Source organism: Sphingobium algorifonticola (genome assembly GCF_004005485.1).
Taxonomy (GTDB): domain Bacteria; phylum Pseudomonadota; class Alphaproteobacteria; order Sphingomonadales; family Sphingomonadaceae; genus Sphingobium; species Sphingobium algorifonticola.
On record NZ_RZUL01000003.1, the window covers coordinates 344551 to 400077 of the forward strand.

General features: G+C 63.2%; 55 protein-coding genes, 3 tRNA genes and 1 other RNA gene (2 of these 59 cut by a window edge). 28 read left to right on the forward strand and 31 right to left on the reverse strand.

Features of this window, described 5'->3' with window-relative positions:
- The 6 genes from ENE74_RS10710 to tkt form a co-directional block, all read right to left on the reverse strand.
- Positions 1–21 carry the beginning of a L,D-transpeptidase family protein gene (locus ENE74_RS10710; protein WP_127690928.1) on the reverse strand. Its footprint begins 1059 nt before the window's first position, so the window shows 21 of its 1080 coding nt (coding positions 1–21); its start codon is at positions 19–21; its stop codon lies off the left edge, out of view.
- A 236-nt stretch (positions 22–257) separates the two neighbouring features.
- Positions 258–965: a thiamine phosphate synthase gene (gene thiE, locus ENE74_RS10715; protein ID WP_127690929.1), complete on the reverse strand. Its 708-nt coding sequence runs from the start codon at positions 963–965 to the stop codon at positions 258–260.
- Between the two features lie 61 nt (positions 966–1026).
- Positions 1027–1920, reverse strand: coding sequence for a fructose bisphosphate aldolase (locus ENE74_RS10720; RefSeq protein ID WP_127690930.1), 894 nt, complete (start codon positions 1918–1920; stop codon positions 1027–1029).
- A 54-nt stretch (positions 1921–1974) separates the two neighbouring features.
- Positions 1975–3180, reverse strand: a complete 1206-nt coding sequence (locus tag ENE74_RS10725; RefSeq protein WP_127690931.1) for a phosphoglycerate kinase — start codon at positions 3178–3180, stop codon at positions 1975–1977.
- A gap of 139 nt (positions 3181–3319) precedes the next feature.
- Positions 3320–4330 (reverse strand): type I glyceraldehyde-3-phosphate dehydrogenase, encoded by a 1011-nt coding sequence (gene gap / locus ENE74_RS10730; protein ID WP_127690932.1) that lies wholly within the window; start codon positions 4328–4330, stop codon positions 3320–3322.
- A gap of 18 nt (positions 4331–4348) precedes the next feature.
- Positions 4349–6334: a transketolase gene (tkt, locus tag ENE74_RS10735; RefSeq protein WP_127690933.1), complete on the reverse strand. Its 1986-nt coding sequence runs from the start codon at positions 6332–6334 to the stop codon at positions 4349–4351.
- A 204-nt stretch (positions 6335–6538) separates the two neighbouring features.
- Here tkt and ENE74_RS18245 point away from each other — a divergent pair, with 204 nt between their 5' ends.
- The 5 genes from ENE74_RS18245 (at position 6539) to ENE74_RS10750 (ending at position 8095) form a co-directional block, all read left to right on the forward strand.
- Positions 6539–6721, forward strand: coding sequence for a hypothetical protein (locus tag ENE74_RS18245; RefSeq protein ID WP_164847448.1), 183 nt, complete (start codon positions 6539–6541; stop codon positions 6719–6721).
- Positions 6714–7049 carry a cell division protein ZapA gene (locus tag ENE74_RS10740; RefSeq protein WP_127690934.1) on the forward strand — a complete coding sequence of 112 codons (336 nt, stop codon included), beginning with the start codon at positions 6714–6716 and terminating at the stop codon, positions 7047–7049. The genes ENE74_RS18245 and ENE74_RS10740 overlap by 8 nt, the downstream gene beginning before the upstream one ends.
- A 12-nt stretch (positions 7050–7061) precedes the next feature.
- Positions 7062–7218: non-coding RNA, 6S RNA (gene ssrS / locus ENE74_RS18725), on the forward strand.
- A 47-nt stretch (positions 7219–7265) separates the two neighbouring features.
- Complete coding sequence (locus ENE74_RS10745) at positions 7266–7847, forward strand: 5-formyltetrahydrofolate cyclo-ligase (RefSeq protein ID WP_127690935.1); 582 nt, start codon at positions 7266–7268, stop codon at positions 7845–7847.
- Positions 7844–8095 (forward strand): DUF2842 domain-containing protein, encoded by a 252-nt coding sequence (locus tag ENE74_RS10750; protein ID WP_127690936.1) that lies wholly within the window; start codon positions 7844–7846, stop codon positions 8093–8095. The genes ENE74_RS10745 and ENE74_RS10750 overlap by 4 nt, the downstream gene beginning before the upstream one ends.
- Positions 8096–8136: 41 nt before the next feature.
- On the opposite strand, the gene ENE74_RS10755 is transcribed toward ENE74_RS10750, so the two are convergent.
- Together ENE74_RS10755 and ENE74_RS10760 are read right to left on the reverse strand one after the other, a co-directional pair.
- Positions 8137–8213: transfer RNA gene (locus tag ENE74_RS10755), tRNA-Asp, on the reverse strand.
- Between the two features lie 43 nt (positions 8214–8256).
- Positions 8257–9411 carry an AI-2E family transporter gene (locus ENE74_RS10760; RefSeq protein ID WP_127690937.1) on the reverse strand — a complete coding sequence of 385 codons (1155 nt, stop codon included), beginning with the start codon at positions 9409–9411 and terminating at the stop codon, positions 8257–8259.
- A 201-nt stretch (positions 9412–9612) separates the two neighbouring features.
- Here ENE74_RS10760 and ENE74_RS10765 point away from each other — a divergent pair, with 201 nt between their 5' ends.
- Complete coding sequence (locus tag ENE74_RS10765) at positions 9613–10038, forward strand: hypothetical protein (protein ID WP_420902586.1); 426 nt, start codon at positions 9613–9615, stop codon at positions 10036–10038.
- 68 nt (positions 10039–10106) lie between these two features.
- A complete protein-coding gene (locus tag ENE74_RS10770) occupies positions 10107–10886 on the forward strand; it encodes an SDR family NAD(P)-dependent oxidoreductase (protein ID WP_127690939.1) in 780 nt (259 codons plus the stop codon).
- A gap of 4 nt (positions 10887–10890) precedes the next feature.
- Here ENE74_RS10770 and ENE74_RS10775 read toward each other — a convergent pair whose 3' ends face one another.
- The 4 genes from ENE74_RS10775 to thyA form a co-directional block, all read right to left on the reverse strand.
- The gene (locus ENE74_RS10775) at positions 10891–12192 is read right to left on the reverse strand and encodes a dihydrolipoamide acetyltransferase family protein (RefSeq protein WP_127690940.1); all 1302 of its coding nucleotides are present in this window, start codon (positions 12190–12192) and stop codon (positions 10891–10893) included.
- A 4-nt stretch (positions 12193–12196) separates the two neighbouring features.
- Positions 12197–13201 (reverse strand): alpha-ketoacid dehydrogenase subunit beta, encoded by a 1005-nt coding sequence (locus tag ENE74_RS10780; protein ID WP_127691173.1) that lies wholly within the window; start codon positions 13199–13201, stop codon positions 12197–12199.
- 32 nt (positions 13202–13233) lie between these two features.
- A complete protein-coding gene (locus tag ENE74_RS10785; protein WP_127690941.1) occupies positions 13234–14517 on the reverse strand; it encodes a 3-methyl-2-oxobutanoate dehydrogenase (2-methylpropanoyl-transferring) subunit alpha in 1284 nt (427 codons plus the stop codon).
- A gap of 104 nt (positions 14518–14621) precedes the next feature.
- A complete protein-coding gene (thyA, locus tag ENE74_RS10790) occupies positions 14622–15554 on the reverse strand; it encodes a thymidylate synthase (RefSeq protein ID WP_277601368.1) in 933 nt (310 codons plus the stop codon).
- 176 nt (positions 15555–15730) lie between these two features.
- Here thyA and ENE74_RS10795 point away from each other — a divergent pair, with 176 nt between their 5' ends.
- Both ENE74_RS10795 and ENE74_RS10800 read left to right on the forward strand, forming a co-directional pair.
- A complete protein-coding gene (locus tag ENE74_RS10795; RefSeq protein ID WP_164847450.1) occupies positions 15731–16087 on the forward strand; it encodes a JAB domain-containing protein in 357 nt (118 codons plus the stop codon).
- Between the two features lie 112 nt (positions 16088–16199).
- Positions 16200–16276: transfer RNA gene (locus tag ENE74_RS10800), tRNA-Pro, on the forward strand.
- 67 nt (positions 16277–16343) lie between these two features.
- Here the strand turns inward: ENE74_RS10800 and glgX are convergent.
- The 7 genes from glgX to ENE74_RS10835 form a co-directional block, all read right to left on the reverse strand.
- Complete coding sequence (glgX, locus tag ENE74_RS10805; RefSeq protein ID WP_127690943.1) at positions 16344–18269, reverse strand: glycogen debranching protein GlgX; 1926 nt, start codon at positions 18267–18269, stop codon at positions 16344–16346.
- The gene (glgA, locus tag ENE74_RS10810; RefSeq protein ID WP_127690944.1) at positions 18215–19648 is read right to left on the reverse strand and encodes a glycogen synthase GlgA; all 1434 of its coding nucleotides are present in this window, start codon (positions 19646–19648) and stop codon (positions 18215–18217) included. The genes glgX and glgA overlap by 55 nt, the downstream gene beginning before the upstream one ends.
- Positions 19645–20916, reverse strand: coding sequence for a glucose-1-phosphate adenylyltransferase (glgC, locus tag ENE74_RS10815; protein WP_127690945.1), 1272 nt, complete (start codon positions 20914–20916; stop codon positions 19645–19647). The genes glgA and glgC overlap by 4 nt, the downstream gene beginning before the upstream one ends.
- A gap of 31 nt (positions 20917–20947) precedes the next feature.
- The gene (glgB, locus tag ENE74_RS10820; protein ID WP_127690946.1) at positions 20948–23107 is read right to left on the reverse strand and encodes a 1,4-alpha-glucan branching protein GlgB; all 2160 of its coding nucleotides are present in this window, start codon (positions 23105–23107) and stop codon (positions 20948–20950) included.
- A gap of 7 nt (positions 23108–23114) precedes the next feature.
- Positions 23115–25589 (reverse strand): glycogen/starch/alpha-glucan phosphorylase, encoded by a 2475-nt coding sequence (locus ENE74_RS10825; RefSeq protein ID WP_127691175.1) that lies wholly within the window; start codon positions 25587–25589, stop codon positions 23115–23117.
- A gap of 102 nt (positions 25590–25691) precedes the next feature.
- Complete coding sequence (locus ENE74_RS10830; RefSeq protein ID WP_127690947.1) at positions 25692–26576, reverse strand: acyl-CoA thioesterase; 885 nt, start codon at positions 26574–26576, stop codon at positions 25692–25694.
- A 14-nt stretch (positions 26577–26590) separates the two neighbouring features.
- The gene (locus tag ENE74_RS10835; protein WP_127690948.1) at positions 26591–27859 is read right to left on the reverse strand and encodes a serine hydrolase domain-containing protein; all 1269 of its coding nucleotides are present in this window, start codon (positions 27857–27859) and stop codon (positions 26591–26593) included.
- A gap of 139 nt (positions 27860–27998) precedes the next feature.
- On the opposite strand from ENE74_RS10835, the gene ENE74_RS10840 reads away from it, so the two are divergent.
- A complete protein-coding gene (locus ENE74_RS10840) occupies positions 27999–28607 on the forward strand; it encodes a TetR/AcrR family transcriptional regulator (protein WP_127690949.1) in 609 nt (202 codons plus the stop codon).
- Complete coding sequence (locus ENE74_RS10845; RefSeq protein WP_127690950.1) at positions 28592–29242, forward strand: TetR/AcrR family transcriptional regulator; 651 nt, start codon at positions 28592–28594, stop codon at positions 29240–29242. Before ENE74_RS10840 ends, ENE74_RS10845 begins: the two co-directional genes overlap by 16 nt.
- 199 nt (positions 29243–29441) lie before the next feature.
- Here ENE74_RS10845 and ENE74_RS10850 read toward each other — a convergent pair whose 3' ends face one another.
- Positions 29442–30194, reverse strand: coding sequence for a sulfotransferase family 2 domain-containing protein (locus ENE74_RS10850; RefSeq protein WP_127690951.1), 753 nt, complete (start codon positions 30192–30194; stop codon positions 29442–29444).
- Between the two features lie 267 nt (positions 30195–30461).
- Positions 30462–30551 (reverse strand) — tRNA-Ser (locus ENE74_RS10855).
- 143 nt (positions 30552–30694) lie between these two features.
- On the opposite strand from ENE74_RS10855, the gene hspQ reads away from it, so the two are divergent.
- The gene (gene hspQ, locus ENE74_RS10860; protein WP_127690952.1) at positions 30695–31069 is read left to right on the forward strand and encodes a heat shock protein HspQ; all 375 of its coding nucleotides are present in this window, start codon (positions 30695–30697) and stop codon (positions 31067–31069) included.
- Positions 31070–31102: 33 nt separating this feature from the next.
- Here hspQ and ENE74_RS10865 read toward each other — a convergent pair whose 3' ends face one another.
- A complete protein-coding gene (locus tag ENE74_RS10865) occupies positions 31103–31966 on the reverse strand; it encodes an ABC transporter permease (RefSeq protein ID WP_127690953.1) in 864 nt (287 codons plus the stop codon).
- Between the two features lie 148 nt (positions 31967–32114).
- On the opposite strand from ENE74_RS10865, the gene ENE74_RS10870 reads away from it, so the two are divergent.
- Positions 32115–32801, forward strand: coding sequence for a GcrA family cell cycle regulator (locus ENE74_RS10870; RefSeq protein WP_127690954.1), 687 nt, complete (start codon positions 32115–32117; stop codon positions 32799–32801).
- A gap of 122 nt (positions 32802–32923) precedes the next feature.
- On the opposite strand, the gene ENE74_RS10875 is transcribed toward ENE74_RS10870, so the two are convergent.
- Positions 32924–33784, reverse strand: a complete 861-nt coding sequence (locus ENE74_RS10875; RefSeq protein WP_127690955.1) for an outer membrane protein — start codon at positions 33782–33784, stop codon at positions 32924–32926.
- Between the two features lie 185 nt (positions 33785–33969).
- On the opposite strand from ENE74_RS10875, the gene parE reads away from it, so the two are divergent.
- Entirely contained in the window at positions 33970–35949 is a 1980-nt protein-coding gene (parE, locus tag ENE74_RS10880; RefSeq protein ID WP_127690956.1) for a DNA topoisomerase IV subunit B, read from the forward strand.
- A gap of 81 nt (positions 35950–36030) precedes the next feature.
- Here parE and ENE74_RS10885 read toward each other — a convergent pair whose 3' ends face one another.
- The gene (locus ENE74_RS10885) at positions 36031–36489 is read right to left on the reverse strand and encodes an EF-hand domain-containing protein (protein ID WP_127690957.1); all 459 of its coding nucleotides are present in this window, start codon (positions 36487–36489) and stop codon (positions 36031–36033) included.
- Between the two features lie 276 nt (positions 36490–36765).
- Between ENE74_RS10885 and purB the strand changes: the two genes are divergently transcribed.
- The 9 genes from purB to ENE74_RS10935 all read left to right on the forward strand — a co-directional run bounded on the left by purB (position 36766) and on the right by ENE74_RS10935 (position 44997).
- Positions 36766–38082 (forward strand): adenylosuccinate lyase, encoded by a 1317-nt coding sequence (gene purB / locus ENE74_RS10890; RefSeq protein ID WP_127690958.1) that lies wholly within the window; start codon positions 36766–36768, stop codon positions 38080–38082.
- A 76-nt stretch (positions 38083–38158) separates the two neighbouring features.
- On the forward strand, positions 38159–38479 hold the full coding sequence (locus ENE74_RS10895) for a lipopolysaccharide assembly protein LapA domain-containing protein (RefSeq protein ID WP_127690959.1): 321 nt from the start codon (positions 38159–38161) through the stop codon (positions 38477–38479).
- The gene (gene pyrF / locus ENE74_RS10900; protein WP_127690960.1) at positions 38476–39150 is read left to right on the forward strand and encodes an orotidine-5'-phosphate decarboxylase; all 675 of its coding nucleotides are present in this window, start codon (positions 38476–38478) and stop codon (positions 39148–39150) included. Before ENE74_RS10895 ends, pyrF begins: the two co-directional genes overlap by 4 nt.
- Before the next feature lie 183 nt (positions 39151–39333).
- Positions 39334–39975, forward strand: a complete 642-nt coding sequence (locus tag ENE74_RS10905; protein ID WP_127690961.1) for a phosphoribosylanthranilate isomerase — start codon at positions 39334–39336, stop codon at positions 39973–39975.
- Entirely contained in the window at positions 39972–41222 is a 1251-nt protein-coding gene (gene trpB, locus ENE74_RS10910) for a tryptophan synthase subunit beta (protein WP_127690962.1), read from the forward strand. The genes ENE74_RS10905 and trpB overlap by 4 nt, the downstream gene beginning before the upstream one ends.
- Positions 41223–41354: 132 nt before the next feature.
- A complete protein-coding gene (trpA, locus tag ENE74_RS10920; protein WP_127690964.1) occupies positions 41355–42167 on the forward strand; it encodes a tryptophan synthase subunit alpha in 813 nt (270 codons plus the stop codon).
- The gene (gene accD, locus ENE74_RS10925) at positions 42164–43015 is read left to right on the forward strand and encodes an acetyl-CoA carboxylase, carboxyltransferase subunit beta (protein ID WP_127690965.1); all 852 of its coding nucleotides are present in this window, start codon (positions 42164–42166) and stop codon (positions 43013–43015) included. Before trpA ends, accD begins: the two co-directional genes overlap by 4 nt.
- 130 nt (positions 43016–43145) lie before the next feature.
- Complete coding sequence (locus ENE74_RS10930) at positions 43146–44465, forward strand: bifunctional folylpolyglutamate synthase/dihydrofolate synthase (RefSeq protein WP_127690966.1); 1320 nt, start codon at positions 43146–43148, stop codon at positions 44463–44465.
- Between the two features lie 181 nt (positions 44466–44646).
- A complete protein-coding gene (locus ENE74_RS10935) occupies positions 44647–44997 on the forward strand; it encodes a DUF6628 family protein (protein ID WP_127691177.1) in 351 nt (116 codons plus the stop codon).
- Here ENE74_RS10935 and ENE74_RS10940 read toward each other — a convergent pair.
- The 3 genes from ENE74_RS10940 to ENE74_RS10950 form a co-directional block, all read right to left on the reverse strand.
- Positions 44982–46298, reverse strand: coding sequence for an AmpG family muropeptide MFS transporter (locus ENE74_RS10940; protein ID WP_127691176.1), 1317 nt, complete (start codon positions 46296–46298; stop codon positions 44982–44984). The two genes, ENE74_RS10935 and ENE74_RS10940, sit on opposite strands and share 16 nt — an antisense overlap.
- A 99-nt stretch (positions 46299–46397) precedes the next feature.
- Positions 46398–47108, reverse strand: coding sequence for a DUF1223 domain-containing protein (locus tag ENE74_RS10945; protein WP_127690967.1), 711 nt, complete (start codon positions 47106–47108; stop codon positions 46398–46400).
- A 57-nt stretch (positions 47109–47165) separates the two neighbouring features.
- Positions 47166–47651: a response regulator gene (locus ENE74_RS10950; protein WP_127690968.1), complete on the reverse strand. Its 486-nt coding sequence runs from the start codon at positions 47649–47651 to the stop codon at positions 47166–47168.
- A 194-nt stretch (positions 47652–47845) separates the two neighbouring features.
- Here ENE74_RS10950 and ENE74_RS10955 point away from each other — a divergent pair, with 194 nt between their 5' ends.
- Positions 47846–48877: a pseudouridine synthase gene (locus ENE74_RS10955; protein ID WP_127691178.1), complete on the forward strand. Its 1032-nt coding sequence runs from the start codon at positions 47846–47848 to the stop codon at positions 48875–48877.
- The gene (gene rsmD / locus ENE74_RS10960; RefSeq protein WP_127690969.1) at positions 48874–49416 is read left to right on the forward strand and encodes a 16S rRNA (guanine(966)-N(2))-methyltransferase RsmD; all 543 of its coding nucleotides are present in this window, start codon (positions 48874–48876) and stop codon (positions 49414–49416) included. The genes ENE74_RS10955 and rsmD overlap by 4 nt, the downstream gene beginning before the upstream one ends.
- Before the next feature lie 136 nt (positions 49417–49552).
- On the opposite strand, the gene ENE74_RS10965 is transcribed toward rsmD, so the two are convergent.
- Positions 49553–49963, reverse strand: coding sequence for a Fe-S oxidoreductase (locus tag ENE74_RS10965; protein WP_164847451.1), 411 nt, complete (start codon positions 49961–49963; stop codon positions 49553–49555).
- Positions 49964–50137: 174 nt separating this feature from the next.
- Between ENE74_RS10965 and ENE74_RS10970 the strand changes: the two genes are divergently transcribed.
- Positions 50138–52444, forward strand: a complete 2307-nt coding sequence (locus tag ENE74_RS10970) for an ATP-dependent helicase (protein ID WP_127690971.1) — start codon at positions 50138–50140, stop codon at positions 52442–52444.
- 32 nt (positions 52445–52476) lie between these two features.
- On the opposite strand, the gene hisI is transcribed toward ENE74_RS10970, so the two are convergent.
- Positions 52477–52857 carry a phosphoribosyl-AMP cyclohydrolase gene (gene hisI / locus ENE74_RS10975; RefSeq protein ID WP_127690972.1) on the reverse strand — a complete coding sequence of 127 codons (381 nt, stop codon included), beginning with the start codon at positions 52855–52857 and terminating at the stop codon, positions 52477–52479.
- Positions 52858–52884: 27 nt separating this feature from the next.
- Positions 52885–53073, reverse strand: a complete 189-nt coding sequence (locus tag ENE74_RS10980) for a hypothetical protein (RefSeq protein ID WP_127690973.1) — start codon at positions 53071–53073, stop codon at positions 52885–52887.
- A 186-nt stretch (positions 53074–53259) separates the two neighbouring features.
- Between ENE74_RS10980 and hslV the strand changes: the two genes are divergently transcribed.
- Together hslV and hslU are read left to right on the forward strand one after the other, a co-directional pair.
- Positions 53260–53802, forward strand: a complete 543-nt coding sequence (hslV, locus tag ENE74_RS10985) for an ATP-dependent protease subunit HslV (protein WP_206517697.1) — start codon at positions 53260–53262, stop codon at positions 53800–53802.
- A 92-nt stretch (positions 53803–53894) separates the two neighbouring features.
- The gene (hslU, locus tag ENE74_RS10990) at positions 53895–55196 is read left to right on the forward strand and encodes an ATP-dependent protease ATPase subunit HslU (protein ID WP_127690975.1); all 1302 of its coding nucleotides are present in this window, start codon (positions 53895–53897) and stop codon (positions 55194–55196) included.
- Positions 55197–55209: 13 nt separating this feature from the next.
- On the opposite strand, the gene ENE74_RS10995 is transcribed toward hslU, so the two are convergent.
- Positions 55210–55527 carry the 3' portion of a peroxiredoxin family protein gene (locus ENE74_RS10995; RefSeq protein WP_164847452.1) on the reverse strand. 294 nt of this gene lie beyond the right edge of the window, so only the last 318 of its 612 coding nucleotides appear in the window; its start codon lies beyond the right edge, outside the window — the gene reads right to left on this strand; its stop codon occupies positions 55210–55212.

The window sequence follows — 55527 nt, forward strand, 5'->3', positions numbered from 1 at the left end:
CAGTCCTATCCGATGTCGCATTGTATAGTGTCCCGCCAACCGCTTTTCGGTTCAACGCGCAGGCAGGGCATTAGGGTGCGTGACAATGCCGAAAAGGGCGACGGCATCTTGTCCTACAGAAGCGCATCCGCGCTATCGTGCAGCCATGCGCAAACCCGCTTCCCGCAACGAGCGCACATTTTCTGCCGCGCAAAAATCCATGTTTTGCGTGCAAAGCATGTGTTTACCGTAACCTTTGTTACCTTTGTTGGATCAACTCAGGCGGAAGTGCGGCTTTGCCCCAGCACTTCGGCAAAGGCTGCTACGCCCGCCGCCGGACCATCGGGATGCTGCCACACGGCGCTCGATACGGCGATGAAATCCGCGCCTGCCGCCACCAGCGGCGCGGCATTTTCCGCCGTGATCCCGCCGATCGCGACGCACGGCAGTTCGAACACCGTCGTCCACCAGCCGAGCAGCGCGGGGTCTGCGAAATGGCGCGCATCCTTGGTCGTGCTGGGATAGAATGCGCCGAAAGCGACATAGTCCGCGCCTGCTTCGCCTGCTTCCATCGCCAGATGACGGCTGTCGTGGCAGGTCACGCCGATCTGAACTTTCGGCCCCAGTTGCGCGCGCGCATCGCGCGGGTCGCCATCCCCCTGCCCCAGGTGCACGCCATCCGCACCCAGCCGCTTGGCAAGGCCGATACTGTCGTTGATGATGAAGGCTACGTCCCGCTCGGCGCATATCCGCTGCAAAGGCTCCGCCAGCGCGGCAATGGCGTGATCGTCGATGCCCTTCAACCGCAACTGGAATGCGGCCACCTTGCCGGCATCAAGCGCCGCGGCAAGGCTGTCGGCAAAGCGGACGTCGATCGACGGCGGCGATATCAGATAAAGCTGGCATGCCGGCCGGAAGCCAGGCTGCCCGAATTGCGCGGCAAAGTCGGGCGATATCTTCAGCTCATCGTCGGTAAAGTCGGTCATGACAGATGCCCTAGCCTGTTCGTCATCCCCGCGAAAGCAGGGATGACGCGCGGTGCTTGGGTCAGCTCTTCACCGTCGATGCCGCGTGAATCTCGTCGATGGCCTGGCCCAGCGACGCATCGAACTCCGCATCGGTCATCTGATGGCGCAGATCGTTGAGCAGCGCGCGGCTGAAACTGGCGATGATGCCGCGGTTCTTTGCCAGTTCCACGCAGGCCTCGCTGCGGGAAAAGCCCCCCGACAGCGCGACCACGCGCAATACGCGCGGATGATCGACCAGCGGATCGAACAATCCGGCAGTCTCGGGCAGAGACAGCTTGAGCATGACCTGCCGATCGCCTGGCAGCGCGTCCAGCGCCTTCAGGATTTCCTCCAGCAATATCTGGTCGGCCCCGGCCCGTTCCGGCGACTTGATGTTCACTTCCGGTTCCAGGATCGGCATCAGCCCGGCGGCGAGGACCTGCTGACCGACGGCAAACTGCTGCTTCACGATCGCGGCGATACCCTCGCGATTGGCCAGATTGACGACCGAACGCTCCTTGGTGCCATAGACGCCCAGCGCCTTTGCGCGTGCCAGCAAGGCATCGAGTTCAGGCATCGGCTTCATCATCTGGACGCCGTTAGCTTCGTCCTCCAGTCCCTTGTCGATCTTGATGAACGGTACCACGCCCCGTTCGGCGAGCACCTGCGGCACCGGTTTTCCGTCGGCGAGGCCATCCATCGTCCGCTCGAACAGGATCGCGCCGATCACTTTTTCGCCCGTAAAGACCGGCGATGTGATGATGCGCGTACGCATCTGATGGATGAGCGCGAACATCTCCTCGTCATTCGCCCATGCGCCATCCTCGATGCCATAGCCCTTGAGCGCCTTGGGCGTCGATCCGCCGCTCTGGTCGAGCGCGGCGATGAAGCCCTGCCCTGCGGCGATTTTCCGCGTCATGTCTTGATCCAGCATCTGCACATACCTTCTCGTACTTCGGGGCCGCCCCGACGGCGGCCGCTTCAATGGCTATTGCGTCATCAGCGCCTTGACGCCCGGCAGTTCCTTGCCTTCCATCCATTCCAGGAAGGCGCCGCCCGCGGTGGAAACGAAAGTGAAATCGGCCGCCACCCCGGCATGATTGAGCGCCGCGACGGTATCACCGCCACCCGCCACCGATATCAGCGACCCTTCGCGCGTCAGTGCCGCAGCCGTCCGCGCCAGCGCGACGGTCGCGTGATCGAACGGGGCCATTTCGAACGCGCCCAGCGGCCCGTTCCACACCAGCGTCCGGCACGTCTTGAGGACATCGCCCAGCGCCTCGACAGCGGCCGGGCCAACATCAAGGATCATTTCATCGGCCGCGACTTCATGGACGTTGCAGGTGCGCAGCGACGACGGATTGGCGGCAAACTCCCTGGCGACCACAACGTCATAAGGCAGATGGATGGTACAGCCTGCACGCTCCGCGGCATCCAATATGCCTTCGGCCGTCGCCGCCAGATCATGTTCGCACAGCGACTTGCCGACATCGACGCCACGCGCCGCCAGGAACGTGTTCGCCATGCCACCGCCGATGATGAGATGATCGACCCGGGTGACGAGATGCGTCAGAACATCGAGCTTGGAAGACACCTTCGCCCCGCCGACAACAGCCGCGACCGGCTTTTCGGGCGCACCCAGCGCCTTTTGCAAAGCGTCCAGCTCCGCCTCCATGGCGCGCCCAGCAAAGGCAGGCAACACATGCGCCAGCCCCTCGGTTGAAGCATGGGCGCGATGCGCGGCGGAGAACGCGTCGTTGACATAATAGTCGCCCAGCGCGGCCATGGCCGCGACCAGCGCCGGATCATTTTTTTCCTCGCCGCCATGAAAACGCGTGTTTTCGAGGATCGCGATATCGCCCGGTCGCATCACGGCAATGCCGTCAACCGCCGCCTGTCCCTGACAATCGGGGATGAATTGCACGTCGCGACCCAGCACATGGCCAAAACCGCGCGTGATAAGGCTGAGCGACATATCCGCCGACTTCTGCCCTTTGGGCCGTCCGAAATGCGCGAGGACAAGCACCTTTGCACCGCGATCGGCCAGTTCCAGCACGGTCGGCATCGCAGAGCGCATGCGCGTGTCGTCGCTGATCGCGCCGTCCTGCATTGGCACGTTCAGATCCTCGCGCACCAGGACGGTCTTGCCATGGATGTCGCCCATGTCGTCGAGTGTCTTGAACGGCTTGGTCATGCTGATCTCCAGTATTTCCGTTCGGGCTGAGCGAAGTCGAAGCCTTCGACAGAGCAAAGCGAGGTCAAACGCCTTCGCTTCGCTCTGGCAGACCCTTCGACAGGCTCAGGGTGAACGGACCATTATAGGCTGCCCGCCCCTACAGCAGCCCCGCGACCACGCCGCTGGTGTCGACCATACGGTTGGAGAAGCCCCATTCATTGTCGTACCAGCTCAGCACGCGCACCAGCTTGCCGTCGATCACGGCCGTTTCCAGGCTGTCGATCGTGGAGCTGGCAGGCGCATGGTTGAAATCGATCGAGACCAGCGGTTCGTCGGTATAGGCAAGTACGCCCTTGAGCGGACCGGATTCCGATGCGGCTTTCAGCAGCGCGTTGATTTCCTCGACGCTCGTGTCGCGCTTCGGCGTGAAGGTCAGATCGACCACCGACACATTGGGCGTCGGCACACGAATGGCCGAACCGTCCAGCTTGCCCTTGAGCTCGGGCAGCACCTCGCCGACCGCACGGGCCGCACCTGTCGTCGTGGGGATCATCGACATGGCGGCGGCACGCGAACGGCGCGGATCGCTGTGAATCTGGTCGAGGATCTTCTGGTCGTTGGTGTAGCTGTGGATCGTGGTCATCAGGCCGCGCTCGATCCCGACGCTGTCGTTCAGCACCTTCGCAAAGGGCGCAAGGCAGTTGGTGGTGCATGATGCGTTGGAAATCACGATGTCATCGGCCGTCAGCGTTTCGTGGTTCACGCCGTAGACGACGGTCTTGTCCACGCCCTTGGCAGGCGCAGAAATAACGACGCGCTTGGCACCCGCTTCCAGATGCTTGGATGCCGAAGCCTTGTCCGCGAAGAAGCCGGTGCATTCCAGCGCGATCACCACGCCCTGCGCCGCATGCGGCAGCTTGGCGGGGTCGCGCTCGGCCGTCACGGCGATGCGCTTGCCGTTGACGATCATGTCGCTGCCGTCGACTTCGACCGTGCCCGAAAACGGACCATGGACGCTGTCGCGCTTGAAGAGCAGCGCGTTGGCCTTGGCATCGCCCAGATCGTTGATGCTGACCAGTTCCAGATCATGGTCGGTCCGCTCCAGTATGGCGCGCGCGACAAGGCGACCGATACGGCCGAAACCGTTGATGGCTACTTTCACAGTCATAGGGGCAATTCCTCCGTGTCAGACCTTGAGGGCCGCCGCGATCTGCGGGGCGATGGCGTCGGCGGTCAGGCCGAAATGCGTGTAGAGCGCGTCGATCGGCGCGGACGCGCCAAAGCTGTCGATACCGAAACGCAAGCCGTTGCGGCCGGTATAGCGTTCCCAGCCCAGCGTGACGCCGGCCTCGATCGAGGCAATCAACGTGTCGGCAGGCAGCAGGTCGGCGCGATAGCTATCGTCCTGCGCCTCGAACAATTCCCAGCTCGGCATGGAAACGACATCGGCACCGATGCCCTGCGCTTCGAGCTGCGCGGCCGTCGCGACGGCGATTGCGACTTCGGAGCCGGTGGCGACGATGACAACCTGGCGCGGCGCCACGGCAGCGCGGAGGCGATACGCACCCTTTGCGGAGAGATTTTGCGACACGTCGTCCCGCAGCTGCGGCAGATTCTGCCGCGTCAGTGCCAGAACCGAAGGGCTGTCGCCGCTCGCCAGCGCAAGCGCCCAACATTCCGCCGTCTCGACCGCATCGGCGGGGCGGAACACGTGCAGGTTCGGGATCATGCGAAGCGACATGACATGTTCAACCGGCTGATGCGTCGGCCCGTCTTCGCCCAGCCCGATGCTGTCATGCGTCAGCACATAGATGACCCGCGCGCGCTGCAAGGCCGACATGCGGATGGCGTTGCGGCAATAATCGCTGAAGACGAGGAACGTGCCGCCATAGGGAATGACGCCGCCATGCAACGCCATGCCGTTCATCGCGGCGGCCATGCCGAACTCGCGAATGCCGTAATAGACGTAGCGGCCCGCATAATCGTCGCGGCTGAGCGGCAATGTCGCCTTGGTCTTCGTATTGTTCGATCCGGTGAGGTCCGCCGATCCGCCGATCATTTCCGGCAAGACAGGCGTGATCGCCTCCAGCGCCATTTCGCTCGACTTGCGCGTGGCAACGTTGGCGGGCTTGACGATCAGGCCTTCGAGATAGGTCGTCATCGCCGCATCGCCTTCCGGCAATTCGCCCGCCATGCGCCGCTCGAACTCAGCCTTGTCGGCGCTCGCGTTCAGGCGGGCCTGCCAGTCCGCATGGGCCTGAGCACCGCGCTGGCCGAAGCTGCGCCATGCGGCGGCGACATCATCGGGGATCTCGAAAGGCGCACTGTCCCAACCGAGGAATGCCCGCGCTGCGGCAATTTCGTCGGCACCCAGCGGGGAACCATGAACCGCATGGCTACCCCCCTTGTTCGGCGCGCCATAGCCGATCGTCGTGCGACAGGCGATCAGCGAAGGCTGGGCGCTGGCCACGGCTTCATCCATCGCCCGGCGGATATCGGCAAAATCATGGCCGTCACATTCCATCACGTGCCAGCCCGACGCCCGATAACGCGCCTTGATATCCTCGCTGGTGGACAGGCCGGTATCGCCATCGATGGTGATGCGATTGTCATCCCACAACACATTCAGGCGGCCGAGCGCCAGATGACCTGCGAGGCCAACGGCCTCATGATTGATGCCTTCCATCAGGCAGCCGTCACCGGCGATAACCCATGTCGCATGATCGACCAGCGCATCACCGAACACCGCATTCAGGTGTCGCTCTGCAATCGCCATGCCGACGGCCGTCGCAAAACCCTGCCCCAGCGGCCCGGTCGTCGTCTCGACCCCGGCCAGTTCGAAGTTTTCCGGGTGACCGGCGCAGGGCGAGCCAAGTTGCCGGAATGCGCGGATGTCGTCCATCGTCGGCCGGGCATAGCCGGTCAGATGCAGCAGGCTGTAAATCAGCATGGAACCATGTCCCGCCGACAGCACGAAGCGGTCGCGATCGGCCCAGCCGGGCGCAGCGGGATCATATTTCAGATAATCGCGAAACAGCACGGTGGCGACGTCTGCCATGCCCATCGGCATACCCGGATGGCCGCTGTTTGCAGCCTGCACTGCGTCCATGGACAATGCCCTGATGGCATTGGCGAGCGTCGTTTCGGTGACGGCGGTATCAGTGGCAAGCATGGGCCGTCTGGTCTTCCCTGTCGATAGCCATGCCTGTCAAGCGACCGGGGCGGCGCGAGCAGGCGAGTCGGCGTTGCGCCCCATTTGTCGCCAGAAGCCCCATGCGTCAACCACGGCAACCATTTGCGGAAATGCCGTGGCGTGCCGACCGTCCGACACCATCATGGCTTTTGCACCCCGGCCACTTCCTGCTATGCGTCGTGGATGCCGGGCGATCGCATGAAACTGGCCATTGGCCGAATGGAACGCGCACTGACGCGAATCGAGCAGGCCGTCGATGCGCTGCCGGAGCAGCCGATGCCGCCGCTGCATAACGAAAAGGCGATCGAGGCGCTGAAGGCGCTCGACGCGCTGATCGGGGAACTGAAAGGTGCGCCGCATGGCTGAAATGACGCTGACGATCGGCGGCCGCCAGTATCAGATACACTGCCGTGACGGCGAAGAGGCGCAACTCGATCATCTGGCTGCGATCGTCGATGCCAAGGCGCGACAGGCGCGGCAGGCGACACCGGGGTTGACGGAAGTACGGCAATTGCTGTTCGCCGCCCTGTTCCTGGCCGACGAACTTGCAGAGGTGAAGCGCGAGGCGGCGGGTCGTCAGCGCACGCTCGATCTGCCGAGCGGCGATGACGACGCAGCGACCGCCGTCGAAGGTCTCGCAAAGCGGCTCGAAAAGCTGGCCGAGAGGCTTGCCCCCGCCTCCACCGCACCCTAGATAGGCAAGTGGCGGGCACTGCCTGGTACGAGCTTTAGCGAACATCCCTGAGGCGATAATCACATCCAAGGGGGCTGTCCCTAACCGGGCCTTGGCCCGACTTACATGGTCCCCACCTGACGTTGAGGCGTCAGAGGATATTCCAGCACACGGCCGAGGCGGTCCCGCCACCTTTCATTGCCCCGGCGCGGGCACAGCGGCGGGACGAGGGAACGTATGACCGACAAGCAAAGCCTGCGCAGAGAGGCGCGCGAACGGCGGCGCGGATTCGTCGCGGCGCTCGATCCGCTGGCGCACCGGCTTGCGTTCAAGGTGCTGCCGACGCCACTTGCCACGCTGATCGGAGGGCGCGGCACGATCGCGCTCTATCATGCCGTCGACGACGAAGCGCCGGCGCAGCGCCTTGCCCATGCCCTCGCTGCGCAGGGCAAGACGCTGGCCCTGCCCTGCGTACTCGACCGGCTGGGAAGCATGGAGTTTCGTCGGTGGCACCCGGACGATCCGCTGCTATCCGGGCCGTTCGGCACCAGCCATCCGGCTGCGGAAAACGGGCTTGTCGTGCCTGACGTCATCATCGCGCCGCTGCTCGCCTTTGACAGCGCGATGGGGCGCCTGGGCCAGGGCGGCGGCTATTACGACCGCAGTTTCGCGCGTCACGACACCGCGTTGCGTATTGGCCTTGCCTGGTCCGTGCAGCAGATGGCGCAGGTGCCGGTTGATCCGTGGGACTTGCCGCTGCATGCCGTTCTTACCGAAACCAGCCTGATCGAAGGCCCGATCGAAGGACCGCCTGCATGACCGACCCATCGGTTCCGCCGCACATCACCCCGGGCCAGCCAAGCTGGCGCAAGCCGGTCGGCATGCTGCTGATCCTTGTCATCATCACGCTCTGGGCTGTGATTGTGGGAAGCTGTTCACCCTGGATCGGGGCGCTGCCGATGTTGGTGCAGGTGCCGCTCTACATCATGGCGGGGATCATCTGGATATTCCCGATGAAGCCGCTGCTCGCGTGGATGGAAACGGGACGGTTCCGCTGGAAGGCCTGACCGACACAGGGAGCCATTTGCCGTAATAAAATCAGGGAAAATGGCGCGAGTGACGGGACTTGAACCCGCGACCTCCGGCGTGACAGGCCGGCGCTCTAACCAACTGAGCTACACCCGCGTACGGTGTGGAGGAGGCCAACTAGAAGAGCATGCCGGACCTGTCAACCGTCCTGCGGGCCATCTGTGACATTATCGTGATTTTCATGACGCGGTGCCGCCGTCAGCGTTCCCGCCTCGAATAAAAAGCCAGCAATATCGGGCCTTCCGGCGGCCGCAATCACGGTTTGCAGGATGATGAGCAGCGGCACTGCCAAGAGCGCGCCCGAAGTGCCCCACACCCATCCCCAGAAGCTGAGCGAAACGAGGATCAGCAGCGGATTCATTGTCAGGCGGCGACCGAGGACCAGCGGCGTGATCGCATTCGCCTCCACCAGATGAAAGCCGACCTGCACCGCCGCCGGCAGCAGCGCGATCCACACATCGTTGAACACCATGAGGCCGCCCAGCGCCAGCAGCACCGCGGCCAGTATCGGCCCGAAATAGGGAATGAAGTTGAGCAGGGCCACGATCCCGCCCCACATCAACGGCGATGGCATGCCCACCAGATACAGCGCCAGCGCGACGGCCAGACCAAGGCTGAGGTTGATGGTCGCTATCGTCAGCACATAGGCCGATGTCGAATCGACGACATTCTGGATCACCCGCGCGATCGCCAGGGCCCCGTCATAGCTCTCGCGGCTGCTGATCGTCTGCTTGCGCAGGCGCGTCCATCCCGCGAGGAAGAAATAGATGACAAGCAGTGCGAAGAACATCTGGATCAACGCCGATGGCGCCGAGGTCGCGGCAAACTGCAGCAGGGATCGCGGCGCTTCCACTGCCGCCGTCTGCGCCGCAGCGACCGGGCCGCTCGCCAGCATCTGCACGGTTTCGTCGACGAACCGCTCAAGCTGCGAATAGAAGTCGATCACCGGCGCGAGATTCGCCTGAATCTGCCCGATGCGCGACGGCAGGATCCGAAACCAGTCCGTCGCGGGGACGATGATCAGCACCAGCGCCGTATTGGCCACCAGCAGAAAGGATATGACTGCGATCAATGCGGCAAGGGCCGATGGCAGGCGATGCCGCTCCATCCATTCGAGAAAGGGTACGAGCGCGATGGCGATGACGATAGCGGCGGTCAGCGGCAGGAAAAACTCGGCTCCGGCGCGCAACGCAAAGGGAATGGCGAGCATCAACCCGACGCCCGCAATCAGCGCCAGCGACGCGAGCAGCCGATCGCGTCGGCGATCAATCTCGGCTCTGTCACTTGGCTGCACGTCGCGCCCTTCCTGTTGACGGTTCGCTTTCCTTTGCACCCCTGCGCCGCGCCGTCAAATGGCTGGGCACCCGATGTTAACCCTATTTTTCCGGTCGCAGGGCTAGGCAGGGTGCATCCCTATCGCCCGGATGCCTTCATGCCGTCACGCCGCCTGCCTCTTGCCACACTTTGCCGGACCTGCCTGGCCCTTACGGTGCCGATGACGCCGCTGGTCGCCGGAAAACCGTCTGTGGTCCTCGCATCGCATCTGTTTGTCGAACAGCTATCGACCGATGCCAACGGCAAGCCGCGCCGCACGCTCGTTCCCGTCAAACGCATCGAACGCGGTGACAGGCTGATCGTCGTCCTGCGCTATCGGAATGCCGGGCCGACGCCCGTAGACGGCGTTGCGGTGACCAACCCGGTCCCTTCCGCGCTGCGCATCGACATGACGAGCCCAGCCATGCAGGTTTCGATCGATCACGGCCAAAGCTGGGGCCGGCTCGATCAGTTGTCGGTGGCGACCGGTCTTGGCGGCACGCGGCGGGCCACTGCGGATGACGTTACTCATGTCCGCTGGTCCGTGCCGCATGCGCTTCGCCCGGGTGCGCAGGGTCAGGTCAGCTATCGCGCCATCGTGCGATGAGGCAGGCAATCGCAGTGCGCATGCTGTAGGGTCGGCACGTAACGTCTGATCCACGCGCGGAGAATGCCATGCCCCCTCATGCCCTCGTCACCGGTGCATCCGCCGGACTTGGCACATTATTCTGTGAAGCACTGGCACGGCAGGGCAAGCCGCTCGTCATCGTTGCCCGACGGGAAGAGAGACTTGCAGCCGTCGCGGCAGATCTCCGCCAACGTTTCGGCGTCACGGTTGTGCCCATAGCGATGGACCTTGCGTCCGCGGACGCCCCGGTGACGCTGTTTGCCAGGCTGGCCGAGCAGGACATCATCATCGACACGCTCATCAACAATGCCGGGTTCGGGGCGCGCGGCGCGTTCGATGCGATCGATCTTTCGGTGCAGACTGAAATGGTGGACCTCAACTGCCGCGGCCTGATGGCGCTCTGCCATCTTGCCCTGCCCGGGATGATCGCGCGGGGCGATGGCGCCATTCTCAACCTTGCGTCGGTCGCCGCATTTCTGCCCGGTCCCTACATGAGCACTTATTACGCCACCAAGGCATTCGTTCTCAGCCTGTCCCAGGCGCTGCACGAAGAAGTGAAGCACAAGGGCGTGCGCGTCAGCGCATTATGCCCCGGGCCGACCGAGACGGAGTTTGCCGCCGTCGCGGGGCTGGGCAACAGCAAGCTGTTCGCCACGAATGTCGCCAATGCCGCTGATGTCGTTCGCGACGGCATGGCCGCACTCCAGGCGAATCGTGCCGTCGCCGTTTCCGGCCTGTCCAACCGGATCGCGGTCGCGGCGCTGCGTTTCGCCCCGCGTGGCTTCGCACGGCGGACCGCCATGCGCCTGCAAAAGGCGCGTGGTTGACGGATCAGCTATCGAACAGCAGCACCGGCGTTTCGATGAGCTTGCGCAACGCCTGCACATAGCTGGCGGCGTCCCAGCCATCGACGACGCGATGGTCGCAACTGATTGAAAGGTTCATCAGCTTGGCGACGGCGATTTCGCCCTCGCGGATCACCGGGCGCTCGATCACGCGGTTGGGACCGATGATCGCCACTTCGGGCCGGTTGATGACCGGCGTGGTCGCAATCCCGCCCAAAGGCCCCAGCGAGGTGATCGTCAAGGTGGAGCCGGACAGTTCAGCCGACGTCGCCTTGCCGCTGCGCGCGGCATCCGACAGGCGACGGATTTCACTCGCCAACTGCCAAACATTGCGATCCTGCGCGTCGCGGATCACCGGCACCATAAGGCCCGCGTCGGTCTGCGTCGCCATGCCCAGATGCACCGCGCCATGCCGCGTCACGACGCCGGCCTCGTCATCATATCGCGCGTTGATCATCGGAAAATCGGGCACGGCCTTGCAGATCGCGACGATCAGGAAGGGCAGCAGGGTCAGCTTCGGCCGGTCGCCGCGATTCGCGTTCAGGTCGGCTCGCATAGCCTCCAGCGCGGTCACGTCGATTTCTTCGACATAAGTGAAATGCGGAATGTTCCGCTTCGACGCCGCCATATTTTCGGCAATGCGGCGGCGCATGCCGATCACCTTGATCGCCTCGTCCGCTCGCTTGCGCGACGTCCCCGCCGCGCGATAGCCCTGCCCCTGCCCGTAAAGCAGATAAGCGTCCAGATCGCTGTGGCGGATGCGGTCCGCTGTCGTGCGGACCTGCGTCAGGTCGATCCCCAGGTCCTTCGCACGGGCACGCACAGCGGGGGATGCGAGAATGGGTTCTGCCTTCTCCCTCTCCCCTTCAGGGAAAAGGGCCGGGGAGAGGGAGCTGTTATCAGAGGCTGGAACCGCATCCGCAACGCTGACATCCCCCTCTCCCAACCCTCTCCCCTGAGGGGGAGAGGGCTTTTCCACCACTTCCTCCACCCCAGGATTCTCCGCCTCCACGATCGCAGCCGCCGGCGCTTCCGCAACCCCCTCGCCTTCCGTCTCGATCACCACCAGCATAGCACCGATCGAAACCTGTTCGCCCGGCTCGCCCGCCAGTTCGACAACGGTTCCGGCAACGGGCGATTCCAGCTCGACCGTCGCCTTGTCGGTCATCATGTCGGCAAGACCTTGGTCCTCTTCGACCCGGTCGCCGAGTTTGACATGCCAGGCGACGATCTCGGCCTCGGAAATGCCTTCGCCGATATCGGGCAAGGTGAATGTGAAGCGTGCCATGCCGTCAGTCCTTCAGGATCTTGGTGATTGCGTCGCGGATGCGGATCGGCCCGGGGAAATAGGCCCATTCCAGGCTGTGCGGATAGGGGGTGTCGAAACCGGTCACACGCTCGATCGGCGCTTCGAGATGATAGAAGCACCGCTCCTGCACCAGCGCCGAAAGCTCCGCGCCGAAGCCGCTCGTCCGTGTCGCCTCATGCACGATCAGGCAATGACCGGTTTTCTTGACCGAAGCCTCGATCGCTTCGATGTCGAGCGGCACCAGCGTCCGCAGGTCGATGATCTCGGCATCGATCCCCATCTCCGCCACGGTACTGGCGACGACATGCACCATCGTGCCATAGCACAGGATCGTCAGTGCCTCGCCCGCCCGTGCGATCCGCGCCTTGCCCAGCGGTATGCGGTAATAGCCCTGTGGCACCTGCGCATCGGGATGGCCGCCCCAGTTGCGCGACGGACGATCATAATGCCCGTCGAACGGCCCGTTGTAGATACGTTTCGGCTCGAAAAAGATCGTCGGATCATTGTCCTCGATCGCGGCGATCAACAGGCCTTTTGCGTCATAGGGGGTCGCGGGAATGACCGTCTTGATCCCCGATACATGGGTGAAGATGCCCTCGGGCGACTGGCTGTGCGTCTGTCCGCCGAAAATGCCACCGCCAAAGGGCGACCGCACCGTCATCGGCGCGATGAACTCGCCCGCGGACCGGTATCGCAGGCGCGCCGCTTCGGAGACAAGCTGATCGAGCGCCGGATAGATATAATCCGCAAACTGGATTTCCGGCACGGGGCGCAGGCCATAGGCACCCATGCCCACCGCGACGCCGATGATGCCGCATTCGGTGATCGGCGTATCGAACACCCGGTTCTTGCCATATTTCTTTTGCAGGCCCGCCGTGGCGCGGAACACGCCGCCGAAATAGCCGACATCCTCCCCCATGACGACGACGTCCGGGTCACGCTCCATCATCACGTCCAGCGCGCTGTTGATGGCCTGAATCATGTTCATCTGAACGGCGTCGGCAGCGGTTTGCGTGTCAGTCATACCCCGGCCGCCTTCTTTTCGCGCAGCGCCATCGCGAGTTGCTCCTTGAGATGCCAGGGCATGTCCTCGAACACATCCTCGAACATCGTCTCGAAACCCTGATGCATGCCATGACCGAGAATGCCGTTCTTCTCGGCTGCGCGGGCGGCGTCCTTCACCAAATTGGCAAGCTCCAGGTCCATGGCTGCATGGCGTTCCTCGTCCCAGATGCCGAGCCCAATCACATGCGCCTTGAGCCGTGCGATGGGATCACCCAGCGGCCAGGCGCTGCCTTCGTCGGCGGAGCGGTATTGGCCCGGATCGTCCGATGTGCTGTGCCCTTCGGCGCGATAGGTGAAATGCTCGATCAATGTCGGCCCGGCGTTGCTGCGGGCGCGGTCGGCTGCCCAGCGCGTCGCAGCATAAACCGCCAGCGCGTCATTACCGTCCACCCGCAGGCTGGCGATGCCGTAGCCGACGCCACGCGCCGCAAAAGTTGTGTTCTCACCGCCGGCAAAGCCCGAAAAGCTGCTGATCGCCCACTGGTTGTTGACGATGTTGAGGATGACCGGCGCGCGATAGACGCTGGCGAAGGTGCAGGCGGAATGGAAATCGCCTTCGGCCGTCGATCCCTCCCCGCACCATGTTGCCGCGATTCGGGTGTCACCGCGCGCCGCACTGGCCATCGCCCAGCCAACCGCCTGGGGCCACTGCGTCGTCAGATTGCCGGAAATCGAGAAGAAACCAGCATCACGCACCGAATACATGATCGGCAACTGCCGCCCCTTCAGGCGATCGGCACTGTTCGAGTAGATCTGGTTCATCATGTCGATCAGCGGCCAGTCGCGCGCGATCAACAGGCCCTGCTGGCGGTAGCTGGGAAAGCACATGTCGTCATAAGCCAGCGCATGGGCGGCGGCGATCGACACGGCCTCCTCGCCCGTGCATTTCATGTAGAAGCTCGTCTTTCCCTGCCGCTGTGCCCGGAACATGCGCTCATCGAATGCGCGCGTGAGCGCCATCGACCGGAGCATGCGCAACAGCATGTCGTCGGCAAGGTTGGGGTTCCACGGGCCTACAGCCCTGCCTTCATCGTCCAGCACCCGCACCAGACCGTAAGCCAGATCACGTATCGCTCCGGCTGACGCTTGTTCGTCCGGTCGGGGCGTCACACCGGCGGCCGGTACGTCGACGTCACTGAAATCAGCGGTATCGCCGGGACGGAAACGTGGCTCTGGCACATGCAATGTCAGCGGCGGCAGATTGCGCCCCTGATGTTCGCCGGAAACGAAATCGGTCATCGCTGCTCCAAGCGCCGTTCTTGTGCGGCGCAACATTGTTGCCCATGCCCGCTATATTATTACACCGCCGCAGAAAGGCAAGCCTTACTGTCCTAAATTGCAGTTTACACGGCGACAGGCGCGGAAATTGGGGCCTGCGGCGCATAATCGACGACGTCGAAATCGGCGATATCATAAGCGAAGATGCTGTCTGGCCGTCGACGCAATATCAGTTTCGGCGCGCCGGATGGCGTACGATCAAGCTGCGATTCGACCAGATCGGCGTGGTTGAGATAGAGGTGCACGTCGCCACCGCTCCAGATCGCCTCACCCGGCGCGAGATCGCATTGCTGCGCCAACATCCGTGTCAGCATCGACAGGCCGAAGATGTTGAACGCGAAGCCTAACCCCAGATCGCAACTCCGCTGGAAGAGCAGGCCGGACAGTCTGCCGTCGCTGACGTGGAACTGATAGGTCATGTGACAGGGCGGAAGCGCCATTCCGGCCAGATCGGCGACATTCCACCCCGTGAACAGTAGACGGCGTGAACCGGGATTGGTGCGGATCGCATCGACCAGATCGGCAATCTGGTTATGCCCCTGCGCCGCGCGACGGAACAGCCCGTCTCCGGTGGGTTCGTAGCGTGGCCAGTTAGTCCATTGCGCGCCATAGACCGGGCCCAGATCACCCCATTGCGCGGCGAAATCGGGCTCCGCGATGATCCGGGCCTCGAATGTGTCGCGGTCGATATCTTCCCCCGTTGCCTGGCGATAAGTCGCCAGCGGCCAGTCGGTCCAGATGTGCACGCCTTGTGCCACCAGCGGACGGATGTTCGTGTCGCCGCTCAGGAACCACAGCATTTCACGGGCAGCGGCCTTCCAGTACACGCGCTTGGTCGTAAGCAGCGGCACAGCGTCATCGGCCAGGCTGAAGCGCATCGTCGCCCCGAAGATCGACCGCGTGCCGACGCCGGTCCGGTCGATCCTTTCGTCCCCATGTGTCCATATATGGCGCATCAGGTCGAGATATTGCTGCTCGTAATGCGTTTCTGTCGGCACGATGATCAGCCCCTCGATTCCCGGTAGGCGATCAGCCTTAGCGCAGCGGTCTCGACGATCCAATCATGTGTCGTGCTCCGCTGATTGGTCCGATTTGGTCGGATCATCCGCTTATGCCCTGCGAAACGGAGAGAGTTGGCGGTGGCGCAGGACGGGGAATCGATGATCCTGACGCCATGTCCCGTCCCTTCGTTCCACCGCAACTGTCTCCGGTTTCCACGCCGCGCGAATGCGGCCTTGTCGTTCTGGTCGATATCCGTGGCCGGGCGATCGACCGTATCATGTTCCACGGCACGGCCGACCGCCTGCCCCTGCCCTGGCGCCGGATCATACAAGCCGTTGTGCGCACCCGTTGCAGGGGCATCATTCTGCTGCACACGCACCCCTCGCCCAATGCCTCGCCCAGTGCCGCCGACATCCGGGTGACACGCCGCCTCGCGCGGATGCTTGCACCGCTCGGCGTGCGGCTGTGCGATCATGTGATCGTGGCCGGCCCATGCCATTTCAGCTTTCGAAGCGCAGGGCTGGTGTAGGCGGCGGCGGATGGCAAAAAAGCGGCAACGCAACGCTTGCCACATCGGCAACCCCAAACTATAGACCGCCGCCTGCCTTGACGGGACGGTGCCTGCACTGTTCCGCATCGGTCGGGGAATAGCTCAGCCTGGTAGAGCACTGTCTTCGGGAGGCAGGGGCCGGAGGTTCGAATCCTCTTTCCCCGACCACAACATTTGCTTCGCAAGATGCCTCAACCCCCGCTCCTCACGGCGCGGGGGTTTTGCGTGGTGCAGATCAGGCAATCACCCGCACCGCGCGCGCGGGCACGTCGATCATCCGGTCGCCCGTCGCGAAGACGGAAGGTTCATGCCGCCGATTGATGAAGACGCACGGACCGTCAGGCATCAGGCGGAAAGCCAGCAGATCGCCATCGGCCGCTTCCCAGTCGGCAACGGTCATCGCCTGCCCGTCGGCGCGCATCCAGATGACATCGCCATCCTCGAGCAAAGTGATGTCCCGCAGGGTCGCTATTTCGGCGCGCAGTGCGGACAGCGCGACGCTATGCGCCTCGATCGCGGCATCGCGGCCCGTCCAGTCGATCCACCCGATCGCATTGTCCTGCGCATAGGCGTTGTTGTTCCCCTGCTGCGTCCGCCCGAACTCGTCCCCCGCCGTCAGCATGATCGTCCCACGCGAAAGGAACAGGGTGGATAGCATCGCCATCACGTCGGCGCGCCGCGCCGCCTGCACCGTGGCATCGTCGCTCGGTCCTTCGACGCCATTGTTCCAACTATAATTCTCGCCATGACCGTCGCGATTGCCCTCGCCATTGGCATCGTTGTGCCGGTCGGCATAGGCAGTCACATCCGCCAAAGTGAATCCGTCGTGCGCCGCAAGGAAATTGATGCTGCGGCTTTTCCCATGGCGAAAGATATCGGCCGACCCGGCGATCCGCGTCGCAAGCGCGCCCAGCATATGCTTGTCCCCGCGCCAGAAACGCCGCACATCGTCCCGGAAACGGTCGTTCCATTCCAGCCAGTTTTCGGCAAATGCGCCAAGCTGATACCCCCCTGGGCCAATGTCCCAGGGTTCGGCGATCATGACGCGATCGGCCAGCAGCGGGTCGGACGCCATTTCGCGCAGCAGCGGCGCGTCGCTGCGGAACCCTTCGGGCAACCGCCCCAGCGCAGGTGCCAGATCGAAACGGAAGCCGTCGATCCCGGCGTATCGCACCAGATGCCGCATCGAATCGAGAATCAGGCGACGACTGACGGGATGGTTGCAATCGACGCTGTTGCCGGTGCCGGTATCGTTGATAAGCCGCCCGTGCAGATCATGCCGAAAATAACGGCGCGCATCGAGACCGCGAAGCGACAGTGTTGGCCCTTGGTCGTCGGATTCGCCGTCGTGATTATAGACCATGTCGAGGATCACGCCGATCCCCGCATCATGCAGCACGGCGGTCACGGCGCAAAGATCCGCTATGCCGCCGGGCGCAAGGCGCGGGTCGAGCGCGAAATAGCTGACCGGATTATACCCCCATGCATTGGTCAGACCCAGCGGCGGCAAATGCCGCTCGTCGATCCAGGCATGGATGGGCATCAATTCCACGGCGGCAACGTTCAGGCGCTTGAGATGCGCAACGATCGCAGGATGCGCCAAGGCGCGCAGCGTACCGCGCAAATCCGGCGGCACATCAGGATGCCGCATCGAAAAGCCGCGCACCTGCACTTCGTAGATGAGGCCGCCAGGCACAAAGACGGGAGGTGCATGCCGCAGCCGGTCGCGCGGCGCCTCCAATATCCCCTTGGGCATCAGCGCCGCGGTGTCGCCGCCTTCGCCCCGGCGCGCCGCCAGACGCGGGTCGAAGGTGAAAGCCCGGTCTATACGCGTGGCATAGGGGTCAAGCAGCAGCTTGTCGGGATCGAACCATTGCCCCGCCGCCGGATCATAGGGGCCGTCGGCGCGCAGGCCATAATGCGCGCCCGCACCGATGCCCGGTGCGAACAGCGAGAATATGCCATCCTGCCGCGCCATCGGCATCCGCGCCACTTCCCGCGCGCCGTCGAACAGACAGACCCACAGCGCCTCGGCAGCGGACCAGACGGCGAACCGCGTGCCATCGCCCTCCACCTGTGGTCCCAGAGTCGGCAGGCTCTCGGGCGTCACGGCACCAGCGATGCGTAGAGAGCGGCATAAAGCGCGGCGCTCCGCTGCCATGAAAAATCGGCTACCATGCCTGCGCGCTGCATGCCCGTCCAGGCCGGACGGTCGGCATGCAGCTGCACGGCCCGTGCGATGGCCGCTTGGAGCGGCGCGATCGCAGGCGGATGAAACTGGATGCCGGTGGCAACGCCTGCGCCCAGCGCCGCCACATTGGCGTCGATCACTGTGTCCGCCAGCCCGCCGACACGCGCCACCACGGGGACGCACCCATAACGCAGACCGTAAAGCTGAGTCAGGCCACAAGGTTCGAAGCGCGAAGGGATGAGGATCGCGTTGCCGCCCGCCTGCATCACATGCGACAGCGGCTCGTCATAGCCGATATGCACCGCCACTCTGCCACGATGCTTCTCCGCACCCGCCAGAAAGGCCCCTTCGAGCGCATGATCGCCCGAACCCAGCACCGCCAGCCGCGCGCCCTGCTGTACCAGCTGGTCCAGGCTGGCGGCCAGCATATCCATGCCCTTCTGCCAGGTCAGGCGACTGATGACGATGAACAGCGGGCTTTCGTCCTGCTCCAGCCCGAACCGCTGTTCGATGATCCTGCGGCTGGCCTTGCGCCCCGACAGCGTGCGGCGACCGAACGGCCGCGCAATCAGCGGATCGGACGACGGGTTCCAGCTTTCGATGTCGATCCCGTTCAATATGCCGTGCAGCCGGTCCCCCCGCCCTACCAGCAAGCCGTCCAGCCCCATGCCGTCTTCGGGGGTACATATTTCGCGCGCATAAGTAGGGCTGACCGTGGTTATCGCATCGGCGGACACGATACCCGCCTTCAGAAAGCCGGTGCCGCCATAATATTCGACCCCGTCCATCCCCCAGGCTTCCGCCGGCAGACCCAGGAACGGGAAAATCCCGGCGTCGAAACGGCCTTGAAACGCCAGGTTGTGGATGGTCATCACCTTGCCCACGGCATGGGCCGGGCCGAAGCGCATATAGGCGAGCGTCATCGCGCCCTGCCAGTCGTGCGCATGCACGACATCGGGCCGCCAGCCTTTAAGGGATCCGGCAGCGATGTCCGCGCCGACTTGCGACAGCGCCGCAAAGCGTCGCCAATTGTCCGCCCAACCATTGCCTGCCGGATCGTCATAGGGACCGCCCGCCCGTATGAAGAAGGCCGGACAGTCCAGCACCAGCAGATTGAGCCCGGCGACGGTAGCACCGATAACCGTCGCGGTCTCGCCGAACAGGCTGGCGTAGCGATGGCGCTTCACACCCTTGCCGATCGCCGCCATCACGGCGGGATAACCGGGGATCAGCGTTTGCGTTTCGATGCCCAGCCGGGCCAGCGCGAGCGGCAGGGCGCCGACCACGTCGGCCAGACCGCCGGTCTTCAGCAGCGGATGGATTTCGGACGCAACCGCCAGCAGCTTCATTGATGATATTGCTCCGGCAAGGCATCGATCATCGCCTTGGTGATGAGGCAAATGCCGTTGTCCGTCCGGCGGAACCAGCGCATGTCGAACTCCGGGTCTTCACCCACGATGAGGCCGGAGGGAATGCGCACCCCCGAATCGAGCACGCATTTGTCGAGCCGCGCGCCCCGCCCGATCTCGCAATTGGGCAGGATGACGCTTTGCGTGACGGAGGAAAAGCTGTGCGTGCGCACGCCGCTGAACAGCAGGCTCTTGTGCAGTGACGATCCCGAGACGATGCAACCGCCAGCGATCAGCGAAGATGTCGCCGATCCGCGACGACCGTCCTCGTCATGCACGAACTTCGCGGGCGCGGTCACTTCGGCATGTGTCCATAGCGGCCATCGGGTATCGTAGATATCGAGCGGCGGCACCACGTCAGTCAGGTCGATGTTCGCCTGCCAATAGGCGTCGATCGTGCCGACGTCCCGCCAATAGGCTTCCTTCTCGCTTTCGGCCCTGATGCAACTGCTGGCGAACCGATGTGCGACGGCCTTGCCGTGCCGAACGATGTACGGAACGATATCGCCGCCGAAATCGCGCTTGCTGCCCGGCGTATCGGCGTCGCGCCGCAGATGCTCGGCCAGCACGCTGGTACGGAACACATAAATGCCCATCGATGCCAGCGCGCGGTCCGGCTGTCCGGGAATGGCAGGCGGATCGGCAGGCTTCTCGACGAAATCGGTGATCCGGTCCTGTTCGTCGACATGCATCACGCCAAAGCCCGTCGCTTCCATGCGCGGCACCTCCAGACAGCCGACGGTGACATCCGCGCCACTGTCAACATGCTGCTGAAGCATCAGCTCATAATCCATCTTGTAGATATGGTCGCCCGCCAGGATGACCATATACTCGGGGGCATAGGCTTCGATGATATCGAGATTCTGGAAAACGGCGTCGGCCGTCCCCTCATACCACTGGCTTTCGGAAACACGCTGGCTCGCTGGCAATATGTCGAAGCTCTCATTGCGTTCGGTGCGGAAGAAGTTCCACCCGCGCTGGAGATGCCGGATGAGCGAATGGGCCTTGTACTGCGTCGCGACGCCGATCCGGCGGATGCCGCTGTTGAGCGCATTGGACAACGCAAAATCGATAATCCGTGCCTTCCCGCCGAAATGGACGGCAGGCTTCGCGCGAATGTCGGTCAACTCGCCCAAACGGCTGCCGCGTCCGCCCGCCAGCACATAGGCCATGGCGTCGCGGGCGATCGGCTGGTGTCTCCTCTGCATGGCTCTCTCCTTGCGCTATTCTGTCTTTTGCCTACACGTCCGGTTCCAGCATCAGTGTCGCGAGCGGCGGCAAGGTGATGTGGACCCAGCCGTCGTCCTGCGCTTCAACCATCCCGTTGTTGCCCGCACCGCTGCCGCCATAATCGGCTGCATCGGTGTTGAGTATTTCCCGCCAGCGCCCGCCGTGCGGCAGGCGCAGGCCATAGCCGTGGCGCAGCAGCGGCGTGAAATGGCTGATAACGACGACGGGCTTCGCGCCCGGGGCATGCCGCGCCCAAGCGAAGACCGAGTCTTCGGCGGCGTTCACCAGCAGCCAGTGGAAACCCTCGCCTTCACAATCACGCGCATGCAGGGCGGTACGGTCGCGATAGAGCCGGTTGATGTCCCGCACTACGGCCTGCACCCCCCGATGCGGCAGGTGATCGAGCAGATGCCAGTCGAGCGCCCGCTCTTCGCTCCATTCGCCGCGCTGGGCGAACTCCTGTCCCATGAACAGCAGCTTTTTGCCGGGATAGCCCCACATCATCGCATAGTAAGCCCGCAAAGTGGCAAACTTCTGCCAGTCATCGCCTGCCATCTTGTTGAGCAGCGATCCCTTGCCGTGCACGACTTCGTCATGGCTCAGCGGCAGCACATAGTTTTCGGTGAAGGCATAAAGCAGACCGAAGGTGATGTCGTCGTGATGATGGCAGCGATGGACGGCGTCGCGCTGCAAATAGCGCAGCGTGTCGTGCATGAAGCCCATGTTCCACTTGAAGCCGAAGCCGAGGCCCCCTTCATGCACGGGATGCGAGACCTTGGGCCAACTCGTCGATTCTTCCGCCATGGTGATCGCACCGACGCCCATGCCGTACAAAGCGCGATTCATCCCCTGCAGGAAGTCGACGGCTTCCCAATTCTCCCGCCCGCCATCCGCATTGGGCACCCATTCGCCAGCTTTCCGCGAATAATCGAGGTAGAGCATCGATGCGACGGCATCCACGCGCAAGGCGTCGATATGGTAGCGTTCAGCCCAGAACAGAGCATTATTGGTCAGAAACGCAGACACTTCGCGCCGACCGAAGTTGTAGATCGCCGTGTTCCAGTCCGGGTGAAAGCCTTTGCGCGGATCATCATGCTCGTAGAGGGCTGTGCCGTCGAACCGCGCCAGGCCATGCGCATCGGTAGGGAAATGCGCTGGCACCCAGTCCAGAATGACACTGATCCCCGCCCGATGGGCGCCATCGATAAACCGCGCAAATCCCTCAGGTTCGCCAAACCGTGCCGAGGGCGCATACAGACCCGTTGTCTGATAGCCCCAGGACGGATCATAGGGATGTTCGCTGATCGGCAGAAACTCGATATGCGTAAAGCCCATATCGACGACATAGGGTATCAGCCGATCGGCCAGGGCATCCCAGCTCAGGAACCCGCCCGCGTCGTCGCGCTGCCATGATCCGGCATGCACTTCGTAGATCGAGATCGGCTGCCGACGGGCATCGGCCGACTGCCAATGGTCGCGATGCGCCGTATCTTTCCAGACATGCGCGGGCAATGCGGCAACAACCGATGCGGTCGCAGGGCGCAGTTCGGACCGGAAAGCGAACGGATCGGCCTTGAGCGGCAAAACGACGCCATCGGGGCCGATGATCTCATATTTATAGGCCCGCCCTTCGAGACGTTCCGGCAGGAATATCTCCCAGATGCCGCTGTCGGCGCGCAACCGCATCGCGTGTCTGCGGCCGTCCCAGCCATTGAAGTCCCCGACGATCGAAACCCGCTGCGCATTGGGTGCCCAGACCGCAAAATGCGTCCCCGCAACGCCCTCATGGTCGACAAGATGCGCGCCCAGCTTGTCGAACAGCCGCAGATGCGACCCTTCCGCGATGAAATAATCGTCCATCGGGCCAAGCACCGGGCCAAAGCCATAGGGGTCGACCGTTTCGTGGCTGGCGCCGTCGGCATAGGTCGCGCGGAACCGGAGCGGCTGCGGCCCCTTTACGCGCACCGGCCCTGCGAACAGCCCGGCATCGTGCAGCCGCGCCAGCGTTCCCATATCCTTGCCGTCGAGCGTCTGTGCCTGCACGGTTTGCGCGTCGGGCAGAAAACAGCGGGCGACGAAAGTGCGGCCTTCCCGATGAACACCCAGCACGGCAAAGGGATCGGCTTCCCGCCCGGCGATCAGCGCATCAATCCGCGCCTGGCTCAGCATCCCCGCATCACGGCAGCACCTTCCAGATGTCCCTTGCATATTCGCGGATCGTACGGTCCGAAGAGAACCATCCCATGCGCGCGACATTGTATATCGCCTTGGACGCCCAGGCGGCCTTATCGTTCCACAGACGGTCGGCCTGACGCTGCGCGGCGGCATAGCTGTCGAAGTCCGCGGCCACCATGAACCAGTCGTGATCGTAAATCCCGTCGATCAATCCTGCATAGCGGTCGGGCTGGCCCGGCGAGAATACGCCCGACCGGATGGCGGAAAGCGCCTGAGACAATTCGCAGCTCGCCTCGATCACGTCGCGCGGCGCATAGCCATTGGCGCGCCGGTCGGCGACTTCCTGCGCCGTCAGGCCGAAGATCAGGATATTGTCCGGGCCGACATGATCGCGCATTTCGACATTGGCCCCATCAAGCGTACCGATCGTCAGCGCACCGTTCACGGCAAACTTCATGTTCCCCGTGCCCGATGCTTCCATGCCGGCCGTCGAAATCTGTTCGGAAAGATCGGCTGCCGGAATCATGATTTCCGCCATCGACACATTGTAATTGGGAACGAACTGCACCTTCAGCAGCCCTTGGACGGCCGGGTCATGATTGACGACGCGTGCCACATCATTGGCCAGCTTTATGATGAGCTTGGCATTGTGATAGCTCGACGCCGCCTTGCCACCGAATAGCTTCACCCGCGGCACCCAGTCACGCTCGGGATGCGAGCGGATTTGGTCGTAGAGCGACACCGCCTCGACGATGTTGAGCAATTGCCTTTTATATTCGTGAATGCGTTTGATCTGGATGTCGAACAGCGCCGCAGGGTCTATCCGCGCATTGACCCGCTCTCGCAGCACCTGCGCCAGATGCGCCTTGTTCGCGCGCTTGACCGCCAGAAACTTCTCCTGAAACGCGCTGTCATGCGCAAAGGCGTCAAGATCGCGCAAACCCTCCGCATCGTCCATGAACCGGTCGCCGATCGCCTCGCGGACCAGGGAGAACAGTCCGGGGTTGCACTGCATAAGCCAGCGGCGGAAGGTGACGCCGTTGGTCTTGTTGTTGATGCGGGTGGGATACAGGCGATGGAAATCGGCAAAAACCGTCTGCTTCATCAAGTCCGTGTGTAGCGCAGATACGCCATTGATGCTGTGTGACCCCGCAAAGGCCAGATTGCCCATCCGCAACCGCCGCTCACCGCCCTCGTCGATCAGCGATATGGTGCCGATCGCCGCATCGTCGAAGCCCCCCGCCCGGCGGGCTTCGGCCAGCAGACGGCTGTTGATCGCGTAGACGATCTGCATGTGGCGCGGCAGCAGGCGTTCGAACAAGGGCACGGGCCAGCTTTCGAGCGCCTCAGGCAGCAAGGTGTGGTTGGTGTAGCTGAACGTGCGCCGGGTGATGTCCCAGGCTTCATCGAAATCAAGGCCATATTGATCCAGCAGCACCCGCATCAATTCCGCGACCGAAACGGCCGGATGCGTGTCGTTCAGCTGGATCGCCGCCTTGTCTGGTAACGTACGGATGTCCCCGAAATACTGGATATGTCGCCGCACAATGTCCTGAAGCGAGGCGGCGGAGAAGAAATACTCCTGCCGCAGCCGCAATTCCTGTCCGGCGGGGGAACTGTCGGCGGGATAGAGGACGCGCGTCAGCGATTCCGCCCGATTGCTCTCCTGCAACGCACCGACATGATCGCCCGCATTGAACCGGTCCAGCAGGATCGGGTCGATCGGTTGTGCGGTCCACAGACGCAGGGTGTTGACTCGCTTCCCGCGCCAGCCTGCGATCGGCGTGTCGAATGCTGTCGCGATCACCCGTTCCGCGGGTCTCCACACCATCTGGTGCGGCGTGGCATCCTCATCCTCGGCCGGATCGACCAGGCCACCGAAGCCGACTTCATAGCTGGCCTCGCGCCGCTCGAACTCCCAGGGATTGCCGTGCGTCAGCCAAGTTTCGGGAAGCTCGACCTGCCAGCCATCGGAAATCTCCTGCCGGAACATGCCGTTCACATAACGGATGCCATAGCCGTAAGCGGGCACATCGACCGTTGCCATGCTTTCCATGAAGCACGCCGCCAACCGCCCCAGCCCGCCGTTGCCGAGCGCCGCATCCGGCTCCAACTCCGCAATGATGTCGATGTCGACGTTGAGCGAGGCAAGCGCCTGGCGCATTTCTTCCAGCAATTCCATGTTCGATACGGCGTCGCGCATCAGGCGGCCGATCAGGAACTCCAGGCTCAGATAATAGACGCGCCGCCCCTGTTCCTCATAGGTCTTGTGGGTCGAGGAAATCCACGCATCGATCACCCGGTCCCGGATCGAAAGAATGACCGCGTGCAGCCAGTCGTGCGGCTGCGCGGCGGTGGCATCCTTGCCCAGCCGATAGGTCAGACGCTCGACGATTTCGCGCGCCAATATGGTGGGATCGGATTGACGCGGCTCTGGCTTTGGCAGGCTGGCGGTTACGCCCGTCTCGGTCGGCATGAGGTTCATGATGATGCATTCCCCTGGATACAGTCGATGCTGCATCCTCTCCTCATTATGGGCAAAGGATTGCACAAGCGCGCGCGCTGCGCCACGCCTTTATTATGCTTTCAGACGGATCAGACCCTCCTGCGCACAACTGGCGACCAGTACACCGGCACGGTTAAAAATCATGCCACGGTTGAAACCGCGCGCATGGCCGGTCCAGGGGCTGTCCATGGTGTACAGCAACCAGTCGTCCACCGCGACATCCTCGTGAAACCACAGCGCATGGTCGAGGCTCGCCGCCTGTATGTTCTCATTCTGGAGCCGCCTGCCATGGGGCAGCAGAGACGTCGCCAGCAGCGCAAGGTCGGTCGCCAGCGCCAGCACGGCCCGATGGCGATGCTGATCGGCAGACACCGGCGCGCGTGTCCGGAACCACATCGCATAGCATGGGTCACCCGGTTCTGTACGAAAGAATGTCGGCACGCCGACCGTGCGTATCTCCAGCGGACTGGGCCGAGTCAGCAGGCGGAAATGCGCGGGCGATATCTGGTCGGCATGGCGCCGGGCATAATCCGCCTGATCCTCCAGCGCCTCGGGCGGAGGCACGTCGGGCATGGCAACCTGATGGCTCAACCCGCCTTCGGGCTTCTGGAATGACGCGACGAGATTGAGAATCGGCTTATCATGCTGGAGGGCCACGACCCGACGGTTCGAAAAGGTGCCGCCGTCGAAATCCGCCTCCACCCGATAGTCGATCGGATAATCCTCGTCTCCCGGCCGCATGAAATAGGCGTGCAGTGAATGCACCAGTTTCTCGCCCTCGATCGTCTTGATCGCGGCCATCAACGCCTGCCCGATCACCTGCCCGCCGAACACGCGGCCCTTGCCGCCAGGCATGCGCGCGCCGCGAAACTGCATGTCGGACAGCGGCGAGACTTCCAGCAACCGAAGCAGTCCGCCGACCAGCATGTCCGCCGTCAATTCTGCGCTGTCGGTCATGGCATTCTCCGCAATCAAGCTCGGCTATCGGTCAGCGCAGCATAAATCAGGGTCTTGAGTTCACGGCGGATGGCCACCGCGCTCGATGGCATGACCTGTGTCATGAACAGGGCAATCAGGCCTTCGCACGGATCAATGAAGAAGAATGTCGAAAGCATACCGCCCCAGTAATATTCGCCGACGCTGCCGGGCAACATCGCGACGGCAGGATTCTGCGTGACGGCGAAACCCAGGCCAAAGCCGATGCCGCCATTCTGGCTTTCACTGAACAGCGATTGCGAAATACTGGCGAGATCGGCGCCGCCGGGAAGATGGTTGGCCGTCATCAAGGCAATCGTCTTGGGGGAGAGCAGCCGCGCGTCGTCCAGAGTGCCGCCGTTGCGGAGCATGAGGCAGAACCGGTGATAGTCATGCGTGGATGACAGCAGCCCACCGCCGCCGGAGAACGATCCCGGCGTTGTCCGCCAGCGGCTCGCCTCCCCCCGGTCATAAAGCGTCCGCACGCCATCGGCATCCCGTTGCCACGCATCGGTCAGGCGGGCGTCCTTGCCCTTCGGCAGCACGAAAAAGCTGTCGTGCATGGCCAGCGGATCGAAGATGCGTTGGCGCAGAACCCTGTCGAGCGGCATGCCCGTCACGCGCTCGATCACGATGCCGAGCACATCGGTCGCAACCGAATAGTTCCAGCCGCTTCCCGGGGAAAACTCCAGCGGCAAGGCGGCAAGCGCCGCAACATATTCGTCGGACGACCGCGTCTGGTGAAACACGTCGAGGCGCGCGGCGCCATAGGCCGCGTCGATCGGCGTACGCGCCTGAAAGCTGTAGGTAAGTCCGCTGGTATGGCGCAGCAGGTCGATCATACGCATCGGGCCATCGGCCGCCCGCGTGGCGAACGGCTGTCCGTTCGCGCCCCCTCCGGTGCGAACCTCAGACGTCGCAAATTCGGGCAGAATAGCCGCGACCGGGGTATCAAGCGCAACGAGACCCTCTTCGACCAGCATCATGAACGCCACCGACGTGATGGGTTTGGTCATCGAAGCGATGCGAAACAATGCGTCATGACGCAACGCCGTGCCATCGGCGCGCGCTGCCCCAAGCACGGCGTCGAGCACGATATTTCCGTCGCGTGACAGCAGGATATGTGCATGCGGCAGAATGCCAGCATCGATAAAATTGCGCTGCACGAAATCGGGAATGCGCGCCAGCCGCTTCGCGTCGAAGCCTGCCGCAACAGCCGTCGGCAGCACATATTCATCGCTCGCCGATGTCCGCAGGGTTTCCATACCGTTACATTTTTCCTGTCGACCGGTTACAGCGGTGCAGTCCATTTCTTCCCCGCTAGTGCATACTCAGTTTTCCGTAAAGACCTGTTTCCGCCCTTTTGGCCGTGACGTGGCGATCGCGGATTGATACACTGGCGCAATGACAGACGAGAGAGGACGGACCGGCCCGGGAGAAGCACGGACAGCGCGCTATCAGGAAACCTATGACAGCATCCTCGATGCCGCCGCCGCGCTGATCAACAGCGAGGGCGCGCATGGCATGACCTTCGCCGCAGTGGCAGATGCCGTCGGGCTGAACACCACCAGCATCACATATTATTTCAAGCGCAAGGAGCAACTGGCCCTTGCCTGCTACGATCGGACGATGGCCCGCTACGAAACCTATGTCGATCAGGCGGCCAAGGCAGACGACGTCGCTGGTCGTATCGACGCTTTTTTCGCTGCCGTATTCGACGACCTGCGCGCGGTGCGGGTCGGCAGCGCGCCTCCGCATGCGCTGCTGCTGGAGCTGAGGACGCTGGAGGAACCGGTCAAACAGGAGGCGCTGGCGCGCTATCGGGAGCTTTTCGGGAAGATACGCGCCTTGCTCGGGCGAAGCACCGATCCGCATGAGCACGCCCGGTTGACGGGCAAAGCCAATGTTCTGGCGGAAAATCTGTTCTGGCTGCCATTCTGGATCGACCGTTACGACATTGCAGATTTTCCGCGGGTCAGGCGCGTCTGGTCGATATCATGTTGCACGGTATAGCATCGTCTGCGGCGATATGGGCGCCCACGCCATCACCCGTTCACGGCGATGCCGATGGTGCCGCAAGAGTGATGCAGGACGATTTCCTGCGCGCCGCCACCTGCCTCATCAACGAACGCAGCTATCGCGGCGCATCCGTGGAGCGGATCGCGGCGCATCTCAATGTGACCAAGGGCAGCTTCTACCATCACATCGATTCGAAGGACGATCTGGTCGAGGCCTGTTTCCGCCGCAGCTTCGAAATCATGACGCAAAGCCAGTTCGCTGTCAGCGGCACGGCAGATACGGCGTGGGCCAGCATCAGCGGCTCCGTAACGGATTTGCTGTATCGCCAGTTCGATGACGAGGCGGCATTGCTGCGATCGAGCGCGCTACAGGCGCTGCCACCGGCGGTACGCGCGAAAGTCGTCGCCTGGTCTAACCGCGTGGCACGGCGCTATGCGGGTCTGCTGGCCGATGGCATGGCCGACGGGTCTGTCCGCCCGGTCGATCCACTGATCGCCGCGCAAACGATCATGGCACTGGTCAACTCGGCCTATGACCTGCGCTGGTGGGCACAGCGCCTGACGATAGACGCGGCCGTCGCCAGCTATGGAAGCAATCTGGCATTCGGACTGGTCGGGAAAACGTCATAAGCCGACGTCGGCATGTGGATCGGACAGAAATACGGTGCCGGGACGCAATGGATTGTCGGCTCGAAATAGGCCTAAGTCACTGCCCGATGGACAACACGGCACGTATATCTGGTAGCTAAAATCGTCGCCGCTTCGCTTTCTCCAACAGATATACGATAGTTGTGCTTTTCGCAAGAGCCAGCATCACGCCGACCCAATATCAGCTATCCATATCTAGTTTCAACTTGGCTATTCGTGCGCACTGAATTTTCGACGCATATGAATAGATAGAATAATCCATCAAGTTCAACTTTGTCAAATATGCCGCATCATCGGGACTTGTTTCAGCAATATCGCCCAAACTTTCGTTTTCTCTGCGAATATCAATGCTTCTCGTCTTCCCAACGAAATTCTGTAGCAGGAATATGGACGCTTCGGATGCTTCGGCAATATAGAACCAAGGCATTCTGCGAATGCGCTTTTTGACTAACCACTCAGACGACGCACCCATGCGACAGCGCTTCCATCCACTTTGATACAGCTGCCGAAAATGAAAATTACTGATGTACAAAAGCAAATCATGACTGTCTGTTCTTATGAAGTCGGAAAACGACCTGTCTTTCGCCAGAACCACAATTTGGGCATCTAAAGGATTGGCATTATCGAGATAAGAATAGGGCACGTTGTGCCGCCAGTATCGATACATTGAACGTATTCGCTGAATCGGGTCTCGAAAGTTCGTAATCAAAGCATGGCCGCTAGCTAGCTTAGCGTATACCTCATAGCCATAGTGGCCTGCATAGTGATCGTACCCGGCGTAATCCCACAAGCGATCGGGATTGTCCCTTTGCTCGTTCGGCGCATTCCAGAATACCGGCGAGTGCGAACCATCCGATAACTGCGCCAAAACATTGCGTAACGCCGTACCGCCAGCTTTGGGATTGTGCAGAAAGAAAGTTTTCGGAGAGAACATGACGAACACCTAACCGAGGTCAATATGAAGTCAAGAACGCCGGTTTGCCGACAGAATTTTGGGTCCGTCATTTGGCGAGGACGACGGTTGTCGCCTTTGACAATGCCACGGACATGGGCGATCAATCCCATTTCGTGGCTGCGCATATCGAACACCTACGTGTGAGACATCTAGCATTTGGGCTGAATGGTCGCGTTGGCGAGAAACGACCTGCTACACGAAGACGAAACATTGGCAAGCGACTTCGGGAAGACCAGCTAACAAATCTGGCGGAGAGGGAGGGATTCGAACCCTCGGTACCCTCGCGGGCACGCCGCATTTCGAGTGCGGTGCATTCGACCACTCTGCCACCTCTCCGCAAGGTTTTCCGGCTGTGCGCCTGACATCGGCCAGGCCCGGGACGGGTCGAGGGGCGGGCATTAGCGAATGAAATCGCCTTTGCCAAGCGGCGGGCGCGGCATTTTTCTTGCGCGCGCATCAACGCGCCCTACATTGCAGTCATGAACAGCCTCAGTCCGCTTGGCGCCCGCGCCGCCCGCAATGCCCCGCCCGTCCGTCACGCCCGCTTCAGCATCGGCGATGTGGTGCAGCATCGGCTGTTCGGCTTTCGTGGCGTGATTTTCGATATCGATCCGGTCTTCGCCAACAGCGAGGAATGGTATGAAGCCATACCGGAGGATATCCGCCCCGATCGCGACCAGCCCTTCTACCATTTGCTCGCAGAAAATGGCGAGGCGAGCTATGTCGCTTATGTCAGTCAGCAGAATCTGACGGTAGACGACAGCGACGAGCCGATCGATCATCCTGCCATTTCCGGCCTGTTCGGGGCCTATGCCGATGGCAAATATAGTCTGCGACCGGTCCACCGGCACTGAGCGGCTGCAACTGCAACTGCGCGGGTACGCAAGTCAGTTCTTGAGCTTCCACCCGTTGCGCAGCACGGCATAGCACACGACCGCCGCCAGAATGTTCAGCAGCAGGATGACGATGGCACCGATGGCGATGTCGGTATCCTGCACCGCGACGAAGCCGTAGCGGAAGCCGGAAATGATGTAGAAAAACGGATTGGCATGGCTGATCGCCTGGAACGTCGGCGATAGCCGGTCGATCGAGTAGAAGGTGCCTGACAGCAAAGATAGCGGCGCGATCACGAAATTGGTGACGGCGGCGGCATGATCGAACTTCTCGGCCCAGATCGACGTCAGCACACCCAGAAACGCCAGGAACGCCGATCCCATGATTCCGAACCACGCTATGGCCCAGTAATGATGCGGCGTCACGGTAACGCCCGGCCATAGCGCCATCGCCAGCCAGACGGCAAAACCGACGGCGATCGCGCGGGTTACCGATGCCGCCACGAGCGCGAACAGCATTTCGCCGGTCGAGATCGGGGGCATGAGATAATCGATCAACGTCCCCTGTATCTTGCCCACCAGAAGCGAGAAGCTGCTGTTCGCGAAGCTGTTTTGCAACATCCCCATGACGATCAGGCCCGGCGCGATGAAATCCGCAAAGGCCACGCCCATGACCGTGCGTGATCCGCCGCCCAGGGCGACCGTGAAGATCACGAGGAACAGCAGGGTGGTTACAGAAGGCGCCCAGATCGTCTGCAACTGCACCTTCATGAAGCGGCGCACTTCCTTGAGATAGAGCGCGCGCGTGCCGGGCCAATTGACGTTGCGGATGACCGGAACGCCCGGCTCGACCCGGATCATCGAACGCTGAGCAGGAGAAGCGGCAACGGAGTCGCCATTTTGGGACTGGTCGTTCATCGCTGGATCGCCTATCGGGTGCGACTTGGCGCGGCAAGTGCTGTTTTGGTGAATTGCAGGCACCCCGTGCGTTTCCCATATAGGTTTCCTATATAGGCGGGTGAAGGCCACGGACCGCGGCCCCGTCCATTAAGTTAAGGAGTGTCTATTGTCCTGGACCGACGAACGCATCGACCAACTGAAGGCGATGTGGGAAAAAGGAATGACCGCCAGCCAGATTGCGGAAGAACTGGGCGGGGTCAGCCGCAATGCGGTGATCGGCAAGGCGCACCGTCTTGGTCTGCAATCGCGCCCGTCTCCCGTCAAGGCGAACGAGGCCGCGCGCGTGAAGAAGGCCCCGGCGCCAAAGCGGCCGGAAACGCATGCGGCTGCGGCCGTCGACGCGCCCAGGGACGCCGCGCCGACCGCGCCACCGGCCGCTGCGGTCGCTCGTCCTGCGCCACCGGTGGCAGCCGCCAGCGAAGTTGCCGCCGATGACGCGCCCGTCGCTCCGCCGCCCCCGCGCATTGTTTCGGTGGGTCCCGGCGGTTTCCTGCGGCAAGGCCCCGGCGATCAGCAGGCCCCTATTCCGCCTGCCCCGCCCCGCCGTCTGGTGCCCGCCAAGCCCAGCGCCGAAATTGCCGACAAGACATCGCTGCTCGATCTGACCGAGCGGATCTGCAAATGGCCGATCGGTCATCCGGGCGAACCGGATTTTCATTTCTGCGGCGACAAGGTCAATCCCGGTTTCCCTTATTGCGTGGATCATTGCGGCCGCGCCTATCAGGCGCAGCTACCGCGGGGCACCCGTCGCCCGCCCCCGCCACTGCCTTTCGGCGGACCGCGCGTGCGCTAAAGCGCCCGGCAAGATCAGATAGGAAAAGGGCCGCTCCATCGAGCGGCCCTTTTTTTCGCGGACAGGATATTCGGGAAAGGCCTTCGGTCACCCGCGGCCTTTCCCGAACAGGAAGCCGACGATCAGAAGCGGAAGCTCGCCGTCGCGCGTACGCTGTGGTTGTCGAAACGATCGCTCGTCCGCTGGAAGTTGGTGCTGCCCGCGGTGGTCGTCGGGTTCACGAACGGATTGGTCGCCGAAGGCGGCGTGCCCTGCCCGGCATTCACCGTGTAGCCGTCGTCATTGAAGCGGGTATATTTGTAGAGCAGGCCGATCGAGAAGTTCTGCGACACCTTCTGCTCGATGCCGCCACCGGCCGTCCAACCCCAGTCCTTGTCAGTGCGGTTGGTTTCGGTGAAGGTGTTGAACGTGTTCGTCGTGGCGAAGCTGTTCTTGATCTTGCCATAGGCAACACCGCCCGTGCCGTAAATCAGCGTGCCGGTACCAAAGGCAACACCAGCGCGCAGGCGAGCCGCGCCATCCCATGCGAGTTCGCGGGTCAGGACATAATTGGCGGGCGTCGTGCTGAACGCCGTCACGCTGTTCTTGATGTTGCTCTGGCCACCTTCGACCACCGCGCCGACGACGAAATTGCCCATCTGGTAGTCATAACCGGCATGGACCGACCAGGCGACCTTGCCATCCTGGTCGCCCGCACAGCTGCTGGGGAGCGAGCCGAGCGCGCGGCCGCGGCAGAAGCCGGGGGAAAAGGCATTGCCGCCGGTACCTGTGCGAACGGTATCGCCATAGGTGCCGTCGAGATTGGTATCGAACACGACCGTCTCGTTGTTGTCCTTGCCGTTGTTCGGCTGCCACCCATAGCCGAGCGATCCGCCGACATAAGGTCCGGTCCAGCTCTGCGCACCGTCATCAGACTGCGCGAAAGCGGGCGAAGCCGCGGCAATCGCGAGGGCGCTGAGCGAGAGGGAAAGCAAAGTCTTCATAAATCAGTCCTTTTGATGGATCCCTCGCGGGGTAAGGGAACGCCGCAGATACGATTGACCCGGATCAATTGTTTCATGAACGCAGGATAAACGGAAAAAGCTGTTGCACTGCGGCAACAGTCAGCATGTCGCGCACTCTTGGCTCACCCTTGCGCGCGTGAAGCTCGCCGCCCTATAGCGACGGCATGGCTGATGACCTTTTCGCTGGTGCCCCCGTTTCATCCTCAGGCAATTACGACGCCTCCTCGATCGAGGTGCTGGAGGGGCTGGAGCCTGTGCGGCGGCGACCGGGCATGTATATCGGTGGTACCGACGAGCGCGCCTTTCACCATCTGGCGTCCGAAGTGCTCGACAATGCGATGGACGAAGCGGTTGCGGGCCATGCCACCCGCATCGAAATCATGCTGGAGGCAGGCAACCGGCTGACCATTTCCGATAATGGGCGCGGCATTCCCGTCGATCCGCACCCGAAGTTTCCCGACAAGTCGGCGCTTGAGGTCATTCTGACCACGCTGCATTCCGGCGGCAAGTTCAGCGACAAGGTGTACGCGACATCCGGCGGCCTGCACGGCGTCGGGATCAGTGTCGTCAACGCCCTATCGTCGGATACGACGGTGGAGGTGGCCCGCAACAAGGAACTGTTCCGGCAAAGCTTTTCCCAGGGGCATCCGCTGGGACCGCTGGAAAAGGCAGGCGCGGCGCCCAACCGGCGCGGGACCCTGGTTCGTTTCGTGCCGGACACGGCGATTTTCGGCGAGATGAAGTTCAAGCCCGCGCGACTGCACCGGCTCGCCCGGTCGAAGGCCTATCTGTTCGCTGGCGTCGAAATCCGGTGGAAATGCGATCCGGCGCTGATCGGGGACGATACGCCCGCCGACGCCGTTTTCCAGTTTCCCGGTGGCCTGTCCGATCATCTGCGCGAACAGGTGGGCGACCGCGAATGTGCGACCAGCAGTTTTTTCTCCGGGACGCAGGACTTCCCCTCGGGCGCGGGTCGGGTCGAATGGGCGATCGCCTGGCCGCTCTGGTCGGACGGCAGCTATAGCTGGTATTGCAACACCATCCCGACCCCTGATGGCGGTACGCATGAAGCGGGCCTGCGCGCCGCGATCGTCAAGGGCATTCGCGCGTTCGGCGATCTGGTCGGCCAGAAGAAGGCGAAGGACATTCAGGCGGAGGATGTCATGTCTTGCTGCGAAGTGATGCTCTCGGTCTTCATCCGCGATCCGCAGTTCCAGAGCCAGACCAAGGACCGGCTGACGTCACCGGAAGCTGCGCGCCTTGTCGAAAATGCCGTGCGCGACCACTTCGATCATTATCTTTCCGATCATATGGACAGGGGCAAGGCGCTGCTCGCCTATGTGCTCGACCGGATGGACGAGCGGTTGCGGCGCAAGCAGGAAAAAGACGTCAAACGCAAGACGGCGACCTCCGCCCGCAAGCTGCGCCTGCCCGGCAAGCTGACCGACTGTTCGGCGGATTCGCCCGAAGGCACGGAAATCTTCATCGTCGAAGGCGATTCGGCAGGTGGCTCGGCCAAGCAGGCGCGCGACCGCAAGACTCAGGCGATCCTGCCGATCCGCGGCAAGATCCTCAACGTCGCCTCGGCGACCAGCGCCAAGATTCTTGCGAATCAGGAAATCGCTGACCTCATCCAGGCAATCGGCTGCGGGACGCGCAAGGACTGCAATCCCGATCATCTGCGCTACGAACGCATCGTCATCATGACGGACGCAGACGTCGATGGCGCGCATATCGCCACGCTGCTCATGACATTCTTCTTCCAGGAAATGCCCGAGCTGGTGCGGCGTGGGCATCTCTACCTGGCGCAACCGCCGCTCTACCGCCTCGTTTCGGGCGGCAAGAGCCTGTACGCCCGCGACGATGCCCATCGGCTTGAATTGCTGGAAAAGGACTTCAAGGGGAAGAAAGTCGAAGTCAGCCGGTTCAAGGGCCTGGGCGAAATGAACCCGATGCAATTGCGCGAAACGACGATGGACCCGGCAACCCGCGGCATGATCCGCATCACGCTGCCGCAGGATTATGAGGATCGGGCGGGCGTTCGTGATCTGGTCGACCGGCTGATGGGAAATAATCCGGCCCATCGCTTCGCTTTCATTCAGGAAAATGCGGCAGCGATCGACGAGGAAGCCATCGACGCGTAACGAAACGGGCGACCCGGCCAAACCGGATCGCCCGCATTTGTTTCTCGTCGAGATGACGGAGAAGCGTCAGGCTGTTGTGCGTTACGCCGCGCCGCCGCTCAGATAGGTGACCAGTTCGGCCTTGGTGACGCTCGTGCTCTTGTCGGCGTCCGCCGTCATGAACGCTCCGTCAGCCCAAGCGGTCACTTCGGCCGGTTGCAGCGTCTTGCCGGTCGCTTTCGCTTCCTGATCCTTCAGCGCCATCATCCACTTGGCAAACTCGGTCTTCTCAAGCTGACCAGACTTGTCTGTGTCGTATGCGGGAAACTCGCTTTCGACAATCGACGCGACGGTGCTGGCCGGAGCAGGCTGCGCAGCCTGCGGTGTCGGTGTCGTCGCATCCTGAGCTGGTGCGGCGGGCGCGGCCTGTTCAGCGGGGGCCGCAGGCGCAGCCGGTGCTGCAGGCGTTGCCTGCATCGGGTCCGTCTGCGGCGTCATTTCCTGTGCGATGGCAGGGGCTGCGATGATCAGGGCAGTCGAGCAAAGAAGGGTACGGATCATGGTGTCTCTCCAGATGACTATGCGAAATGTCTGTGCGGTCTGGACGCTCCGGCTTCGTGACCGTGGGGAAAGCATCCAGTTTGCATGGTGACAACCGGTTGAAAACAGGCTTCGTTCCGCTTTCGGAAGTGATGGAACTTCGGCCTGTCGTCCGAAAGTTGCGATTCATCCGCAAATATCCCGCATCCTGCGACGAGCCGTTGCGCGGCGGCACAATTGCCCGCTGCCGACGGGGCTGCTAGGCGGCGCGCATCCCTTTCCAGACAGGATTCGCTTATGGTTCCGCGTTATGCCCGCCCCGAAATGACTGCGATCTGGGATGCGGAAAGCCGCTTCAGGATCTGGTTCGAAATCGAGGCGCATGCGACCGACGCGCTGGCGCAACTCGGTGTGGTGCCGACGTCGGCGGCCAAGGCACTTTGGGACTGGTGGGCGACCAACCCGGTGATCGATGTCGCCGCGATCGACGCGATCGAAGCCGTGACGAAGCATGACGTGATCGCTTTCCTGACGTGGGTCGCCGATAACGTCGGCGAAGATGCCCGGTTCATGCATCAGGGCATGACCTCCAGCGATGTTCTCGACACCTGCCTTGCGGTGCAGCTTGCCCGCGCGTCTGACCTGCTGATCGCCGATCTCGACCGGCTCCTTGACGTCATCAAACGCCGGGCTTTCGAACACCGGCTGACGCCCACAATCGGGCGCAGCCACGGCATCCATGCCGAACCGGTGACCTTCGGCCTCAAGATGGCGGAAGCCTATGCCGAGTTTTCGCGCTGTCGCGCGCGCCTTGTCGCCGCGCGCGCGGAAGTGGCGACCTGCGCGATCTCGGGCGCGGTCGGGACGTTCGCCAACATCGATCCCCGTGTCGAGGCGCATGTCGCCGCAAAGCTGGGCCTGACGGTCGAGCCGGTGTCGACGCAGGTCATCCCGCGCGATCGCCATGCCATGTTCTTCGCGACATTGGGCGTCATCGCCTCGTCGATCGAGCGGCTCGCCGTCGAAGTGCGGCATCTTCAGCGTACCGAAGTGCTGGAGGCGGAGGAATATTTCTCGCCCGGCCAGAAGGGATCGAGCGCCATGCCGCACAAGCGCAATCCGGTGCTCACCGAAAATCTGACCGGCCTGGCCCGCATGGTCCGCGCCTATGCCTTGCCCGCGATGGAAAATGTGGCGCTGTGGCATGAGCGCGACATCAGCCACAGCTCGGTCGAACGCTATATTGCGCCCGATGCCACCATCACGCTGGATTTCGCGCTTGCGCGGCTGACCGGGGTGATCGACAAGCTGCTTGTCTACCCGGAACGGATGATGCGCAATCTCGACAAGATGGGCGGCCTGGTCCATTCGCAGCGCGTGTTGCTGGCGCTCACGCAGGCGGGGGTGAGCCGCGAGGACAGCTATGTTTATGTCCAGCGCAATGCCATGAAAGTCTGGGAATCCGATGGCGCTCTTTCGCTGCTGGATCTGCTGAAAGCCGATCCCGACGTTACCGCCGCCCTTCCCGCCGCGACGATCGAGGAGAAGTTCAACCTCGATTATCATTTCAAGCATGTCGATACCATCTTCGCCCGGGTCTTCGGTACGGTTTGAGGCGGGCGTCCCGGCAGGGGTGGAACCTTTGCCCGAAATCCCCTAGACTTGCCCCGAAACAGCAAGAGGGTAGCCGATGCAGTTCCTGAAAACCGCCTTCTGGGTGGTCGTCGCGGTCGCGCTGGCGCTGTTCTGCAAGGCGAACTGGGCCTCGGTGCCGGTCAAGCTCTGGGGTGATCTGGTCGCCGACGTCAAATTGCCGATTTTGATGGGCCTTGCCTTCCTGCTTGGTGCCGTGCCGCTCTGGATCGCCCTGCGCGCTACCCGCTGGAGCATGCGCCGTCGGCTCGAAGCCTCGGAAAAGGCGCTGGCCAACGCGCTTGCTGTCTCCGAACCGGGGCTGACCCGTGCTGCGCTGCCACCTGAAACCCCGGACATCGTTGCTACCCCGTCATGAGCAGCCCCATTTATATCGCAATCGATACGCCGCATCTGGACAAGGCGCTTGCCATCGCCGGTCAGGTCCGACGGCATGTCGGCGGGCTGAAGCTCGGCCTGGAGTTTTTCTGTGCCAATGGCCATCATGGCGTGCATGAAATGGGGAAGCTTGGCCTCCCCATCTTCCTCGATCTCAAGCTGCACGACATCCCCAATACCGTGGCAAAGGCGGTGCAGGCGTTGCATGTGCTGGAACCCGCCGTCATCACTGTTCACGCGGCAGGCGGTCTGGCGATGCTGGAGAATGCGAAAGCCGCGGCCGGTCTGCGCACCAAAGTGGTGGCCGTCACCGTGCTGACCAGCCTTGACGACAATGACCTGTCCGACATCGGCGTCAGCACGAAGGCGCAGGATCAGGTGGCGCGCCTTGCCAATCTGGCCCGCAGCGCAGGGTGCGACGGCATCGTATGTTCGGGGGAAGAAGTCGCAGCCGCCAAGCGTGCCTGGCACGACGGTTATTTCGTGGTGCCCGGTGTTCGCCCGGCCGGTGGCACATTGGGCGACCAGAAACGGGCCGTGACCCCGCGCGAGGCGCTGGATCGCGGCGCCTCCATGCTCGTCATCGGCCGCCCGATCACGCAGGCCGTTGATCCTGATCTGGCGGCGCGCGAGATAGAGGCGACGTTGTAACCTCTGCAAATCCTTATCCGTTCGTTTCGAGCGCAGGTTCGAGCCTGTCGAGAACCGAGTCGAGAATGCCGAATGTGCGGTTTCTCGACGGGCTCTTCTCGACTTCGCTCGAAGCTGCTCGAAACGAACGGTTTGCTGATGTGCGGAGTTGGCCGTTCCAGCCAACCCGTCTAAACCCCGCCGATGTCCCGACTCGCCACCAAGATTTGCGGCCTTTCGACCCCCGAAACGCTGGACGCGGCCCTTAAAGGCGGGGCCAGCCATGTCGGTTTCGTCTTCTTCCCCAAAAGCCCGCGTCATCTCGATTTCGACCGCGCGATCGGCCTCGCCAGCAGGGTGCCGCCGCATGTCACCGGCGTTGCAGTCATGGTCGATCCCGATGACGCTTTCCTCGCGCAGGCCGTGGCCTCGGGCGTTGGCGCAATCCAGCTTCACGGCAAGGAAACCCCCGATCGCGTCGCCGCCGTGCGGACGCGCTTCGGCCTGCCCGTCTGGAAAGCCGTTTCAGTCAAGACCAGCGCCGATCTTGACACCGGTCGCGCCTATGTCGGGGCGGCCGACCTTCTGTTGTACGATGCGAAAACGCCGGAGGGCGCGGCGTTGCCCGGCGGCATGGGCCTGCGCTTCGACTGGAGGCTGCTTTCCGCCTTTGATCCGCCGTTGCCCTGGGGTCTTTCCGGCGGGCTGGACGCCGACAATGTCGCCGAAGCGATCGCCATCACCTGCGCGCCGCTGGTCGATGTGTCGTCCGGCGTGGAAAGCGCACCGGGCATCAAGGATGTGGACAAGATCGCCGCCTTCTGCAAAGCGGTTTCCCGATCATGACCCAAGCCAGCACCACTCCGCTCGCCAACAGCTTCCGCGCGCAGCCCGACGAAAATGGCCATTTCGGCCAGTTTGGTGGGCGCTACGTCGCCGAGACGCTGATGCCCCTCATCCTCGATCTCGACCGCCATTATCGTGCGGCGATGGCCGACCAGGCCTTCCATGACGAGTTCGACTGGCTGATGAAACATTATGTCGGCCGTCCGAGCCCGCTTTATTATGCGCAGCGGCTGACCGAGACGCTGCGCGAAAGCGCGCCCGAAGGCAGAGGCGCGCAGGTCTGGTTCAAGCGCGACGAGCTGAACCACACCGGCGCGCACAAGATCAACAACTGCATCGGCCAGATCCTGCTGGCCAAGCGCATGGGCAAGACGCGGATCATCGCCGAGACCGGCGCGGGCCAGCATGGCGTTGCCACGGCCACTGTCGCCGCGCGTTTCGGCCTGCCCTGCGTCATCTACATGGGCGCGCGGGACATCGAGCGTCAGCAGCCCAATGTGTTCCGCATGAAGCTGCTCGGCGCCGAAGTCGTGCCCGTGCAAAGCGGCGCAAAAACGCTCAAGGATGCGATGAACGAGGCGCTGCGCGATTGGGTCGCCAATGTCCACGACACGTTCTACATCATCGGCACAGCCGCCGGACCGCACCCCTATCCCGAACTGGTGCGGGAGTTCCAGTCGGTGATCGGTCGCGAGGCGCGCGAACAGATACAGGAATTGGCCGGACGCCTGCCCGACCTGCTGGTGGCGGCGATCGGCGGCGGATCGAACGCCATCGGCCTGTTCCATCCGTTTCTCGATGATGCAGACGTGGCCATGCTGGGTATCGAGGCGGCCGGTCATGGCATCGAGACGGGTGAACATGCCGCCTCTCTTGCGGGCGGGACGCCGGGCATCCTGCACGGCAACAAGACGTTCCTGCTGCAGGACGCCGACGGACAGATTGCCGAAGCGCACAGCATATCGGCGGGTCTCGATTATCCTGGCATCGGGCCGGAGCATAGCTGGCTGAAGGATATCGGCCGGGTGCAGTATGAATCGGTGACGGATACCGAGGCGCTGGATGCTTTCCAGCTCCTCTGCCGTACCGAAGGGATCATCCCCGCGCTCGAACCCGCCCACGCCATTGCCGCCGTCGCGCGCAAGGCCCGCGCAATGAACCGCGACCAGATCATCCTCGCCAACTTGTGCGGCCGTGGGGACAAGGACATTTTCACTGTCGCCGATGCGCTGGGAGTGGCGATGTGATACAAAAGAAAACTGCTATGCCGTTCGCCCTGAGCTTGTCGAAGGGTGTTCCTGAGCGCAGCGAAGATACTTCACTTCGTTCAGTAGGAGGCTTCGACAGGCTCAGCCCGAACGGACTTGGGCTTATCCAAAATGACTGACCGCCTCGCAACCCGCTTCTCCAAATGCCGCGCCGAAGGGCGCGCCGCGCTTGTCACTTTCGTGACGGCGGGCGATCCGACGCCCGGCGACAGTGCCGCCATCCTCGATGCGCTCGTCGCGGGCGGTGCGGACATCGTTGAGCTTGGCATGCCGTTTACCGATCCGATGGCGGACGGCCCCGCGATCCAGCTTGCCAATCTGCGCAGCCTCGCCGCGGGCACGAAAACCAGCGACATTCTCGCCATCGCCGTGGCATTCCGCCAGCGCCATCCTGATGTGCCGCTGATCATGATGGGCTATGCCAATCCGATGATCCGGCGCGGTGCGGACTGGTTCGCGACAGAAGCGGTGAAGGCAGGCGTCGACGGCGTGATCTGCGTCGACATCCCGCCGGAAGAAGACCAAGAACTCGGCCCTGCCCTGCGTGCTGCCGGGCTGCACCTTGTCCGTCTCGCTACGCCGACCACCGATGCCGCGCGCCTGCCTGCCGTGCTACATGGGGCCAGCGGCTTCCTCTATTATGTGTCGGTCGCCGGGATCACCGGCAAGCAGCAGGCGCAGCAGGCCAGCATCGAAAATGCCGTCGGAAAGCTGAAAGCTGCAACCGACATTCCCGTCGCCGTGGGCTTTGGCGTCCGCACGCCGGAGCAGGCCGCCGCCATCGGGCGCGTGGCGGACGGGGTGGTGGTCGGATCGGCGATCGTCGATCTCGTCGGCTCGCACGGCCATCAGGCCGCGCCTTTCGTTCAGGACTATGTGGCATCGCTCCGCGCGGCGCTCAATACAGCGGAAACCGTCGCATGAGCTGGATCAATCGCGTCCGCAACGCCATCCCCTTCATCGCGCGCAAGGCGGAGACGCCGGACAATCTCTGGCACAAATGCGGTCATTGCGGACAGATGATCTTCAGCCGGGAGTGGGAAGAGAATCTGTCGGTCTGTCCGAAATGCGACCATCACGGACGCATTGGCCCCGCGGCGCGCTTCGCGCAGCTTCTCGATCCCGGGCATGTCGTGCTGGCCACCCCGCATGTGCGCGAAGACCCGCTCAAGTTTCGCGATTCGAAGAAATATGCCGATCGCATCAAGGCGGCACGTACCGCCACCGGAGAAAGCGACGCGCTTATCAATGCCCGCGGCGCGATCGAAGGTCAGCCCGTCGTGCTGGGGGTTCAGGATTTCGCCTATATGGGTGGATCGATGGGCATGGGTGTCGGTGCGGCCTTTGTTCAGGGGGTGGAAGAGGCGATTGCCCTGCACGCGCCCTATGTCATCCTGACGGCCGCGGGCGGCGCGCGGATGCAGGAAGGCATCCTTTCCCTCATGCAGATGCCGCGCGCGACCGTTGCCATCCGCAAGCTGCACGATGCGGGCCTGCCCTATATCGTGGTGCTGACCGATCCGACGACCGGCGGCGTCACCGCCAGCTATGCGATGCTGGGCGACATCCAGATCGCCGAACCCAATGCCCTGATCGGCTTTGCCGGCCAGCGCGTGATCGAGAACACGATTCGGGAGAAGCTGCCCGAAGGGTTCCAGCGCGCCGAATATCTGCTGGAACACGGCATGATCGACATGGTCGTCCACCGCCGCGACTTGCGCGCCACGCTGTCGCAGGTGGTCAGCTATCTCGCCCCGGCAAAAGCGGCGTAACGCGATATTCCCTCTCGCCTTCAGGGGAGAGGGTTAGGGAGAGGGGCATGCACGCTGTTCCACACTGTTGTCCTTGCCGGATATATTTCCCCTCTCCCCGGCCCTCTCCCCTGAAGGGGAGAGGGAGATAATGCCTGACAACGCCACCTCCACCGATCCCGCCGTACAGGCGCAACTCGACCGCCTGTGGTCGCTGTCGCCCGGCGCGGACATATTGGGGCTGGAGCGGATCACGGCGCTGCTCGGCCGGATCGGCAATCCGCATCTGGCACTGCCGCCGGTGTTCCATGTCGCTGGCACCAACGGCAAGGGATCGACCTGCGCCTTTCTGCGCGCCGCGCTGGAGGCTGACGGCCGGACCGTTCACGTCTTCACCTCGCCCCATCTTGTCCGCTTTAACGAACGCCTCCGCATCGCGGGGACGCTGATCGGCGACGCACCGCTGGCATGCTATCTGGAGGAAACGCTGGATGCGGCGGGCGACATCGGCGCCAGTTTTTTCGAAGTCACCACCGCCATCGCCTTCCGCGCCTTTGCCGAACAGGAAGCCGACGCCTGTATCATCGAAGTCGGTCTTGGCGGCCGTCTCGACGCCACCAACGTGCTGCCCCGTCCGGCGGTGTGCGGCATTGCCCAGCTTGGCCTCGACCATCAGGCGTTCCTGGGGGACAGCCTGCCGCAGATCGCCGCGGAAAAGGCAGGCATTGCCAAGCCCGACGTGCCGCTCGTCACCGGCCGCTATCCCGATGCCATAGCCACCGTGATCGCAGGAGCCGCAGGCACTGCGGGCGCACCCTGGCATCCCATGGGGCGGGACTGGGATGCTGCCGTCTATCGCGGTCGGCTGCACTATCGCGATGCGCTCGGGCGTCTCGACGTGCCGCTGCCGCGCCTGCCCGGCCCGCATCAGCCGATGAATGCCGCGCTCGCCATTGCCATGCTGCGCCATCAGGACATATTGACGGTCAGCGAAGCGGCGCTGAAAGCCGCACCACTCTGGGCACAGTGGCCGGCCCGGCTGCAAAAAATGGAGCGCGGCCCGCTTTTGGCCGCTCTCCCGCCCGATTGCGCCGTATGGCTCGACGGGGGCCATAATGCCGACGCCGGCGCCATGCTCGGCGCATTTCTGACGAACCATCTGGCCGCCGGTGACGAGGCCGCACTGGTCGTGGGCATGCTCGCCAACAAGGATATCGATGCGTTCCTCGCGCCCATGCGTGGCCGGATCGCCCATATCCATGCCCTGCCCGTGCCCGGTCACGACTGCCACCCGCCCGAACGCTTCGCCGCCATCGCACAGCAATGGGGCATAGTCAGCAGCGCGCATGCCGACATCGCAGAGGCAATCGCCGCCATTGCCGCCACCCCGGTTCGGACCGAAATTCTGATCGCCGGGTCACTTTATCTCGCCGGTGATGTGCTGCGCCGAAACGGCCAGATACCGGATTAGCCACTGATCAATTATTGCGATTGACTCGCAATAGCTAATCTATATCCTGCCCTGACATTGCAGGAGAGCCGCCATGCCCCATGTTCCGCCCCGCCCCCGCGCACCCGTCGCCGATCTTGCGCCGGATCGTCCGACGGCTGCCACGACCGGCAGTCGCTTGTTCCTCTTCACGTTGCGCCGGATGGCATCGGCGGGTGTCGACGATGCCCATGCCGCCAACGCCCTGCTCGGCCATTTCGGCAAAAGCTATCGCCGCCCGCTCATCCTGATGCGCGCGATGATGCTGGAACTGTCGCGCGCGTCGCATCGCCGCATCAGCGTCGCTGCGTGCTGCTGCACCCGGATCACGCCGGACGAGGCACGATTGCTGGAAGCGGTTGCCACGGCGCAGACGACGCCGCATGCGGCTTACGAAAGACTTGCCGTCGCACTCGACAGCCCGGCCGCACTTGGCGCGCTCACCTGCGCGCAGGCTGTGGCACAGAGCTTTTCCGACCTTGGTCGGCCGATCGCCCTTTATGCGGGCGACTGAGGGGCGGGCGCTTCCGTCCCCGCCGTCCCCACGCTTGCGTCGATCAGCCCCGCGCGCATCATCAGCCAGAACAGCGCAATGCCCGGCACCGCCAGCGCCGTCGTTAGCAAGTAAAAATCGACATAGCCGAAGCGTTCGATCAGCGCCCCCGCACTGGTGCCGGTCAGCACCCGTCCGACAATGCTCGCCGCCGCCGAAATCAGCGCATATTGCGCGGCGGTGAAACGCAGGTCGCACAAGGCGGAGAAATAGGCGATCACCGTCACGCCGCCGATGCCGCTCGCGAAGTTTTCAAAGCCGATCGCGCCTGCCATCCCCCAGTTGCTGTGCCCCACCGACGCTAGCGCCGCAAAGCTGAAGTTGGAAACGCCCATCAGGATCAGACTGATCAGCACCGACCGTTTCATCCCCAGCCGCGCATACAGGATGCCGCCCACGAATATGCCGATCAGATAGGCCCAGAAGCCGATGCCGATGTCGTAGATGGCAATTTCATCGTTGGTGAAGCCGAGGTCGTCGAACAGCAGCCGGAACGTCAGATTGGCTAGCGTGTCGCCGATCTTGTGCAACAGGATGAACAGGAGCACGAGAAACGCACCCTTGCGCCGGAAAAACTCCGTCAGCGGCCCCGTGATCGACTGCATCACGGCACCCACCGCGCGCCGTTCGGCCGGATCGCGGTGCCGCGCCGGTTCACCCAGCAGCAGCCCCGTCAGCATCGCAGGCAGCGCAAACATCGCGCAGGCGAGATAGGCGCCTTGCCAGCCGATACGGTCCGCCAGCACCAGCGCCAGCGCGCCTGCCGCGACTGATCCGATGCGCCAGCCATATTGAGTCATGCCCGATCCCACGCCCAGTTGTTCGGGCTTGAGCAATTCGATGCGATAGGCATCGATCACGATGTCGTAGGTCGCCCCGGCAAAGCCGACGAGGATTGCGGCATAGGCCGTCGCGATCAGGCTGGCACTCGGATCGACCAGCGCCAGATTGGCCACGGCCGCCATCACCATGACCCCGGCCAGCAGCAGCCAGGACACGCGCTTGCCCAGCCGCCCGATCAGCGGGATGCGCACGCCGTCCACGACCCAGGCCCACAGCCATTTGAGGTTATAGACAAGGAAAGCCAGGGTGAAGGCGGTAACCGCTTTCTTGTCGATCCCGTCCTGCGCCAGGCGGGTCGTCAGCGTCGCACCGATCATCGCATAGGGAAAACCGGACGACATACCGAGGAAGAAAGCCGCAACCGGTGCAGTCTCGGTATAGGGCCGCACCACTGCCGGCACATGCCGCCGCCACCCCATGCCTTCGTCTGCCGTCGTCATATGCGCTGCGATCCCCGTTCTCGGAACGGAGACCCTAGTCAAAATGCGCGGCCTGACCAGCCCTTACCGATACAGCCCCTACAGATAGTGCGCCGCCACTATCGCCCCCGGCCCCGGTCGCTGCACGATCACGGCATAGCGATCCGCGCCGCGCACCCTCAGCGCCGATGCAGGCACCGCAAGGCGCGCGGCACCCCCGTTCCAGCGACCGATCACCCGCTCGTCCAGCACGACATTATGGTAGCGCACGGTGCGACCGCCATTCTCGCCCCGGCCGATCCGCACGTCGGCCTGCGCCTTGAGGGCAACGAGCTTGACCTCGGTTGCCCCGCCGCTGCCACCGCGCAGTTGAACAATGCGGCCGCCGCCATCTTTCACGACATCCAGCGTCGAGATGGGCTTCGCACGATCGATCAGCCAGGCGACACCGCCCCGGTTGGACCCGACCGCCGCATCCCCGCCCTGCACCACGATCTGCGGCGTATAGACGCCTGCCCCGCGCAGTTGGCGTGCCGCATAGCCGTTCTGCAACTGCGTGTTGGCGGTGCGACCCAGCGTATCCTTCCATCCCAGCCGGTCCCAATAAGTGACGGGACGCGTTAGCGCGACGAGATCGGGGCGCGCCGCCAGCGTACCCATGAAGGCATCGGCAGGCGGGCAGGACGAACAGCCTTGCGACGTAAACAATTCGACGACGACCGGGGCCTTTGCAGGCAATGGCCGCTGCGCCGCACCGATCGCAACGAAGGCAACGACAGCGCCGAGCAGTAGGCGTGACGGGAGAAACATGGCGGGATAGCTCCTGAAAAGCGATTATCCAGCCATACGCATTAGCCTACCGTCGGGTTACGCGTCGACACCGGGCCGATCGCCCTCACCCGTCGCCGGTGGCCCGGTGAAAAGGCTCAGCCCGGGCGGCAGCCGCCGGAGCCGCTTCTTGCCGCGTATCAGCATGTCCACTGCCTCGATCGAGGCCAGCAAGTCGCGTTGCGAATAGGGTTTGGCGAGGCAGCCATAGGCCAGATGACGGGCATGGAGCGGGCAGGCGCCCGTGACGAACAGCACCGCAATGCCGCGTTCCTGCGCAACGGCCGCCACCGCAACGCCATCCTCCTGCCCCGCCAGATGGACGTCGGCGATGACGAGGTCCACCGCTTCCTGGGCGATCAGGGCGACGGCATGCGCATGGCTGTCCACGGTGCCGACCACGGTATAGCCCGCGCCGATCAGGAAATGCTCGTTGTCGAACGCCACCAGCGGCTCATCCTCGACCACGAGGATGCGGCGGATCGCCTTGCGGCTTTTCCCGATTGTGCCTTTCCCGAAAAACATTTGCCGATTTGCCCCGTTTCCGTCATCACGCGCTCCATGCACCGCGGCATGTTCAAGGATGTGACGCAGACCCTGTAAACATCTTGCGACCGATCGAAGTTGCATATGTGACACATCGGCCGCTCGCGTCACCCGCAAGGTGCCACGGTTCATCCAATTCGCACATTTGCCGTGCCGACGAAAGGAAGCTCTTTCTGCCACCGCCCAAGAAAAACACCTCCGGCACCGGGGGTCGTCGGCCGCCCGGCGGCCCGGGACGCGGCGCGCGCCCCGCTGGCCAGGGCGGCAAAGCCGGCACAGGCACGGGCACTGGTACCGGCGCTGTGCGCGGACGGGGCTTTGCGCCGCGTGGCGCAGCCAGCGCCGGACCGGCCAAGCCGAAACCCGCATTCGCCAAACCCGGCCCGCCAATGCCATCGCGTGCCAAGGTGGCCCGCGCCACCCCCACTGCCGAGCATCCCGCCAATCCGCACCCGGCCCGCGCGGCCGCGAAAGGGTCAAAAGAGCCGCAGCGGATCGCCAAGCTGCTCGCCCGCGCCGGTGTCGCCTCCCGCCGCGAGATCGAGCGGATGATAGACTATGGCCGCATCGCCCTCCACGGCGAAGTGCTCACCACGCCCGCCACCTTGCTCACCTCGCTTCAGGGTGTGACGGTCGACGGCAAGCCCGTCGATGCCCCCGAGCCGACACGGCTGTTCCTCTTTCACAAGCCTGCGGGTTTCATTACGGCGGAGCGCGATCCCAAGGGGCGCCCCACCATCTACGACCGGCTGCCCGATGGCCTGCCGCGCGTGATGCCGATCGGTCGCCTCGACATGAATACAGAGGGGCTGCTGCTGCTTACCACCGACGGCGAGTTCAAGCGGCAGATGGAATTGCCTTCCACCGGCGTCGAGCGCAGCTATCGCGCGCGGGCGCACGGCACCGTCAGCCAGGCTCAGCTTGAGGACCTTGCGATGGGCGTCGAGATCGAGGGTATTCGCTACGGCCGTATCGACGCCAATCTGGAACGGCGGACCGGCACCAACCAGTGGATCGAAATGACCCTGACCGAAGGCAAGAATCGCGAAGTGCGCCGGGTGCTCGAATATCTCGGTGTCGAAGTGAACCGCCTCATCCGCACCCGCTACGGCGTGTTCGAACTGACCGATCTGCCAATTGGCCAGGTCTATGAAGTGCCGCAGCATGATCTGGTGGCGTTCCGCAAGACGCTGAAAAAGGCATGAGGATCATTGCGGGCCAGTGGCGCGGCCGCCCGATCGCCGCGCCCAAAGGCGACACGACGCGCCCGACCGCCGATCGCACGCGCGAGGCCCTGTTCTCGATGCTCACCAGCCGCCTGGGCAGTTTCGAGGGGATTACCGTGGCCGACCTGTTCGCCGGAACGGGCGCGCTCGGGCTGGAGGCGCTGTCGCGCGGCGCGGCAAGCTGCATTTTCGTGGAGCAGGACAGGGCCGCCGCAGACATACTGCGCGCCAACGCCGCCAAGCTCGGCATCCAAGCCGACATCCGCCAGACCTCGGCCCTGTCGCTCGGCAGCGCGCCGGTTCCGCTCGATCTCATCCTGATGGACCCGCCCTATGGCACCGGCGCCGGCGCGGTGGCACTCGACAAGCTCGCGCGCCTCGGCTGGATCGGCCCGGCAAGCTGGGTAACCATCGAGACCGACCGGCGCGAGGATGTGGCCGTGAAGGGGTTCGAGGCGGAAACCGTCCGCGACATCGGCAAGGCGCGCATCCATCTGCTGCGGATGGTTCAGACTTAGGGAATCCTGCGTTACAAAGGTCGTTCGCCCTCAGCTTGTCGAAGGGCGGAACGGGGCAATTATAACTGCATCGTATCACCCAAAAAAGGGGCGGCCCTCGCAAGACCGCCCCATCCTTCGGACCCTTCGAAAAGGCTTACCGTTTGCGCTTCATCTTCCGGGCATCCGCCGGATTGATGCAGCTATCCTGCACGGTCCGGCTGCACACCGGATAGTCGGCGCGCGGCGCAGGTGGCGGCGTCGCATTGCCGCCCATCACCACGGGATTGGCGGACGTGCCGACCGGTGCTGCGGGGTTCGCAGGCGCATTGGGATCGGCGGGAATCATGCCGGGGTTGGCAGGAACCGTGCCCGTTGTCTGTCCGGCATTCGGATCGGAGACCGGGGGTTCGGCGGGCATCGGCCCGGTCTGCGGCATCTGCTGCGGTCCCATATCATTGGGCGGCGGGGGTGCCTCGGTCGGCGCGGGCGGCTGCGCCATGTCCTGCGCAATGGCAGGCGCTGCCAGCGCAAGCGTCGCCGCGCCTATCAGCATGGAAATCTTCATGTCGGTCATCCTCTTTCCGAACGGACAGTGTGGCCTCAACAGGCCATCACGTCCGTCGTTCCCGTGACGTCATGCCTTCGCGACAGGCCGTGCGCGGGGTGATGCCAGTTGAAGCGATACCACCGACCGCATTGCCGCTTGCCCCTGTCGCCCCCGTTCCCTAATTGTTCAGTCATGCAATCCCCCGACCAAGCACCCGACGCGCGTACGCCCTCGCCGCATGATCCCCCCTATCTGCGCGGCCTCAACCCGCCTCAACGCGAGGCGGTGCTGACGACCGAAGGGCCGCTGCTGGTGCTCGCAGGCGCGGGTACGGGCAAGACGGCGGCGCTGACAGCCCGTCTAGCGCATCTCATCGCTACCCGCCGTGCCTATCCCTCCGAAATCCTTGCCGTCACCTTCACGAACAAGGCAGCGCGCGAAATGAAGGAACGTGTTGGCCGCATGATGGGCGGGCCACAGGGTAGCGCAGAGGGCCTGCCCTGGCTCGGCACCTTTCACGCGATCGGCGCAAAAATGTTGCGCCGTCATGCCGAACTGGTCGGTCTGCAAAGCAATTTCACGATCCTCGATACCGACGACCAGTTGCGCCTGTTGAAACAGCTAATTCAGGCGGCGGACATCGATGAGAAACGCTGGTCCGCCCGCCAGCTGGGCGGCCTCATCGACCGCTGGAAAAACAAGGGGTTGGTGCCGCACGACATCGACGCAGGTGAAAGCGAAGCCTTTGCCAACGGCAAGGGTCAGCAACTCTATGCCGCCTATCAGGCGCGCCTGCTCGCGCTCAACGCCTGCGACTTCGGCGATCTGCTGCTGCATATGCTCACCCTGCTCAAGACCGACAGGGAGGTGCTGGCGCACTATCAGCAGCGGTTCCGCTACATCATGGTGGACGAATATCAGGATACGAACAGCAGCCAGTATCTCTGGCTCCGCCTGCTCGCGCAGGAACGCAAGAACATTTGCTGCGTCGGCGATGATGACCAGAGCATCTACAGCTGGCGCGGCGCGCAGGTGGAAAATATCCTGAAGTTCGAAAAGGATTTTCCGGGCGCGAAGATCGTCAAGCTCGAACAGAATTACCGCTCGACCCCGCATATCCTCGCGGCCGCCTCCGGCGTGATCGCGGAAAATGGCGGTCGGTTGGGCAAGACGCTTTGGACCGACGAAGCGGATGGCGAGAAGGTCCGCATCATCGGCGTCTGGGACGGGCCGGAGGAAGCCCGCCGCGTCGGCGAGGAAATCGAAAATCATCAGCGTTCGGGCGGCACGCTCGATGATGTCGCCATCCTCGTCCGCGCCCAGCACCAGACGCGCGAGTTCGAGGACCGCTTCATCCAGATCGGCATGCCCTATCGCATTGTCGGCGGCTTCCGCTTCTACGAGCGGGCAGAAATTCGCGATGCGCTCGCCTATCTGCGCCTCGTCAATCAACCCGCCGACGATCTGGCGTTCGAGCGGATCGTGAACGTCCCCAAGCGCGGCCTGGGCGACAAGGCGGTCGAGAAACTCCACCGCCTTGCCCGCGCGGACCGCACCCCCCTCACGCTTGCCGCCGCGCGCATCCTCGACACCGACGAGCTGACGCCGCAGGCGCGCCGCGCGCTCGGCAATTTCGTCGGCGATCTTGCCCGCTGGCGCGACATGGCAGGGCAGCTCCCGCATCCCGAACTTGCCCGGCAGATCCTTGACGAAAGCGGCTATACCGCCGCGCTTCAGGCCGAACGCTCGACCGAAGCCGCCGGTCGCCTCGAAAACCTGACCGAACTCGTGCGGGCTATGGAGGAATATGAGACGCTGGGTGCCTTCCTGGAGCATGTCAGCCTCGTCATGGACAATGAAGCGCAGGCGGAAGCGCGCAAGGTCACGATCATGACCATCCACGCGGCCAAGGGTCTGGAATATGATACGGTGTTCCTGGTCGGGTGGGAGGAAGGCATTTTCCCCTCGCAACGCGCGCTCGACGAAGGCGGCATTGCAAGCCTGGAGGAGGAGCGGCGGTTGGCCTATGTCGCCATCACCCGCGCCCGTCGTCGCTGCATCATCCTTCATGCCGCGAATCGGCGCATTTATGGCCAGTGGACCAGCTCCATCCCGAGCCGTTTCGTGGGCGAATTGCCCAAGGCGCATGTCGATGAGGAAAGCAGCCTGACCGGCGGCGCATCGCTGTGGCGCGCCAATTGGTCGGAACGGGACGATCCCTTCGCCGATGTCGCCCGCGGGTCGGGCCGCGGCCCCGGCTGGGCGCGCGCCGCGACTGCGGGACAATTTGTCAGCGAACCGGCGCGCATTGTCGAGGCACGCGGCTCAGCCGTCTCGATCGGCAACAAGGGGCGCAGCGACATCGCGCTTGGCCTGCGCGTGTTCCACCAGAAGTTCGGCTATGGCATCGTTGCCGAAATCGAAGGCAACAAGCTGGAAATCGATTTCGAGACCGCCGGGCGCAAAAGGGTGATGGACACCTTCGTCAGCCTCGGCTGACCAGTATGATCGGGGGTTTACGGGCGCCCCGGTCAGGCATCCGGCGCAACAGATTCCAGCCCCTCCGCCGTCACCCGGCGATAGAAGCAGCTCGTCTCACCGGTATGGCATGCCGGACCCGCCGGGCGCGCGATCACCCACACGGCATCCTGGTCGCAATCGATGCGGATATCCTCGACATGCAGCAGATGGCCGGACGTCTCGCCCTTTTTCCAGAGACTTTGGCGACTGCGCGACCAGAAATGGGCGATGCGCGTCGCGACAGTCAGGTCCAGCGCCTGCGCATTCATATGCGCGAGCATCAGCACCTGCCCCGTCGCAACATCCGTCACGACCGCCGTAATCAGTCCGTCCGGCCCATAGCGCGGATCAAGGGTCAGGCCTGTCTCACGGTCTATACTGTGGTCGCTCATCGCCTCGCTATAGAGGCGCGGTGCCGGTTATTGCAATGTCGGCGACGACACCTGCGAAACGCGCTGCAAGGCGACGCCGTCGCAGTCCGGCGCACCGCAGGCACAGGGGTTGAGCGCATAACGCACGCCGCACAGGATCAGTTGATCGTCGTCGAATGCATAATTGGATATGCCGGACCGCTCGATCTTTTCCACTGCCCGCGCCTTCAACGACATGCATGCCTCCGCTCGACTCGCACCGAAAGTCCATGTTGCAGTGCACAATGTCAACCATATGATCGCATTGTGGTTCCATCATCCGTCGGGTTTGGCGTCCGGCAGTGGCGAAGATGCGACAACCGCCTTGCGAGCGGCCTATGCCCGACCCATATCGCCCGCATGAACGAACAGCATTCGCACGCCATGCCTGTCTGGCACGGCACCACCATCCTTTCCGTACGCAAAAATGGTCATGTCGTCGTTGTGGGCGATGGTCAGGTCAGCATGGGCCAGACCGTCATGAAGCCCAACGCCCGCAAGGTCCGCCGCCTGCATGACGGATCGGTCATCGGCGGCTTTGCAGGCGCGACGGCTGACGCCTTCACATTGTTCGAACGGCTCGAAGCCAAGCTGGAACGCCACAATGGCCAGTTGATGCGCGCCGCCGTCGAACTGGCGAAGGACTGGCGCACCGACAAATATCTGCGCAACCTTGAAGCGATGATGATCGTGGCGGACAAGGACATCACGTTGATCCTGACGGGCAACGGCGATGTGCTCGAACCGCTGCATGGCATCGCGGCGATCGGATCGGGCGGCAATTACGCCCTGTCCGCAGCCCGCGCTCTGGCGGACTATGAAGCCGATGCCGAAGTGCTGGCGCGCAAGGCCATGGCGATCGCCGCCGACATCTGTGTCTACACCAACGATCAGCTCACCCTGGAAAAGCTCGATAGCGTGGCCTGATCTGCTCCTCCGTTCGTGCCGAGCGAAGTCGAGGCACGTTCGCTCCAAGACCCTGTCCCTCGACTTCGCTCGGGACAAACGGATATAAAATCATGAACGACGCCCTCACCCCCAAAGCCATCGTTACCGCGCTTGACGCACATATCATCGGCCAGACGGACGCCAAGCGCGCCGTTGCCGTTGCGCTGCGCAATCGCTGGCGGCGGCAAAAACTCGATCCCGCGCTGCGCGACGAAGTGACGCCGAAGAATATCTTGATGATCGGCCCGACCGGCTGCGGCAAGACGGAGATCAGCCGTCGCCTGGCGAAGCTCGCCGACGCGCCCTTCGTGAAGGTCGAGGCGACCAAGTTCACCGAAGTCGGCTATGTCGGCCGCGACGTGGAGCAGATCGCGCGCGATCTTGTCGAGGAAGCGGTGCGGCTGGAGCGCGACCGTCGCCGCGAGTCCGTGCGCGAAGCGGCGTCCGAAGCGGCGATGTCGCGCCTGCTCGATGCGCTGACCGGCAAGGAAGCGAGCGAGGCAACGCGCCTTGCCTATCGCAACCGCGTCGAAAGCAACCAGATGAACGAGGCAGAAGTGGAGATCGAAGTGTCCGATGCGCCGTCGATGCCCATGGAAATCCCCGGCATGGGCGGACAGGTCGGCATGATCAACCTGTCCGACATGATGAGCAAGGCGTTCGGCCAGGGGCAGAAGAAGCGGCGCAAGATGCGCGTACCCGAAGCCTGGGACAAGCTGGTGGAAGAGGAGCAGGACAAGCGGCTCGATCAGGACGACGTGGCCCGCGTGGCCCTGCACAATGCCGAACAGAACGGCATCGTCTTTCTGGACGAGATCGACAAGATCGCCGTCAGCGACGTGCGCGGCGGCTCGGTCAGCCGTGAAGGCGTGCAGCGCGATCTGCTGCCGCTCATTGAAGGCACGACCGTGGCCACCAAATATGGCCCGCTCAAGACCGACCATATTCTCTTCATCGCGTCGGGTGCGTTTCACGTCGCCAAGCCCAGCGACCTCCTGCCGGAACTGCAGGGTCGCCTGCCGATCCGCGTTGAACTCAAGGCGCTGAGCGAGGACGACTTCGTCGCCATCCTGTCCGACACCAAAGCGTCACTTGCCGAACAATATCGGGCGTTGCTGGCGACCGAGGGGCTGACGATCGACCTGACGCCTGATGGCATCCGCGCCGTCGCGAAGATCGCCGCCGAAGTGAACGAACAGGTCGAAAACATCGGCGCCCGCCGCCTTCAGACCGTGATGGAAAAGCTGCTGGAGGAAGTCAGCTTCGATGCAGACGACCGCGCCGGGCAGACACTGGTCATCGACGCGGCCTATGTCGGTCGGCAGCTTGACAGCATCGCCCGCAATACGGACCTGAGCAAATATATCCTCTGACGGGCGGGTGGCGCTATTTGAGACGATCGAGCAGCGCGACGACATCGGCGTTTGACGGCCTGATCTTATAGTCCGTCTCGACGACCTTCGCCTTCACCCGGCCGTCCGGTCCGACAAGCAGGATGGTCGGATAGGGCACGCCGTTCGCATAGCTGCTGCTGTCATAGCGGGGATCACGCAGCTTGAGCGTGTCGATCAGCCTGCTGCCGCCATCGCTGTAGAGCGGAAAGCCCAGCGTCTCGGCCTTCGCGAACTTGTCGAGCACGGCGGGCGCGTCATAGCTGATGGCGGCCATCGCGATGCCTCGGCTGCGGGCGGCTTGCGCAACGTC

What these genes read in the sequence shown, in the direction of transcription:
- ENE74_RS10785 (WP_127690941.1), bottom strand. Translation starts at nt 14,517, where the DNA reads ATGACCGATTTCGTTTCCGGCGAACATCAGGGGCGCAATCTGCCGCCG.
- ENE74_RS10930 (WP_127690966.1), top strand. Translation starts at nt 43,146, where the DNA reads ATGCCTGACAACGCCACCTCCACCGATCCCGCCGTACAGGCGCAACTC.
- ENE74_RS10765 (WP_420902586.1), top strand. Translation starts at nt 9,613, where the DNA reads ATGACGCCGCTGGTCGCCGGAAAACCGTCTGTGGTCCTCGCATCGCAT.
- glgB (WP_127690946.1), bottom strand. Translation starts at nt 23,107, where the DNA reads ATGCTGAGCCAGGCGCGGATTGATGCGCTGATCGCCGGGCGGGAAGCC.
- ENE74_RS10850 (WP_127690951.1), bottom strand. Translation starts at nt 30,194, where the DNA reads ATGTTCTCTCCGAAAACTTTCTTTCTGCACAATCCCAAAGCTGGCGGT.
- ENE74_RS10750 (WP_127690936.1), top strand. Translation starts at nt 7,844, where the DNA reads ATGACCGACCCATCGGTTCCGCCGCACATCACCCCGGGCCAGCCAAGC.
- rsmD (WP_127690969.1), top strand. Translation starts at nt 48,874, where the DNA reads ATGAGGATCATTGCGGGCCAGTGGCGCGGCCGCCCGATCGCCGCGCCC.
- ENE74_RS10950 (WP_127690968.1), bottom strand. Translation starts at nt 47,651, where the DNA reads ATGTTTTTCGGGAAAGGCACAATCGGGAAAAGCCGCAAGGCGATCCGC.
- ENE74_RS10840 (WP_127690949.1), top strand. Translation starts at nt 27,999, where the DNA reads ATGACAGACGAGAGAGGACGGACCGGCCCGGGAGAAGCACGGACAGCG.
- hslV (WP_206517697.1), top strand. Translation starts at nt 53,260, where the DNA reads ATGCCTGTCTGGCACGGCACCACCATCCTTTCCGTACGCAAAAATGGT.
- pyrF (WP_127690960.1), top strand. Translation starts at nt 38,476, where the DNA reads ATGAGCAGCCCCATTTATATCGCAATCGATACGCCGCATCTGGACAAG.
- ENE74_RS10940 (WP_127691176.1), bottom strand. Translation starts at nt 46,298, where the DNA reads ATGGGGTGGCGGCGGCATGTGCCGGCAGTGGTGCGGCCCTATACCGAG.
- hspQ (WP_127690952.1), top strand. Translation starts at nt 30,695, where the DNA reads ATGAACAGCCTCAGTCCGCTTGGCGCCCGCGCCGCCCGCAATGCCCCG.
- ENE74_RS10945 (WP_127690967.1), bottom strand. Translation starts at nt 47,108, where the DNA reads ATGTTTCTCCCGTCACGCCTACTGCTCGGCGCTGTCGTTGCCTTCGTT.
- glgA (WP_127690944.1), bottom strand. Translation starts at nt 19,648, where the DNA reads ATGAAGCTGCTGGCGGTTGCGTCCGAAATCCATCCGCTGCTGAAGACC.
- ENE74_RS10965 (WP_164847451.1), bottom strand. Translation starts at nt 49,963, where the DNA reads ATGAAGATTTCCATGCTGATAGGCGCGGCGACGCTTGCGCTGGCAGCG.
- ENE74_RS10935 (WP_127691177.1), top strand. Translation starts at nt 44,647, where the DNA reads ATGGCATCGGCGGGTGTCGACGATGCCCATGCCGCCAACGCCCTGCTC.
- ENE74_RS10980 (WP_127690973.1), bottom strand. Translation starts at nt 53,073, where the DNA reads ATGTCGTTGAAGGCGCGGGCAGTGGAAAAGATCGAGCGGTCCGGCATA.
- thiE (WP_127690929.1), bottom strand. Translation starts at nt 965, where the DNA reads ATGACCGACTTTACCGACGATGAGCTGAAGATATCGCCCGACTTTGCC.
- ENE74_RS10835 (WP_127690948.1), bottom strand. Translation starts at nt 27,859, where the DNA reads ATGGAAACCCTGCGGACATCGGCGAGCGATGAATATGTGCTGCCGACG.
- ENE74_RS10885 (WP_127690957.1), bottom strand. Translation starts at nt 36,489, where the DNA reads ATGATCCGTACCCTTCTTTGCTCGACTGCCCTGATCATCGCAGCCCCT.
- ENE74_RS10775 (WP_127690940.1), bottom strand. Translation starts at nt 12,192, where the DNA reads ATGGCACGCTTCACATTCACCTTGCCCGATATCGGCGAAGGCATTTCC.
- ENE74_RS10725 (WP_127690931.1), bottom strand. Translation starts at nt 3,180, where the DNA reads ATGACCAAGCCGTTCAAGACACTCGACGACATGGGCGACATCCATGGC.
- ENE74_RS10895 (WP_127690959.1), top strand. Translation starts at nt 38,159, where the DNA reads ATGCAGTTCCTGAAAACCGCCTTCTGGGTGGTCGTCGCGGTCGCGCTG.
- trpA (WP_127690964.1), top strand. Translation starts at nt 41,355, where the DNA reads ATGACTGACCGCCTCGCAACCCGCTTCTCCAAATGCCGCGCCGAAGGG.
- purB (WP_127690958.1), top strand. Translation starts at nt 36,766, where the DNA reads ATGGTTCCGCGTTATGCCCGCCCCGAAATGACTGCGATCTGGGATGCG.
- ENE74_RS10720 (WP_127690930.1), bottom strand. Translation starts at nt 1,920, where the DNA reads ATGCTGGATCAAGACATGACGCGGAAAATCGCCGCAGGGCAGGGCTTC.
- ENE74_RS10780 (WP_127691173.1), bottom strand. Translation starts at nt 13,201, where the DNA reads ATGAACATGATTCAGGCCATCAACAGCGCGCTGGACGTGATGATGGAG.
- ENE74_RS10795 (WP_164847450.1), top strand. Translation starts at nt 15,731, where the DNA reads ATGTCCCGTCCCTTCGTTCCACCGCAACTGTCTCCGGTTTCCACGCCG.
- ENE74_RS10970 (WP_127690971.1), top strand. Translation starts at nt 50,138, where the DNA reads ATGCAATCCCCCGACCAAGCACCCGACGCGCGTACGCCCTCGCCGCAT.
- hslU (WP_127690975.1), top strand. Translation starts at nt 53,895, where the DNA reads ATGAACGACGCCCTCACCCCCAAAGCCATCGTTACCGCGCTTGACGCA.
- ENE74_RS10770 (WP_127690939.1), top strand. Translation starts at nt 10,107, where the DNA reads ATGCCCCCTCATGCCCTCGTCACCGGTGCATCCGCCGGACTTGGCACA.
- ENE74_RS10740 (WP_127690934.1), top strand. Translation starts at nt 6,714, where the DNA reads ATGGCTGAAATGACGCTGACGATCGGCGGCCGCCAGTATCAGATACAC.
- ENE74_RS10905 (WP_127690961.1), top strand. Translation starts at nt 39,334, where the DNA reads ATGTCCCGACTCGCCACCAAGATTTGCGGCCTTTCGACCCCCGAAACG.
- ENE74_RS10845 (WP_127690950.1), top strand. Translation starts at nt 28,592, where the DNA reads ATGTTGCACGGTATAGCATCGTCTGCGGCGATATGGGCGCCCACGCCA.
- ENE74_RS10745 (WP_127690935.1), top strand. Translation starts at nt 7,266, where the DNA reads ATGACCGACAAGCAAAGCCTGCGCAGAGAGGCGCGCGAACGGCGGCGC.
- ENE74_RS18245 (WP_164847448.1), top strand. Translation starts at nt 6,539, where the DNA reads ATGCCGGGCGATCGCATGAAACTGGCCATTGGCCGAATGGAACGCGCA.
- parE (WP_127690956.1), top strand. Translation starts at nt 33,970, where the DNA reads ATGGCTGATGACCTTTTCGCTGGTGCCCCCGTTTCATCCTCAGGCAAT.
- ENE74_RS10825 (WP_127691175.1), bottom strand. Translation starts at nt 25,589, where the DNA reads ATGCCGACCGAGACGGGCGTAACCGCCAGCCTGCCAAAGCCAGAGCCG.
- ENE74_RS10875 (WP_127690955.1), bottom strand. Translation starts at nt 33,784, where the DNA reads ATGAAGACTTTGCTTTCCCTCTCGCTCAGCGCCCTCGCGATTGCCGCG.
- trpB (WP_127690962.1), top strand. Translation starts at nt 39,972, where the DNA reads ATGACCCAAGCCAGCACCACTCCGCTCGCCAACAGCTTCCGCGCGCAG.
- gap (WP_127690932.1), bottom strand. Translation starts at nt 4,330, where the DNA reads ATGACTGTGAAAGTAGCCATCAACGGTTTCGGCCGTATCGGTCGCCTT.
- tkt (WP_127690933.1), bottom strand. Translation starts at nt 6,334, where the DNA reads ATGCTTGCCACTGATACCGCCGTCACCGAAACGACGCTCGCCAATGCC.
- hisI (WP_127690972.1), bottom strand. Translation starts at nt 52,857, where the DNA reads ATGAGCGACCACAGTATAGACCGTGAGACAGGCCTGACCCTTGATCCG.
- ENE74_RS10830 (WP_127690947.1), bottom strand. Translation starts at nt 26,576, where the DNA reads ATGACCGACAGCGCAGAATTGACGGCGGACATGCTGGTCGGCGGACTG.
- glgC (WP_127690945.1), bottom strand. Translation starts at nt 20,916, where the DNA reads ATGCAGAGGAGACACCAGCCGATCGCCCGCGACGCCATGGCCTATGTG.
- accD (WP_127690965.1), top strand. Translation starts at nt 42,164, where the DNA reads ATGAGCTGGATCAATCGCGTCCGCAACGCCATCCCCTTCATCGCGCGC.
- ENE74_RS10865 (WP_127690953.1), bottom strand. Translation starts at nt 31,966, where the DNA reads ATGAACGACCAGTCCCAAAATGGCGACTCCGTTGCCGCTTCTCCTGCT.
- glgX (WP_127690943.1), bottom strand. Translation starts at nt 18,269, where the DNA reads ATGGCAGCGGAGCGCCGCGCTTTATGCCGCTCTCTACGCATCGCTGGT.